The sequence below is a fragment of the Arthrobacter bussei genome (assembly GCF_009377195.2).
Lineage (GTDB): Bacteria > Actinomycetota > Actinomycetes > Actinomycetales > Micrococcaceae > Arthrobacter_D > Arthrobacter_D bussei.
In genome coordinates this window covers 228,921-285,527 of sequence record NZ_VJXX01000004.1, presented here as the reverse complement: position 1 = coordinate 285,527, position 56,607 = coordinate 228,921, and the positions used below count along the sequence as shown (strand labels likewise).

Sequence of the window (56,607 nt, the reverse complement as noted above, 5' to 3'; positions counted from 1 at the left end):
TCCAGAACCGGGCGAAGGCGTGCCCCGCGGCCTGCGACTGGGCCATCTCGTTCTCGTGGTGGGGGAAGCGGAGGTCCAGTCCGCCGCCGTGGATGTCGAATTCCGTGCCGAGGTACTTCGTGACCATGCTGGAGCACTCGAGGTGCCAGCCGGGCCGCCCCGTCCCCCACGGACTGGCCCAGGACGCCGTCACCGGATCCGACTCCTTGGCGCCCTTCCACAGCGCGAAGTCACGCGGATCCCGCTTGCCGCGCGGATCGGCGTCGGGCGCGGCCTGCATCTCGTCGATGTCCTGGCGCGTGAGGCTGCCGTAGGCGGGCCAGGAGCGGACGTCGAAGTAGACGTCCCCCGATCCGTCCGGCGCCGGGTAGGCATGGCCGCGGTCGATCAGGAGCTGGATCAGCGCATGCATCTCGGGGATGTGACCCGTGGCGCGTGGCTCGTAGGTCGGCGGGCGGACACCGAGTGCGGCGTAGGAACGCTGGAACTCCTGCTCGAAGCGGTAGGCCAGGGCCCACCACGGCTCGTCCTGGACGACGGCCGGATCGGCGTCGGCAGCGCCCTCGCGGAAGGAATCCCGGGACTTGGCGAGGATCTTGTCGTCGATGTCCGTCACGTTCCGGACCACGGTGACGCGCAGGCCGCGGGCCTCGAGCCACCGGGTGAGCTGGTCGAAGGCAATCGCGGACCGCACGTGCCCCACGTGCGGCATGCCCTGCACGGTGGCACCGCAGTAGTAGAGGCTCGCCCTGCCCGGTTCGAGGGGTTCGAAGGGGCGCACCTCGGCGCGGGCGGTGTCATGGAATCGCAGGCTCACCGGTCCAGATTACCCGCCGGACCCCTCAGGCCCCCGCGGTGTCGCCGGACGCCCTACCACCGGACCGCACGACGACGGCGGTCGCGATCGCGGCGATCCCCTCGCCCCGTCCGGTGAGGCCGAGCCCGTCGGTGGTGGTCGCCGAGATGCTGACCGGCGCCTGCGCGGCGTCGGACATGGCCGCTTCCGCCTCGGCGCGGCGCGGCGCGAACTTCGGCCGGTTGCCGACGAGCTGCACGGCGATGTTGCCGATGTCGAAGCCCGCCGCCCGCACGATCCGCGCGGCCTCGGAGAGCAGCGCATGACCGGAGGCACCGGCGTACTCGGGCCGGTCCGTGCCGAAGTGGCTGCCGAGGTCACCGACGCCCGCCGCCGAGAACAGGGCGTCGGCAGCCGCGTGCGCCACGACGTCGCCGTCGGAGTGGCCGCTCAGCCCCCGCTCCCCCTCCCAGAGCAGGCCGGCGACCCACAGCGGCGCCGGCGAGTCCTCGGGGGCGAATGCGTGGACATCCACGCCGATGCCGGTGCGGGGAAGGTGGAGGTGCTCACTCAGGTACATCGGTACTCCTCCCGGATGGTGAAGGGTCTGCCGCGCCGCGCCCGTCACGCCTGAGCGCCAGGACGGCCTCGGCCACGGTGAGGTCCAGGGGGGTGGTCACCTTGAACGCGAGGGGGTCGCCGTCGACCACGCGGACCGGCACGCCGAGTGCCTCCATGAGCATGGCGTCGTCCGTGATGCCCGGATCCGCCGCGGCGGCACCGCCGTGAGCCGAGCGCAGGGAAGCGGCGTCGAAACCCTGCGGCGTCTGCACCGCGCGCAGGCCGGCGCGATCGGGGGTGGACTCGACGACGTCCGCGCGGACGACCTTGACGGTGTCCGCCACCGGCACCACGGGGATCACGGCGGGGGCCCCCGCGCGGACCGCGGCCGCGACGCGCCGGAAGACCGCAGGAGGAGTGAGGGCGCGGGCGGCGTCGTGCACCAGCACGATCTTTGCCGCCGGCGGGAGAGCAGCCAGTCCCGCGCGGACGGAGGCGACCCGCGACGCGCCGCCTGAGACAGAGGTGATGTGGCAGCCCTGCGGTGCGGCTCCGGCTGCGGCCTCGACGACGGCGGCCAGCACGGCGTCCCCGGGCGGCAGGACCACCACCACGGCGGCTGCCACGCCCGAGGCGGACACGGCGTCCAGTGCGTGCTCGAGCAGCGTGCGCCCACCGCACAGCACGCGAGCTTTCGGGATGCCGTGTCCGAGGCGCTGACCGGTCCCTGCGGCGACGACGATCAGGCCGACGACGGGCGGGGCGGGCTGCTGCAGGTTCGGTGGCACTCCGTCACCCTATGACAGGGCAAAGAAAAAGAGGGACCCGGGGGTCCCTCTTCGACGATCGGTCCCGCTCCTAGGAGGCGAGAACCTCGTCGAGGACGCTGGCGGCCTTCTCTTCATCGGTCTTCTCCGCGAGTGCGAGCTCGGAGATCAGGATCTGACGCGCTTTCGCGAGCATCCTCTTCTCACCGGCCGACAGTCCGCGGTCGTGGTCGCGACGCCAGAGGTCCCGGACGACTTCGGCGACCTTGATGACGTCGCCGGAGGCGAGCTTCTCGAGGTTCGCCTTGTACCGGCGCGACCAGTTGGTCGGCTCTTCCGTGAATTCGGCACGCAGGACATCGAACACATGCTCGAGGCCTTCCTTGCCCACCACGTCGCGGACCCCTACGAGGTCGACGTTCTCTGCTGGTACTTCTATGGTCAGATCACCCTGTGCCACCTTGAGCTTGAGATACATCTTCTCTTCGCCCTTGATGACGCGCATCTTGATCTCCTCGATCTTCGCTGCGCCGTGGTGAGGGTAAACAACTGTTTCGCCAACCTCAAAAACCATGTGGACTTTCCCCTTTCCCGCCAGTCAGTTTATCACGGCAACGACACGCCGATGCCGCGTTTTCGCAGGTCAGACGGCTTGAACAGGGCGAATTGACTATCATTCGCCTCTTGACGGAAGAGGCTTTTGGTGATCGTGCAGCATTCGGGCGGCCGCAACGGACACCACGGTCGATGCCCGTAGCCGATAGTCTGTCCTGTAGGTCCGCATCGGATTCCGTCCCTGTCCCACCTGTTGAGCCCCCAGGAGTTTGTGCTGTGAAGAGTGCACCGAAGAACCGAGTGCAGCGGTCCGTCGCTGCCGGCGCCGTGTTGCTGATGCTGGGGGTCTCCGGCTGCAGCTTCACCGCTGAGCAGTCGACGACGACGCAGTACGCCGCATCGGACGGCATCGTGAAGGACATCGGACCCGTGCTCATGCGCAACATCCTGATCGTCGGCCGCGATGACGAGACGGCCGGCCGCCTCGTGGGCACCATCTTCAATTCGAGCGACGACCCCGTGGACCTCTCGATCAGCGCGGGCGGTGCGTCCACGAGCTTCACGATCGAGGGCCAGGGCCAGATCAAGCTCGAGGACGAGACCTCCGACGACGCCTCGCTCGAGGGTGTCGATGACATCCCGGGCTCCCTCGTCGACGTCGACTTCGAGGTGAACGGCGATCAGGCGACATTCGAGGTACCCGTTCTCGACGGGACGCTCGAGGAGTACCGCGAGTTCGTCCCCGGCGGCTACACGCCGCGCCCGAGCGAGCCGGCGGCCACCGAGGAAGCGGCCGAGGGCGAGTAGGCGGACCCTGCCGAAGACACTGCTGCCCGCCTCCGGACCATCGGAGGCGGGCAGTTCTGCGTCGTGCCCCCTCAGGGCTCGTACTTGTACCCGAGTCCCCTGACGGTGATGAGGTAGCGCGGATTCGAGGGGTCGGGCTCCACCTTCCCGCGCAGGCGCTTCACGTGCACGTCGAGAGTCTTCGTGTCCCCGACGTAGTCGGAGCCCCACACGCGATCGATCAGCTGGCCACGGGTGAGCACCCGGCCGGAGTTGCGCAGCAGCATCTCGAGGAGCTCGAACTCCTTGAGCGGCAGCGCCACCTGCTCGCCGTCGACGCTCACCACATGCCGCTCGATATCCATCCGGACAGGGCCGGCCTGGATGGTGTTCGAGATCAGTTCCTCGGGTTCACCCTGCCGCCGCAGGACCGCACGGATGCGGGCGACCAGCTCGCGGGAGGAGTAGGGCTTGGTGACGTAGTCATCGGCACCGAGCTCCAGCCCCACCACCTTGTCGATCTCGGCGTCTTTCGCGGTCAGCATGATGACCGGGACGCTGGAGCGCTGGCGCAGCTGGCGGCAGACCTCCGTCCCGGACAGCCCCGGCAGCTGGAGGTCCAGCAGCACGAGGTCGGCGCCCGAGCGGTCGAACTCGGTGATGGCGTCGAGGCCGTTGTCAACGACGGACACCTCGAAGCCCTCCTTGCCCAGGAGATAGGACAGCGGGTCGCTGAAGGACTCCTCGTCCTCGACGATCAGAATGCGGCTCAAGCCTTGACTCCCTGCTCATGGGCAGCGGCGCTGCCCCTCTTGCCCGACTTCGTGTCGGAAACCTGTACGCCCGGGGCATCGGTGCCCGACGCCGTCCCGTGGCCCGGTGCACCGCCGTCCTCCGAGGCGACCTCCATCTCGGGCAGCCTGACGGTGAACGTGCTGCCCTGGCCGGCCTGGGACCACACGGTGACTTCTCCGCCATGGTTCGCGACCACGTGCTTCACGATGCTCAGGCCGAGCCCGGTCCCTCCGGTCTGGCGGGACCGGGCGGCGTCGATCCGGTAGAAACGCTCGAAGATGCGCTCCTGCTCCTCGGGCGTGATGCCCGCGCCCTGGTCCGTGACCGAGACCTGCACCAGTCCGTCGCGCGACCGCACTCCCACGCCGACCCGCGTGCCCTCGGGCGAGTAGCGGATGGCGTTGTCGATCAGGTTGCGGAACGCCGTCATCAGCAGGTCGCGGTCGCCGTACACGGGCGCCCGGACGGTCCCGCCGACGACGATGTCGATCTGCTTGCTCTCCGCGGGCAGCTTGTTGCGGTCCACCGCCTCGGCGATCACCGCATTCACGTCCACGGGCTTGCCGCGGCGGACGACGTCGGCGCCCTGCAGGCGGGAGAGTTCGATGATGTCCTGGACAAGCGCGGAGAGCCGGCCGGACTCCTTGTGCATGCGCTGCGCGAACCGGCGCACGGCGACCTCGTCCTCGGCGGCGTCGTCGATCGCCTCGGCGAGCAGCGAGATGGCACCGACGGGGGTCTTCAGCTCGTGGGAGACGTTCGCGACGAAGTCGTTGCGGATCTCCTCGCTGCGGGTGATCTCCGTCCGGTCATCGGCGAGGATCAGGATGTACTCCGCACCGAGGGCCGCGACGCGCACCTGGACCACGATCGTCCCCTGCCCCAGCGGACCCCGCGGGAGCTCGAGCTGCTCCTGCTCGATCACGCCGTCGCGCCGCACCCTGGAGGTGAGGTCCAGCAGCTCCGAATGCACCACGGTGTGCCCGCGGACCAGGCCGAAGGCGTAGGCGGCGGGACTGGCCCGGACGACGCCGTCGATCGCGTCCACGATGACGTAGGCGCGGCCGATGATGGAGAGGACCTCGGCGGCGCCGTCGGGCAGCGAGGGCTCGTCCTCGTAGAGCAGCCTGAGCCGCTGGGCCTCGCTCGCACGGAAGGCCGCCATGCCGCTCACGCCGAGGGCGAGGCCGACCAGCCCGGCCACGAGCGTCAGGAGAAGGGGGTCCACGGACACAGCTTATGCCGTCCACTTTCCGGGCCGGCCTCATCCGGTGGCAATGGCTGAGGGGTTCAACTAACGTTCACACAATGCGGGGAAACAGTTCACCGACGGCTGGAAGGCTCGTCGGCAGAACTGTGGACACGGTTGCAGTGCAAACTTCCAGGGAGGGACCCCTACGTGCGTAAGGTTTTTCAGGCCGAGCTCCACCAGATCGGCGAGGAGCTGATCGAGATCTCGCAACTGGTGTCCGAGGCCATCCGGAAGGCCAACAGCGCCTTCCAGGGAGCGGACACCGAACTGGCCCAGGAGGTCATCGCGGCGGACGCGCGGATCGACTTCCTGCAGAACGATCTCGACGAGCGCGCGATCGACATCCTGGCCCTCCAGGGGCCCGTGGCGTCCGATCTCCGCATGATCGTGGGAGCCCTGCGCATGAGCGCCTCCCTGGAGCGCATGGGTGACCTCGCCCGCCACGTGGCGCAGCTCGCCCGCCTGCGGTTCCCCGCGAACGTCATCCCCGAGAGCATCCGCGCCACCTTCGACGAGCTCGCCGACCTCGACGTGCAGATCGCGGGCAAGGTCACCGAGCTGCTCGAGACGCGGAACCTGGAGTTGAGCAACGAGATCAACGCGGCCAACGCGCGCGTCAACGAGCTGCACGCGAGCGTCTTCCGCGCCGTGGCTGCCGAGGACTGGGCCGAGAGCGCGCCCACCACCGTGGACGTCACCCTCGCCAGCCGCTACTACGAGCGCTTCGCCGACCACGGTGTCTCGGTGGCGCGGAAGGTCACCTACCTGGTCACCGGCGAATGGCAGCCGAGCGCTCCGCTGACCTGATCTGCGCCCGGCATGACAGGACGACGGCGGCCCCCGCGGGGACCGCCGTCGTTCTGGTTCTGCGACGACCGGTGGAAGTCGCGCTCCCCGCGGCTAGTGCTTGCCCTGGTTCGCGACGGCTTCGATGGAGGCAGCGGCCGCGTCGGCGTCGAGGTAGGTACCACCGGCCTTGACCGGCGTGAGGTCGTCGTCCAGCTCGTACACCAGCGGGATCCCCGTAGGGATGTTGAGCGCTGCGATGTCCTTGTCACTGATGCCGTCGAGGTGCTTCACGAGGGCACGCAGCGAGTTGCCGTGCGCCGCGATCAGGACGGTCTTCCCGGCCCGGATGTCGACGGTGATGTCGGACTCCCAGTACGGCAGGAAGCGGTCGAGGACGTCCTTCAGGCATTCGGTGCGCGGGACGTCCTCGCCGAGGTCGGCATAGCGGGGATCGCCGACCTGCGAGTACTCGCTGGAGTCCTCGAGCGCGGGCGGCGGGGTGTCGTAGGACCGGCGCCACTCCATGAACTGCTCCTCACCGAATTCGGCGAGCGTCTGGGCCTTGTCCTTGCCCTGCAGTGCGCCGTAGTGGCGCTCGTTCAGACGCCAGTTGCGCTTGACGTCGATCCAGCTGCGGTCGGCTGCCTCGAGCGCGAGGTTGGCGGTGATGATGGCGCGCTTCTGCCGGGACGTGTAGACGATGTCCGGGAGGATACCGGCCTCTGTCAGCAGGTGGCCGCCGCGGGTGGCCTCCTCGCGTCCCTTCTCCGTGAGGGCGACGTCCACCCACCCGGTGAAGAGGTTCTTCTCGTTCCATTCGCTCTGCCCGTGGCGCAGCAGGATCAGTGTGTAGGTCATGGCTCCTAGTCTGCCGTATCCATGTCAGGCGGGTCATGCCGGGAGCGGCCTGTTCCGCGAGTGTTAAGCCTGTGGCCTAGCCTTGACGGGTGCCACCGAGACGACCGCCGACCAGACCCCTCGGGACCATCACGCGCGGCACCACGAACCCCAACCGCCTGCGCCGGGTGGACCGCTGGCTCGCCGGCCCGCAGTCCTTCCGCCTGCGCCGGGCCGCCGATCCGCTCGTCGTCGATCTCGGCTACGGGGCTGCTCCGGTGACGGCCGTCGAGCTCTTCGCACGCCTGCGGGCGGTGCGCGACGACGTCGAGGTGGTGGGCGTCGAGATCGATCCGGCGCGGGTGGCGGCGGCGGAACCGCTCGCGCGGCCGGGACTCAGCTTCCGGCAGGGCGGTTTCGAGCTGCCCCTCGACGGACGCCGACCCGTCGTGGTGCGGGCCTTCAACGTGCTGCGCCAGTACGGGGAGGACGAGTATGCAGCCTACTGGGACGAGGTGCGGGGCCGGCTCGCTCCGGGAGGACTCCTCGTCGACGGTACGTGCGACGAGATCGGCCGGCGCGCCACCTGGGCCGCGGTCGGGGCCGACGGACCGAGCTCGCTGAGCATCTCGCTCCGGTTCGGTGCCTTCACCCTGCCCTCGGACGTCGCCGAGCGCCTCCCGAAGGCGCTGATCCACCGGAATGTCGAGGGCGAGCGGGTGCACGCCTACCTGCGGGCGCTCGACAAGGCGTGGCTCGACGCGGCGGCGCTCGCGTCCTTCGGTCAGGCCCAGCGGTGGCGGACCATGTGCGCATCCCTGAAGAGCGCGGGCTGGCCGCTGGTGGATGGTCCGGCGCGCTGGCGCCTGGGCGAGGTCACCGTGGCGTGGGACGCCGTCGCACCCCGCTGAGACGGACGGTGGACAGGATGCCCTATGCGCTCGGCCTTCCGGCCGGGAGACGCGCTTTGATCAGGGGAGGCGGATCCCTACCAGGGGCCGTAGGGGCCGGAGTTGCCGCCGCGCCCGGAGGTCTGGCTGACAGCGGGCTTGACGTCCGCCAGGTACACGCACGCTGCGATGATCGCGACCAGCTGGAAGAGGTTGAAGCCCCCACGGCCGCCCAGGGCGGAGAGGAGACCGACCACGACGGCGCCACCGGTCAGGGCAAGCCAGAAGCCCTTGGTGCGCTTGAAGGCGGCCTCGAAGGCCGTGCCGGGACGACGCACGCAGTCGGAGAGGGCCCACACCTCGATGCCCAGGGCGACGAAGCCGAGCGCGAGGTACAGGAAGTACTGGGTCTGGAGTACGAGGTCCACGTCCTCAGCTTAGCGGGCCGCCCCGTCCGTGGCGCACCGGCGACACCGACCGACACCGTCGCGCGGCGCGACCCGACGGACACCCGCTATATCGTCATCGTCGCGTGGTGCGGACCCGATGACGGCCGGTCCGGTCAGAGGCCGCCGTCACGCCCGCCCGTGGCCCGGCGGAGCGCCTGGTCGAGGTCGGCCCACAGGTCCTCGGGGTTCTCGATGCCGACGGACAGCCGGACGAGGGCCTCGGGCACGGTCGCCGGCTCGGCGGGCTGGCGACGGCGGCGCTCCACGAGAGACTCCACGCCACCGAGGGAGGTCGCCGGGAGCCAGAGCCGCACCGCCTCGACCACGGCGTCCGCGGTGGCGACGTCGTCGAGCTCGATGCTGACGATCCCCCCGAAGCCGTTGAACTGGGCGGCGGCACGCTCGTGTCCGGGATCCGAGGCGAGACCGGGATAGCGCACGCGGCGGACGGCCGGGTGGTCGGCGAGGTGAAGCGCGAGGAAGGCCGCCGTCGCCTGGCTCCGCTCCATGCGCAGGGCGAGCGTCCGGAGTCCGCGGAGGGCCAGCCAGACCTCGAACGGCCCGGCGATCGCCCCGTGGAGGGTGCGATGCGCCAGCAACCTCGCGCGCAGCGCCGGGTCGGATGTGGCGAGCGCCCCGAGGACGACGTCGGAGTGACCCGCCAGCCACTTGGTCACCGAGTGCAGGACGACGTCGACCCCCGCTTCCAGCGGCCGGTGCACCATGGGTGTGTTGAAGGTGTTGTCCGCGACCACGAGGGCGCCGCGGGCGTGCGCCGCGTCCGTCAGGACGGCCAGCTCCGCGACCTCGAGCATGGGGTTGGTGGGACTCTCGAGCCACACCATGACCTGTCCGGCATCGAAGCGGTGCGCGAGCGCGTCGAGCGTACCGAGCACCGCGTCCGTATCCGCGATGTCCACCGTCAGCAGCTCGAAGCGGCCCTGTGCCGCGAGGTCGCCGGCGAGGCTGATGGAGCCGGCATAGGCGTGCCGCGGCATGACGACAGCTCCCCCGGTCGGCACGAGGGAGAGGGCTGCGGCAGCCGCGCCCAGTCCGGAGCCGAACACGAGGGCCGGCAGGTCGGCTCCCTCGAGCGCCCCCAGGGCCTCCTCGAACGGGTCCCACGTCGGGTTGGAGCCCCGGGCATAGATGCGGTCGCCGAGTTGCGGCGCCCGGGTCTCGTGGTAGGTCGTGGAGAGGACGATCGGCGCGTTGACGGGTGCGTCGTGCTCCCGCGGCGGTCGTCCCGCCGCGACGGTCAGGGTGTCCGGGGCGAGGCCGGAGTGGTCGGTGGCCATGGACCCGAGCCTAGCGCCGCTCCGGTTCCCCCCGGCAAGTGTTACCCCGCCCGGAGGGTCGGCGGCACTCGGTAGGCTTGGCGCGTGACCTATCCCCTCCCGCACGGCCTGCCCGGCCTCTTCGTCGCATTCGAGGGCGGCGACGGCGCCGGCAAGTCGACGCAGGCCTCGCTCCTCTGCAGGGCGCTCGAGGAGAGCGGCCGGACCGTGGTCCGGACCCGCGAGCCCGGCGGCACCCCGATCGGGGAGGAACTGCGCTCGCTGGTGCTCGAGCACGGCCACGGGGACATCGATGCGCGGACCGAAGCGCTCATGTTCGCCGCATCCCGCGCCGCCCACGTGCAGCAGGTGATCGTGCCCGCCCTGGGCCGCGGCGACGTCGTCGTCTGCGACCGCTACATCGATTCCTCCGTCGCGTACCAGGGCGTGGGCCGGGGCATCGGCGCCGCTTCCGTCCTGGACCTGAATCTCTGGGCCACCGATGGCCTCCGCCCCGACCTCACGGTCCTCCTCGACGTGGACCCCGCGGAGGGACGCAGCCGGCGCACCGCCGGGACCGTCGCCGAGGACCGACTCGAGTCGGAGCCCGACGGCTTCCACGCCGCCATCCGCGACGCGTTCCTCGACCTCGCCCGCCAGGATCCCGGACGCTACCTGGTGCTGGCCGCCGCGGCTCCACCCCCGGACCTGCACGCGGCGGTCCTCGTTGCCCTCACCCGGGTGGCGGCGTGACCGCCGTGGCACACGCTCTGCCCTCGACCGGGGTCTGGGCGGAGCTGCGCGGCCAGGAACAGGTGGTGGAGCAGCTCCGCCGTGCCGCGCAGTCCGGAGCGCCCACGCACGCCTGGCTCTTCACCGGACCGCCCGGCTCCGGGCGCTCGAACGCGGCACGGGCCTTCGCCGCCGCTCTCCTCTGCGACCGGGACCTGTTGACCGAACGGGGGTGCGGCACCTGCAAGGCGTGCCGCACCGTCCTGTCCGGGGCGCACGCCGACCTCACCAACGTCACCACGGAGAAGGTGACCATCAGCATCGACGAGGCCCGCGAACTCGTCCGGAAGGCGCAGGACAAGCCCTCCACCGGACGGTGGCGGATCATCATCGTCGAGGACGCCGACCGCATGCAGGAGCGCAGCACCAACGTGCTCCTCAAGGCCATCGAGGAGCCGCCGCCGCGCACCATCTGGCTGCTGTGCGCGCCGAGTCCGGGCGACGTGCTCGTCACCATCCGCTCACGCTGCCGTTCCGTGGGCCTCCGGCTCCCACCCGTGCAGGACGTCGCGGAGTTGCTCGTGGCCCGTGACGGGATCGATCCCGTGATCGCCGAGGCAGCCGCACGGGCCGCGCAGAGCCATATCGGGGTCGCGAAGCGGCTCGCCACGGACGATGGGGCGCGCGAGCGCCGCAACCAGATCGTCCGCCTGCCGTTGACGCTGCGCTCGGTCTCCGGTGCCATGCGGGCCGCCGCGGACCTCGTGCGCCTCGCCGAGGCGGAGGCGCAGAGCTCCTTCGAACAGCGTGACGCCGAGGAGCGCGCGTCGCTCCTCGCGACCCTCGGCGCTCCCGAATCAGGAACGCTTCCGCCCTCCATGCGCGCACAGATCCGGCACCTCGAGGAGGACCAGACGCGGCGGGCGAAGCGCTCGAAGAACGACTACTTCGACCGGGCCCTCACAGACCTCATCTCGTTCTACCGCGACGTCCTGATGCTGCAGGTCTCCAGCGGGCAGATGCTCGTCAACGAGCCACTGCGCCCGGAACTCGAGGACTTCGCCCGGCGTGAGGGCCCCGAGGACACCCTCCAGCGACTCGAGGCGATCAACGAGGTGCGCACGCGACTGGTCAGCACGAACGTCTCGCCCCTCCTCGCCATCGAGGCCATGACGGTGAGCCTCCTGTCCCGGAAGGACCTCGACCGATGACCCAGGATCCATCCCTGACGCGGCCCGGGATCGCACCCGGGATCTCACCCGTGAGCCCGCCCGCCCGGCGTCGCCCGCCGTTCGCGCTCCTGGCCGGAGCCGCCGTCGTCCTCGGCCTGGCCGGCTGCACGCTGTCCTCCCCCGCCGAGACGTCCGCGGACGGCTCGGTCAGTGTCGAGACCGCCGATCCCGCCGCCATCGGGGACGTCCCCGAGAACCTGCGCAGCTTCTACGAGCAGGAGGTGCGCTGGGAGGACTGCGAGGAGGAGTTCTCCTGCGCGACCATCGAGGTCCCGCTCGACTACGCGGACCCGGGACGCGCGAGCATCGACATCTCGGCCATCCGCGCGGACGCGACGGGTGACGCCCAGGGCACGCTCCTCGTCAACCCGGGTGGACCCGGGGGATCCGGCGTCGCCATCGTCCGGGACTCCCTGGACTACGTGGCGAGCGAGCGGCTGCGGGAGGACTACGACATCCTCGGCTTCGACCCCCGCGGCGTGGGCCGCTCGACCCCCGTGCGCTGCTACGATGCCGCCGAGCAGGACGCAGCCCGCCAGGAGTCCTACCCGGCCGACGCCTCGGACGACGAACTGCTCGCACTGCTGAGCGCCGACGCGAAGGAGTTCGCCGACCTCTGCGCCGAACGGACGGGCGAGGTGCTCGGCCACGTGGACACCGGGTCGGCCGCACGCGACATGGACATCCTGCGCGCCCTCGTCAGCGATCCGAAGCTGACCTATCTCGGCTTCTCCTACGGGACCCAGCTCGGTGCCACCTATGCCGGGCTCTTCCCCGGGCGCGCAGGGCGGCTGGTGCTCGACGGGGCCATCGACCCCTCGCTCAGCAACGAGGAGATCACGCTCGGCCAGGCCGACGGCTTCGAGAAGGCGGTCCGTGCCTACGTGGCGGACTGCCAGCAGCGCGCGGAGTGCCCCTACAGCGGGTCGGTGGACGACGGCGTCCGGCAGATCCAGGAGTTGTTCAGCGCCGTGGAGCGGGAGCCCATGACGGCGGACGACGGACGGCTGGTGCCGGTCTCGACCTTCGTCCAGGGCTTCATCCTCCCGCTGTACGACAACGGGAACTGGCCGACGCTCACGCAGGCCGTGACCGACGCCCTCGAGGGCGACCCCTCCGCCATGCTGTACCTGGCGGACCTGTCCGCGGAGCGACGCCCGGACGGCACCTACGCCTCGAACTCCACCGCGGCGTTCCTCGCCGTGAGCTGCCTCGACTACCCCATGACGAGCGACCCCGCGCAGATGAAGGCCGACGAGCAGCGGCTCATCGAGGCGTCGCCGACCTTCGGCCGCTTCCTGGCCTTCGGCGGCGTCACCTGTGCGCCCTGGAGGTCCCCACCCGTCGCTGAACCCGCCCCGACGGCTCCCGGCGCCGATCCGATCCTCGTCATCGGTACCACCGGCGATCCGGCGACGCCCTACGCGTGGTCCACGGCCCTCGCGGACCAGCTCGAATCCGGCGTGCACGTCACCTGGGAAGGCGAGGGCCACACCGCCTACGGCAGGTCGAACGACTGCATCCTCGATCTCGTGGACGACTACTTCATCGACGGGACGGTGCCGGCGGACGGTGCGCGGTGCTGATCGGAGGCTGCCGCACCGCCTGACTGCAGCCACTGCGGCAGCCGGCACATGGAGGGCAGGACGGCGTCGGCCCCCGCCCGGCGCAGATCCGTCTCGCTGTGGGCGCCCGTGAGGACACCGATGACCGCACCGGCGCCGGCGCGCCTTCCGGCGATCAGGTCCGACGTCGTGTCCCCCGCCACCAGGACCGACCGCACGTCCTCGATGTCGAGGGCGAGCACCGCCGTGAGGATGATGTCGGGATAGGGCCGTCCGCGGCCGGCGTCGGAGGGGCAGAGGCTGAGATCGGCGAGTCCCATCCAGCCCAGCGATGCCAGGATCATGTTCTGCGTGTGGCGTCCGAAGCCGGTGGCCAGGCAGATCTTCAGGCCCGCGTCACGCAGGGCGAGGATCGCCTCTTCGGCGCCCGGGATGGGCTGCACCCCGTGCCGGGCGAGCAGGGTGTCGTACACCTGCTCGAAGGTCCGGTTGACGTCGAGTGCCGTGGGCGTGTCGGCGAAGAGGCGCCGGAAGACGAGTTCCTTCGAGGTGCCCATGGTGCGGCGGGCATACGCCGTCATCGAGGTGAAGGCTTCCGTGCCCTGGGCGACACCGTGGGAGGTCAGGGCACGGGTGAAGGCTTCCTCCTGCAGGGCGCCCTCGTCGACGGTTGTCCCCGCCATGTCGATCACTGCGAGGGTGAATGGGCGGTCCTGCGTCATGCGGCGTCCCCTTTGCCGGCCGAGCCCGTTCCGGTCTCGGTGACGGGTGCTCCCCACGCTTCGCGACAGGACTGGCCCGCCGGAGAACGGGAAGCGGCGCAGGCGTGAACGGGAAACGAATTCGCGTCAGGATCCGCCATTTTGACCACGAGCGGGACCTGCCTATAAAGTTGTGGCTTGTGGATCGGCGCCGGGCTCAGCCCCGGACCGGGAAGCATTGCCTCCTTAGCTCAGTCGGTAGAGCGTCTCACTCGTAATGAGAAGGTCGCCAGTTCGACTCTGGCAGGAGGCTCCAGCAGAAGCCCCGGACGGTTCGCCGCCGGGGCTTTCCCGTGTCCCGAGGCTTCTCCGTGTCCCGGCGCTTCGCCGTGTCCCGGGCCTTCCCGCGTCCGCCTACGACGAGAACGACGGCGGACACCGAAGCATCCGCCGTCGTCCTCGTCCCGCCAGGAATCGGCCTGCGGGGCCTCCCCGAGGTCGATCAGCTCATGGCCGGCCCTGACTCGGAGGATGTGGTGAGCTCCCCGAGGAACCGATGGCACGTCGCGGCGCGCTCGGAGTCCTGGGCCATGACCTGCTCGAAGAACTCGGCGATGTCGTCGCGGCCGGCGTTGCGGGCATCACGGACGTACTGGCCGTAGTCATGCCCCGCCTTCAACGAGTGGTACTGCAGCGAGATCAGGTCGAACGAGACGTCGTCGAATCCGGTTTCTCCGGTAGCCATCAGGCACCTCCATGTGTGGGATGAACAGGTGCAGAAAAGGCTAGGTCGCGCTCCGTGGAGGCGGCAACGACGATCCGCGGGCCCACAGGTCTCGCCTGCGCGGGAGCGGTCTGGTAGGGGCGGGGGCGCCGCGGCGTCACGCCTGCAATCCGGAACGACGAGAGCCGCCCGGCGATGCCGGGCGGCTCTGAAGATCCTGCCGAATTCCCCGGTGGGGATCAGGCGAAGTCGGACGTCGCGGGGTCGGCTCCGATGCGACCTTCCGCACCCTTGTCGAGGGCGTTGATGGCCTCGACGTCCTCGTCCTCGAGCGTCACGTCGAGCGACTCCCAGTTCTCGATGATGCGCGACTCGGTCACCGACTTGGGGATGACCACGTTCCCGAGCGCGAGGTGCCAGGCGAGGACCACCTGGGCGGGGGTGGCGTTGCGCTTCTGCGCGATGTCCTGCAGTACGGCGTCGTCGAGCAGTCCCTTGCCGGAACCGATGGGCGACCACGACTCGTGGAGGATGCCCTTCTCGGCCTCGAACGCGCGCAGCTCCGCCTGGTTGAGGTAGGGGTGCGTCTCCACCTGGTTGATGACCGGCACCACGCCGGTGGCGTCGATGATCTCGGTGAGGGCCTCGACGGTGAAGTTCGAGACACCGATGCTCTTCACGCGACCCTGCTTCTGCAGTTCGATGAAGGCCTTCCAGGTGTCGAGGTACTTGCCCTGCTGGGGCTGCAGCCAGTGGATGAGGTAGAGGTCCAGCGTCTCGAGGCCGAGGCGCTCCATCGACGCGTCGAACGCCTTGAGCGTGCTGTCGTACCCCTGGTCCGCGTTCCACAGCTTGGTGGTGATGAACATGTCGTCGTGGCTGAGCCCCGATGCCGCGATCGCGCGGCCCACGCCGGCTTCGTTCCCGTAGATCTTCGCCGTGTCGATGTGGCGGTAGCCGGCCTTGAAGGCCTTGCCCACGACGTCCTCGGCGACGTTGTCCTCGACCTGCCATACGCCGTAGCCGAGCTGCGGGATGGTGTGGCCGTCGTTGAACGTAAGGTGTGGTGATGTAGTCATACAGGCGGGAACCACCCGCTGCGCCGGATTATTTCTGTTTCACCTGACAACTATCAGCCTGCGTGGCATGTCGCCGATCGAGGCCGGGGGCGCAGGCGGCCCGACGACGGGGGTGGATCCGCTGGACGAGACCTCCCTGCACGACGCCGCCTATCGTTACGCCTTCCGTCGCTCGCTCTCGGTGCGCCTTGCCTCGGCGGCCGCCCGCGAGGCCACCGGTCATGTCCTGCCGCCGACGCCCGGGTGGCCTGCGCTCCCGGCGTCGCCCGCGCTGACGGACGGGTACGACGACGGACGGGTCGACGTCCTGGTCGCGGCGAGGTCAGCACTGGAACGCTTCCTTCCGCCTGATTTGCCGCCCCGCATCTCGAACGATCCGGACCTGAGGTCCGCCCTGGCGGCGCTCCTGCCGGACGAGCGGGAGTTCCTCCTGCTCCGGCACTGGGACGGCCTCGAACCCGCCGAGGCCGCGCGTGCCACCGATCAGGCCGTCGACCGTCTGCGGATCGTCGAGGACGCCGTCGCGCAGCGGTTGGCCGACGGCGAGGAGCTTCCTGCAGAAGGGCTCCCACCTGCGAAAGGGCTGGGCCGTCCAGGACCGCGAGGGGAGGCGGGCGGGACCGACGGACCCGGCGCTGCGCCGGACTCCACGCTGCATCGGGCACGGTCCGGCTCTGAAGCGGCTATTGAGCGGTTGCGGCGGGCTGATCCTGCTGCGGCGGTCACCGAGGCGCAGCTCGAGGCGAGCCGAACCCGGTCCGCACCCCGGACGCCCCCGCCCGGCCCGTCCGAACACCCGGGCGTTCCACCTGCCGGACACGACCTCCGCGAGGCGTCGGAGCGTTCCGGGATCGAACCTCCCCGCCACGACGTCGGCGACGAGGACGGGCTGTTCACCGCCCGGGACATCCGCGTCGATGCCCCGCGGCCCGCAGTGCGCGGCGCCCGGGTCAGCCGGGTGCGGACCGCCGTCGGGGTGGCGTGCCTTCTCGCCCTCGTCGCGATCCTCGCCGGCGTGTTCGTTCCGCGACCACCCTCCGGTCCGTCGGAAGGCGTCGAGCGCCTGTACGGCCTGGCGGACGTCGTCGCGATCGTCTCCGACGCGGCGATCGAACCGACCCCGGTGGACGGCGACGTGCGGATCCTCCAGGCCTCCGTCGTGGTGCAGATCGTCAAGGGCGAGGCCGACGGCGACGTCCTGACCGTCGACGTGACCGGGCGGAGCACCCTCGAGCGCCCCTACAGCAGGAACTTCTTCCCGCCGCACCAGCTCCTCTTCCTGGTGCGTGACGGCGACGGTGTGCTCTCCCCGATCGAGGGGGAGGGCTCGGTGCTGACCCTCGTCGATCGGCGGACGCCCGAGGCCACGACGGTCTCCGGGAACCCTGCACCGCTGCCGCCGGAGCTGCGCGATGCCATCGACGCTTTGCCCGGGCCGGAGCTTGCCCTGTCGACGAGCGGCGTGGAACCGGGTGCGCTCGATCCGGCGGACATCGTCGGCATCCTGCCCGCCGAGGGGCGCAATGCGCAGAATCTGCCCGAGAACCAGTTGGGGACGTTCCGGATGGCCGCCGACGGCGGCAGGGCCTGCGTGTGGTTCGAGTTCAACGGCCGCTCGGTGGTGCTCCGCTGGCCCGAGGGTTTCTCCGCGTACGAGCGCGAGGAGGATCTGTCCTACCCCGACGGCGATCCGCGGGTGGGTCGGCGCGTCCTGACCGTCCTCAACGAGCGCGGCTACCCGTACGTGGACGAGAACAGGCCGACGCCGTACATCCGCGGTGTGTCCACTGGTGAACGGGCCACGTGCGGCGGCCAGGAACTCGACGTGTGGGACATCGCGGCCGGACCGGGCAGCACGCTGCTCTTCTACTGAGCCGCGGGACCATGCGCGCCGCGGGGAACGGAGCGCCTAGCGGTCGTCCGGCATCGACCGCTCGGCCTCCTCGACGTCGTCGGCCACCAGCTGGGCCCGCCGCCGGACGTTGTCGAGGCCGGCGGACGCGACGCCCCACCGTTCGCCGTCGAGCCGTGTCATCGCGGCGGCCTCCGCCGTGGTCGCGAGGGTGTTGCCAGCCCTGGAGAGCGCCCGGTGCACCTGGAGGAGCGCACCCGGGATGTCCAGTCCGGTGCTCGGGGAGGACGACTGCGCACGGACGCAGACGGACCGCACCCGCGGAAGCATCGCGCCGAGCTCGTTCGCGACGGCGACGAGCTCGTTGTAGACGTCGTCGTCCTCGATGCCCTCGAGGATCTGGTGGTAACGGTCGAGGCCACGCCGGAAGCGGTCGTGGGCGCGACGCCACACGCCCGTGCCGAGTTCGGCGTCGTCCTTCCGTCCCTGCCGCGCCGCCGCGAAGAATGCCACCCAGGCGCTACAGGTACTGGCCGGGGCCGTGGGTGTCCGGGGACGCCTGGGCCTGGCGGGCGGGCGGGGTACGGCGCGGCTCGCCGTCCTCCCCGACGACGACGCCGGGCGCGATCACCGTGCCCGGGGGGAGCTGCCGCAGCTGGAGGCGGGCGGCGAGCTGCTGGTTCGCCATCTGCTGTGCCGCGAGGGCCGTCTGGATCCCGTGGAACAGGCCCTCCAGCCAGCCGACGAGCTGCGCCTGCGCGACCCGCAGCTCCGCGTCGGTCGGAACCGAATCCGCGTCGAACGGCAGGTTGATCCGATGGAGTTCCTCGACGAGCTCGGGTGCGAGACCGTCCTCGAGCTCCCTGACCGAACGTTCGTGGATGGAGGCCAGCCGCGTGCGGCCGGCGTCGTCGAGGGGCGCACTGCGGACCTCCTCGAGGAGCTGCTTGAGCATGGTGCCGATGCGCATGACCTTCGCCGGCTCGTCGACGAGCTCGGCGAGTGTCGCGGGACGCCCGTCCTGCGACTCCTGGGCACCCTGTGCCGCATCGAGCTGCTCCGGTGTGCCGATGGTGCCCGTCTGCGGCTCGTCCGGAGTGCCCGGACCGGTCGCGGGGGCGGTCCGGAAAGGGCCTGCGGGCTGCTGTTCCGTCATGACGCTATGCTCCCACAACCGCCGGGAGCCGGGCACGTCAGATCCAGCCTTGCTCCCACGCCCTGGCCGCGGCCGCATGGCGTGACGGTGCATCCAGCTTGGCCATCGCCGAGGAGACGTAGTTGCGCACCGTCCCGGGGGCCAGATGCAGCTCTCGGGCGATCGTCTGGAGGCTCGCTCCCTGGTGCCCGTGCCGGAGGACGTCGAGCTCGCGCGCCGTCAGGGGGCAGGACTCCCCCGTGAGCGCGCTCGCGGCGATGTCCGGGTCGACGTAGCGACGTCCGGCCGCGACGTCGCGGATGACCTCGGCCAGCTGGTCCGCAGGCGTGGACTTCGGGACGAAGCCGGACACCCTGCTCGTCAGCGCCCGCCGCAGGACACCCGGCCGCGCGTGGCGCGTGACGATCACGACGCGCGTCGCGACACTCCGGAGGATCTCCTCCGCGGCGTAGATCCCGTCCGTGGGTGGCATCTCGAGGTCGAGCACACAGACGTCCGGCACGTGCAGCTGCGCGAGCCGCACGGCATCCGTCCCGTTGTCGGCGCTCGCCACGACCTCGAGGTCCTCCTCCAGCCCGAGCAACGCCTCAAGTGCCCCGCGGATCAGGTGCTCGTCGTCGGCGAGGACGATCCTGATCATGGCCGACCCCGATCGCCGGCCGTCGGGGAAGGGGCCGGGACCGCTGTGCCGGCGGATGCGCCGGCCGCCGCCATCCCCGGAGCGGAACCGGCAGGTGCTTCGGCTGTCAGGACGAACGAGCCGTCGTCGCCCCGGGCCGTGACGCGCCCTCCGACCGCCTCGAACCGGCGCCGCAACCCGTCGATCCCCGATCCGCCCGAGCGACCGGCGCCGGCGCCCAGGACGCCGTCGTTCCGCACCACCAGGACGCGCCGGGCGGCGGAGCACTCCAGCCTCAGCTGCACCGCGCCTGCTTCGCTGTGCCGGAGGATGTTCGTCGTCGCCTCCCGGATCACCAGGCCGAAGAGGGTACGGAGTTCGGCCGGCAACCCCTCGCCGTCGACGTCCACGGAGCAGGAGATCCCCGCCGCGCCGAGCACCTCCGCCGCGTTCGCCGCCTCGGCGGCCAGCGAGACCGCCCGGTAGCCGTGGACGAGGGCACGGGTGTCCTCGAGCGCCGTCCGCGCGAGCTGCTGGGCCTCGGTGATCTGGACCCGCGCGGCTTCCGGGTCGGTGTCGAGCAGGCGCCCGGCGAGCTCGGTCTTGAGGGCGATCACCTGGAGGTGGTGGCCCTGGATGTCGTGGAGGTCCGCGGCGAAGCGCAACCGCTCCTGCACGACCGCCAGCTCGCCGGATGTCCGGCGGCTGTCGTCGAGCCGCACCACGATCTCCCACCACCAGATGCTCCCGACGAACAGCAGCGGGGTCATGAGTGCCCACAGCGCGACCGACGCGAACCCTCCGGTGTCGGCGACCGCGCTCTGCCCGCTGTTCCCGAGGAGCATGCCGAGCATCCCGTGCAGCACGAGGGCGGGGACGGTGAGGGCGAGCACCCATGTGCGCTCGCGCCGGGGGACGACGACGGCCACGGCGTTCGCGGCGAACCAGAGCGGCAGGGCTGCGACCCACAGCGTATGGGACTGCAGCAGTCCGAGCACGTACAGCACCCCGGCGGGGAGGAGGAGCCACAGCGTGTACGTCCGGGCGGGAAGCCCCCCGCCCAGCCCGTTGCGGAAGAACCAGCAGTAGCGCACCAGAGCTGCGAGGGAGGTGACGGCGAGCAGGATCAGCGCGACATCGAGGAACTGCAGGCCGTAGGCACCGCCGCTGAGGAGCAGGAGGGTGTTCACGAGGCTGACGACGACGACGTAGAACACGATCGAGGCGATCGTGTACCGCCAGGTGGCGCGCACGCCGCGGCCCGCTTCCAGGGCCGGCGTCACCGCGTCGACCGCGTCCGTCCCCTCGTCCGAGGGACGTGATCGATCCGTGAAGAGCGCCATGCCGTCCATCGTAGGACCATGACATCTGTCATGGTCCGGGCATGCGGACCTGCACGGGCACGCGTGACGCCCGGGCACTGACCCTGCCGTCCCGGGCTCGGAAGGATGGAGGCATGACCACGACACCCAGCTCCCAGTCCACGTCCACCCGGGCCGTCGAATCCGACACCATCGCGGTCGCCGCCGAGGGCCTGCGCTGCTCCTACGGTTCGTACGAGGCCGTCCACGGGATCGACCTCAGTATCCGCAACGGCGAGTTCTTCGCCCTCCTCGGGACCAACGGTGCCGGGAAGACGACGACGATGGAGACCCTCGAGGGGCACCGTCCGGCGAGCTCGGGGACCGTCTCCGTCCTCGGCGGTGACCCGTACCGCGACAAGGCGTCGATCCGGCCACGCATCGGCATCATGCTGCAGGAGGCCGGCTTCGCGGACGACCTCACGGTCGAGGAGACGTGCCGGCTCTGGCTCCGCCTCTCCTCCGCGGATCCGAGGGGTCGAGGTGCGGCCGAGGTGATCGCCCACGGTCTCGACGTCCTGGACCTGGCCGGCAAAGCCTCCACCCGGGTGAAGATGCTCTCCGGCGGCCAGCGCCGCCGCCTCGACCTGCTGCTCGCCACGGCCGGCGAACCGGACCTCCTGTTCCTCGACGAGCCCACCACGGGCCTGGACCCCGAGTCCCGCGAGCGCACGTGGGAACTGGTCAGCGGACTCAATGACGCTGGGACCACCGTGGTGCTCACCACCCACTACCTCGAGGAGGCGGAGATGTACGCGGACCGCCTGGCGATCATGCACGACGGCGCGATCGCCGTCGAGGGGACGCTCGCCGACGTCCTGAACCGCGAACCCGCGGTCATCGCCTTCGAGGTCGACGCCGCGGTCGACGTCCTGCCGCTGTCGGCCCTCGGCCTGGCGCCGGCCTTCACCCCGACACCGTCCACCACCCGGGTGACCCTGCCCACGGGGGACCTGCAGGGCGATCTCTGGAAGGTGCTGTCCTGGGCCGACACGCATCGGCTGCACCTGGACCGCCTCTCGGCGTCGGAGGCCTCTCTCGCCGCCGTCTTCCGCCGGGTCAGCGTCGGCGCCTCCGCCTGATCCGATCCATCCGATCCCCCGACACCAGGAGTCATTCATGACCACCCTCACCCCTGCCTCGACCCGGGGCCCGTCCGCCGCACAGCGCGTGCTCGCGATCGCCCTCATGGAACTGCGGATCATCTTCCGCAACAAGACCGTGCTGACCGGCGCGGTGATCATGCCCGTCGGCATGGCCGTCTACATGTACTTCATCGGGGCCGACCAGCTCGCCGAGCCGTCCGGCGTGGCCGTCCTGGGAGGTCTGACCCTCATGCTGGTGGCTTTGCTCGGTGTCTACCTGACAGCGACCACCACGCTCGCCACCCGGAGGCAGGAGCTCTTCCTCAAGCGCCTCAGGAGCGGGGAGTCCTCGGACACGGTCATCTGGCTGGGCATGCTCATGCCCATCGTCGTGCTCGTCGCGGCGCAGCTCGCGGTGATCACGGCGGGCTTCGGGATCGCCGGTGTCGGTGCGCCGGCCCAGCCGCTCGTCGTCCTCGGCGCCGTCCTCGGGTTCCTGGCCCTCTGCGCCACGGCCGGCATGCTCACGAGCATCTACACGCCGTCTGCGGCCGCCGCGCAGATCACCACCCTGCCGTTCATCGCCGCCGTGGTCGGCTCGTTCTTCTGGACCGCCTTCGACGACGGCTTCGAGTTCGCCTCACGCCTCACCCCGGGCGGGGCCCTCCAGAACCTGCTCATGACCGGCTGGGGCGTCGAGCCCGTCGGTGCGTCCACGGCGGGTGCCGCCGTCGTGCTCCTCGCCTGGACCGTGCTGCCCTACCAGGTGGCCGCCCGGCGCTTCCGCTGGGAGAAGCGCTGAGCCCCGGACACGGCGAAGCCCGGTCCTCGCGGAGGACCGGGCTTCACGGGTGGAACGGGTGTCGCTAGCAGCAGCGCCCTTCGGGGTTGGCGTCCTGCCGGTCGGTCCGGTCCCGCCAGAACTCGCGCTCCGTCATCGGGTCGCCGCCCGCGTGGGAGCGCTCGTGGTGGTCGAGATAGGTCTGGTACGCGTTCTCGCCCATCACGCCCTTGAACAGCCAGGCCAGTTCCCGGGCGGTGTCACGCGCCCGGTGCAGGACATCGGGGACGGTCATCAGTGGCCCGACCGGGCGGGCCGCTTGCCGGGTTCGAGGGCGGACCACTGCGCTTCGAGGTCCTTCTCGGCCGGCGTGGCCACGAGGCCCGCCGGAGCGAAGATGCGCGACGCCGTCGGGGCGTCCTCGGCCCCCGGGCCACCACCCTGGCGGTAGGCCTTGATCGTCGCGAGGATCGCCGTGGCGATCACGATGATCGAGAGCACCACGAACACGATGGAGAGCGTGCCCTGGATGAAGGTGTTGCGGACCACCGCCTCCATGGCGGCGACGGTCTTCGCGGTTCCGAAGCTCTCCTCGCCCGCGTCGAGGGCGTTCCTGAAGGCCGTGTGCTGCGCCCAGTACCCGATGGCCGGGGTGGGCGAGAAGATCTTCAGGAACGACGCCGTGATGGTCACGACGGCGGCGAAGGCCAGCGGGAGCGCGGGGATCCACAGGAATTTGAAGAGCCCGCGCTTGGCGCAGATGGCCATGCAGACCGCGAGCGCGATCGCCGCGAGGAGCTGGTTCGCGATGCCGAACAGCGGGAAGAGCGTGTTGATGCCGCCGAGCGGATCGGTGACGCCCATGATGAGGATCGCCCCCCAGCCGGCCACCATGATGGCGGTGCAGATCCACGCGCCGGTCCGCCACGAGGTGTCGCGGAAGCGGGGCACGAAATTGCCGATGCTGTCCTGCAGCATGAAACGGGCCACGCGGGTCCCGGCGTCGACCGCCGTGAGGATGAACAGCGCCTCGAACATGATGGCGAAGTGGTACCAGAACGCCATCATGCCCGCGCCGCCGAAGACGCCCTGCATGATCTGGGCGATCCCGACGGCGAGGGTCGGAGCGCCGCCGGTGCGGGACACGATCGACTCCTCGCCGACGTTCGTCGCCATGGTGCTGAGCGCCTCCTGCGTCAGGTTGACGCCGGTGAGTCCGAGCCCGTTGACGAACGCGACGGCACCCTCGATGGTGCCGCCCGTCGCAGCGGCCGAGGAGTTCATCGCGAAGTAGATGCCGCGGTCGATCGACAGGGCTGCGACGAGCGCCATGATGGCCACGAAGGACTCCATGAGCATGCCGCCGTACCCGATGAAGCGTGTCTGGCGCTCCTTCTCGATCATCTTCGGCGTGGTGCCGGAGGCGATCAGCGCGTGGAACCCGGAGAGGGCGCCGCAGGCGATGGTGACGAAGAGGAACGGGAAGAGCGTTCCGGCCACCACGGGGCCCGCACCGGTGGTCGCGTACTCCGTGACGGCCGGGACACTGATCTCGGGGCGGGTGATGACGATCGCGACGGCGAGCATGACGATCGTGCCGATCTTCATGAAGGTCGAGAGGTAGTCGCGCGGTGCGAGCAGGAGCCACACGGGCAGGACGGCGGCGATGAAGCCGTAGATGATGATGCCCCAGGCGATGGTGATGCGGTCCAGCGTGAAGAGCTCGACGCCCCAGGCGGTCTCCGAGATCCAGCCGCCGCCGATGATCGCGAGCAGGAGCAGGACGAAGCCGATCAGGGACACCTCGGTGACCTTGCCGGGCCTCAGGTAGCGCAGGTAGACACCCATGAAGAGGGCGATCGGGATGGTCATCGAGACGGAGAAGACGCCCCAGGGGCTCTCGCCGAGGGCGTTGACGACGACGAGCGCCAGGATCGCGACGATGATGATCATGATGGTGAGGGTGGCGACGAGCGCCGCCGTCCCGCCGATGACGCCCAGTTCCTCCCGGGCCATCTGGCCGAGCGACCGGCCGCCGCGGCGCATGGAGAAGAACATCACGAGGTAGTCCTGGACGGCGCCGGCGAAGATGACGCCGATGATGATCCAGAGCGTGCCGGGCAGGTAGCCCATCTGCGCGGCCAGCACAGGTCCGACCAGGGGCCCGGCACCGGCGATGGCGGCGAAGTGGTGCCCGAACAGGACGCGGCGGTCGGTGGCGGCGTAGTCCTTGCCGTCGGCCTTGTACTCCGCCGGTGTCGCCCGGCGGTCGTCCGGCTTCAGCAGGTTGCGCTCGATGAACTTCGAGTAGAACCGATAGGCGATCAGGTAGGTGCAGACCGCCGCGAACACGAACCAGATGGCGTTCACGGTCTCGCCGCGCACGATGGCGAGGATGGTCCAGGAGACACCGCCGAGGAGGGCGATGCCCACCCACAGCGCGATCTTCGCCGGTGTCCACCGGCGGTCCTCTGCTTCGGCCTGCTGCGGGTCGACGGCGACCGGCGGCAGGTCCGGATCCGTCACCAGCACGTCGGCGTGCCGGTGGGATCCGCTCTGCTTGTTACTCATGATGCTCCTCGAGTGCGAGAGTGTGGTGCACACGAAGGTAGCAACGTAGTGAGGCGTGCGTCACATGGCAAGCCCGCCGTCGGGCGGCGAGCGCCGAACGCGCGCGGGTGTGCGCTGAACGGCCGGGCGACGGTCCGCCGGAGGCCGGCCGCTCCTTCGCGTCCGTCCATTGACGGGAGCCAGGGGCGGCCGCCTCGGGTCAGGGCCGAATCAGCGCGCGTCGTCCCGCACGGCAGGAGGCTCGTCGTCGTCGTTCGCGTTCAGGCCCTCGCTGATGCTCGAGTGCGTCCTTGTGCGCCCGTCCGCCGGCTCGTCCGCGTCATCGGTGGGCCCGTTGTCGACGCCGTCGGGCACCTGGTCGCCGAGGTTCTCGGCGAAGCTGTCGGCCGCCTGCTCCAGTCCACCCTCGTGCCCGTCGTGCCCGTCATCGCTCGTACCCATGGCAGTGCTCCTTCCGTCGGTCGTCGATCCAGCCTCGCACAGCGCCGCCCGGATCGGAAGCATACTGATGATCGCGCTGCGCGGATCCACACCGTGCGCGCCACCGGCGCCTGCCCAGCTCCTACCCGAGCGTCAGGAGGACCTTCCCCGTGTGCTCGCCCGAGTCGAAGTAGGCGTGGGCCTCCGCCACCTCGGCGAGCGGGAAGGTCCGGTCGACGAACGGCTTGACCGCACCCGCGGCGACCAGCGGCCAGACGTTCTCCTCGACGGCGGCCATGATCGCGGCCTTCTCCTCCGCCGGCCGGGCCCGCAGGGTGGTCCCCGCGACACTCGCGCGCTTGCCCATGAGCATGCCGAGGTCCAGCTCGGCATGCGAGCCGCCCTGCAGTCCGATGACCACCAGCCGTCCGCCCGTGGCCAGCGCGTCGAGATTGCGCGACAGGTACTTCGCCCCGACGACGTCGAGGATCACGTCGACGCCCCGGCCGTCCGTCGAGGCGAGGACCTCCGCCACGAAGTCCTGCCTCCGGTAATCGATGAGGGTCCGCACCCCGAGGGACCGGGCGACGGCGAGCTTGGCCGGCGATCCGGCCGTCACGTGGGGCACGGCGCCGAGGGCCAGGACGACCTGGATGGCCATGACCCCGATCCCTCCGGACGCGCCGTGGATGAGGACGCGCTCGCCCCTGCGCAGGCCGGCCTGCAGCACGAGGTTCGACCACACGGTCGCCGCGGTCTCGGGCAGGCCGGCGGCGTGGGTGAGGTCCACCCCCTCCGGCGCGCACACCACCTGACCGGCGGGCACCGCCACCCGTTCGGCGTAGCCCCCGCCCGCGAGGAGCGCGACGACGGCCTCCCCCTGCGCGAAATCCGAGCTTCCCGGCTCGGCGATACGCCCGGACACCTCGAGGCCGGGCACGGTGGACGCGCCGGCCGGTGGCGGGTAGAGCCCACGCCGCTGCTGGACGTCGGCCCGGTTGAGCCCGGCGGCGACGACGTCGATCAGCACCTCGCCGTCGCCCGCCACCGGATCCCGGACCTCCTGCACGGACAGCACCTCCGGCCCTCCGGCACCCTCGATCACCACTGCGCGCATGGTCGCCTCTCCCGTCCCTCGATGGTTGGGCGTCCCACGCCCTTTCGTGAAACACTATCGGCGGGAAGGTTGTCCGAGCGGCCGAAGGAGCTGGTCTTGAAAACCAGTGGGCGGTCACCCCGTCTCAAGGGTTCGAATCCCTTACCTTCCGCTCCCGAGGAGGCTCCGCAGCGCGGGGCCTCCTCTTCTCGTGGTCGACGTGCCGGGCCCGCGTCCGGCGGTCCGCCCGGACCGTGGTGCGGTCCGTCGCGGTCCTGTACTGTCCCGAGGAGCAACAGCCGTGCCGCGGTGGACGCGGCTGACGACGGGGTCTCGATGCGTACTGGGAACATCAGGGGAACGGACGTGCGCCGGAGTGTCGGGGCCGGCAGGCGTGGGGTTGTCGGCGTCGCGCTCCTGGCCCTGATGGCGTCCACAGGGTGCAGCCTCCTCCCGACCCCGGGGCCGGAGCGGGACGCCCAGGGCGCGGTCACCGCCGAGGCCGAGACGGACGCGTTCTCCATCGCCGTGGGCGACTGCATCGACGACCCGGGCCTGACCGACGTCTCCGACATCACCGTCCTGCCCTGCGCGGAGCCGCACACGTTCGAGACCTTCGCGAGCAGTACCATGCCCGACGGCGACTACCCCGGCGAGGCCGCCGCGAACACCGCGGCCGGCGAGTTCTGCGCCGGCGAGTTCACGGCATTCGTGGGCGTGGAGTACGACGCTTCCGTGCTCGAGCTGCTCTACTTCTACCCCGTCGAGGACAGCTGGAATACCGCGGAGGATCGCGAGATCCTCTGCTTCGTCGCCGAAGCCGGAGAGACCCCTGTGACCGGTTCGCTCGAGAACGCCGGCCGATAGGCCCTATTCGTCCACGGATCACCGCCAGTGGCACCCGTTCTTCCGGGGCCACTGGCTTTTTGGTAACCCGTTGTTAACGATGTTCTGGTTGGCTTCTCCCGGGGATAGGAATGTCACCTGCGTCACATATGGTGCACATGCCAACGCGCCCACCCCTCCAGCGGGTCGGCGGGCTTCACTCGCGGCCGTCATGGCCATCGTCAAGGAGAGTACGAACGAATGGGTAATTCGTCATGGAAGGGAGCGCTCGGTGCGGCGCTGTCGGTAGGGCTCATGGCCTCGCCGATGATCGCACTGCCGGCCAATGCGGTGGAGACACCGCCGGCCACCGCGTCCGTCACAGGAGACGGCGTCGTCATCAACGAGGCCTTTGTCTCGGGCGGGTCCGCAGGGACGCCGTTCACCAACAAGTTCGTCGAGCTCTACAACCCGACCGACGCGCCGGTCAGCCTCGACGGCTGGTCGCTGCAGTACCGCGGAGCGACGTCCACCGCCGCCCCTACGGCCACCGCACTCCGGGGCACCATCCCGGCGAAGGGCTACTTCCTGGTCCAGGGAGGCAGCAACGGCACGGCCGGAGCAGCACTCCCCACTCCAGACCTCACCGCCCCGGGCCTCAACGTCGGAGCACCCGGCGGCGTGATCGTCCTGTCGAACCAGGCCGCCACCGTCGGCGCCCTGCCGTCCGGCAGCATCGTCGGGACACCCGGCGTCGTCGACGCGCTCGGCTACGGCAGCGCGAACGCCTTCGAGGGCTCGGTCGCCACCACGCCCGGTTCCGGCAGCACCAGGTCCACCGCGCGCACCGCGTCCTCCGACACGGATGTCAACGGCGCCGACTTCACCCTCCAGGAGGCCACGCCGACCAACAGCGCCGCCACCCCGGGCGGCCCGACCCCCACGCCGACGCCGACCCCGACCCCGACCCCGACACCGACACCGACACCGGGCGTCGTCACGCCCATCCGGGACATCCAGGGAACGGGCAGCGCGACGCCGCTCTCCGGCCAGACCGTCACCACACGCGGCAAGGTCACCGCGGCGTACCCCACGGGCGGGTTCGCCGGGTTCTACCTCCAGACCCCGGGAAGCTCGGCGACAGCCGACCAGACCGCCTCGGACGCCGTCTTCGTCTACTCCCCCGCGACGGTCGCGTCCGTCGCCGTGGGTGACTACGTGGAGGTCACCGGTACCGCCGGTGAATTCGCGGGCCTGACGCAGATCACCGTCGCCGCCGGCGGCACCACCGAGCTCACCGAAGCGGCCGAGGAGCCCAAGGCCTCCGCCATCGCACTGCCTGCCACGGAGGCGGCGCGTGAGGCAGTCGAGGGCATGCTCCTCCAGCCCGGCGACACCTTCACGGTCGCCGACAACTACACGCTCAACCAGTACGGCGAGGTCACCCTCGCCGCCGGTACGGAGCGCCTCCTCCAGCCGACGGATGTCGCCCGTCCCGGTACGCCCGAGAACGCGGCGGTCATCGCCGACAACGCGGCACGCGGCATCCGGCTCGACGACGGCGCGTCGACGAATTTCTTCGCGCAGGCGAACCGCGGAAAGGTGCTTCCGTACCTCACCACCGCGCAGTCCGTCCGCGTGGGCTCCACCGCGCAGTTCACCTCGCCCGTGGTCCTCGACTACCGCAACAGCGCCTGGAAGTTCCAGCCTCTCGCCGAGCTCGACGGCGCCAACCCCGGTGGCGTCCAGCCCGTGCAGTTCACGGGCGAGCGCCCCACGGCACCGGCCGAGGTCGGTGGTGACGTGAAGATCGCGTCCTTCAACGTCCTCAACTACTTTCCCACCACCGGTGACGACCTCGCCGGCTGCACCTTCTTCACCGACCGCGCCGGCAACCCGATCACCATCAACGGCGGCTGCGACGCCCGTGGTGCGGCGGACAAGGAGAACTTCGAGCGTCAGGAGGCGAAGATCGTCGCGGCCATCACCGCCCTCGACGCCGACGTCGTGACCCTCATGGAGATCGAGAACTCCGCCAAGTTCGGCAAGGACCGCGACGCCGCGCTGGCCACCCTCGTGGAGGCACTGAACGAGAAGGCGCCGGGCACGTGGGACTACGTCCGCTCCCCTGCGGCCGTCCCGGCCCTGGCGGACGAGGACGTCATCCGGACCGCCCTCATCTACAAGAAGGCCGTCACGGAGCCGGTCGGCGAATCCGTCATCCTCGATGACGACGTCGCGTTCTCGAATGCGCGGAAGCCCCTCGCCCAGGCCTTCAAGCCCGTCGGCGGTTCCGACGCCGAGACGTTCCTCGCGATCGTCAACCACTTCAAGTCGAAGGGCTCCGGACCCAGTTCGGGCGCGAACGCCGACAGCGGTGACGGCCAGGGCGCCTGGAACGCGGCTCGCGTCACCCAGGCGCGCGCCCTCGTGGCCTTCGCGGACTCGGTGAAGGCCACGGCGAAGACCGACCGTGTGTTCCTCACGGGCGACTTCAACTCGTACACGCAGGAGGACCCCATGCAGGTCCTCTACGAGGCGGGCTACGTCAACCAGGGCGAGAAGGACGGGAACTACTCCTACGTCTTCTCCGGCCTGAGCGGCTCGCTCGACCACATCCTGGCCTCTCCCACCGTCGATGCCACGGTCTCCGGCGTGGACACCTGGAACATCAACTCGGTGGAGTCCGTCGCGCTGGAGTACAGCCGGTTCAACAACAACGTCACCGACTACTACGTGGCGGATCCGTACCGCGCCAGCGACCACGATCCCGTGATCGTCGGATTCGACCTCGCCCCCGCGGACACGACCACGGACGTCAACCTCCTGAACATCAACGACTTCCACGGCCGCATCGATGCCAACACGGTGCGGTTCGCGGGCACTGTCGAGAAGCTCCGCGCCGAGTTCGGCGAGGACAGCACCGCGTTCCTGTCCGCAGGTGACAACATCGGCGCTTCCCTCTTCGCCTCGTCCCTGCAGGACGACGAGCCCACCCTGGACGTCCTGGACGTCCTGGGCCTCGAGGCCTCGGCCATGGGCAACCACGAGTTCGACAAGGGCTTCGACGACCTCGCCGGTCGCGTCAGCGACTCCGCGGAGTTCCCCTACCTCGGCGCGAACGTCTACGCCAAGGGCACCACCGATCCCGCGCTCGACGAATACACGATCATCGACGTCAACGGCATCGATGTCGCCGTGATCGGCGTCGTCACCGAGGAGACGGCGACCCTCGTCAGCCCGGGCGGCATCGAGAACGTCGACTTCGGCGATCCCGTGGCGGCGGTGAACCGCGTCGCTTCGCAGATCGAGGAGCAGGATCTCGCGGACGTCATCGTCGCCGAGTACCACGAGGGCGCCGGTGACGGTGTCGTCGAGGGTGCGACCATCGAGGAGGAGATCGCTGCGGGAGGCGCCTTCGCCCGCATCGTGAACGAGACCACACCGCTCGTGGACGCGATCTTCACCGGCCACACCCACAAGCAGTACGCGTGGGACGCACCGGTCCCCGGTGCGGCCGGCACGACACGCCCCATCCTGCAGACCGGATCCTACGGTGAGTTCATCGGCCAGGTCACCCTGACGGTGGACACGGCCACGGGAGACGTGCAGTCCTACACCGCCCGGAACGTCGCGCGCACCACCGACACCGACGCCACCCTCGTCAGTACCTTCCCGAGGGTCGCCGAGGTCAAGACCATCGTCGACGCGGCGCTCGCCCAGGCGGCGATCATCGGCAACCAGCCGGTCGGCTCGGTCACCCAGGACATCACGACGGCGTTCACGGGCACCACGCGTGACGACCGCACCTCCGAGTCCACGCTGGGCAACCTCGTGGCCAACTCACTCCGCGCGAGCCTCTCACCCGCCGAACGCGGCGGAGCGCAGATCGGCGTCGTCAACCCCGGCGGACTCCGCAATGAGCTCTACTTCGCACCGGACGGGGTCGTGACCTTCGCAGAGGCCAACGCGGTCCTGCCCTTCGTCAACGACCTCTGGACCACCACGCTCACGGGCGCGGAGTTCAAGGCCGTCCTCGAGCAGCAGTGGCAGCCGGAGGGTAGTTCACGCTCCTTCCTGGCCCTCGGCCTCTCGGACAACGTGAGCGTGACCTACGATCCGGCTCTTGCACGCGGCTCGCGGATCACCTCGGTCCTCGTCGACGGACAGCCGCTCGACCCGGCGAAGGACTACCGCATCGGTACCTTCAGCTTCCTTGCACAGGGCGGCGACAACTTCACCGCCTTCCGCGAGGGAGCCGACACGCGTGAGTCGGGCCTGGTGGACCGCGATGCCTGGATCGACTACATCCGTGCCAACAGTCCGCTGTCGCCATCATTCGATCGCCGCAGCGTCCAGGTCCAGGGAGCTCCGACCACGGTGAAGGCCGGCACAGCCGTCTCCTTCGCCGTCTCGAAGCTGGACCTCACCTCGCTGGGCAGCCCGATCAACACCACGCTCGCTGCGAGCTACGTGGCAGCGGACGGGACGAGCACCGAGCTCGGCACCTTCCCTGTCACCGGAGGGAGCGCCACGGTCGACCTGACCATCCCGGCGGCGGCCGGCGGCCAGGGCCGCATCATCCTGACCGCAGCACCGAGCGGTACGACCGTCACCCTGCCGGTGACGGTGGAAGCTGTCGCCGAGCCCGAGGTCCCCGTCAAGCCGGGCAAGCCCGAGAAGCCCGGCAAGCCGGAGAAGCCCGGTAAGCCCGAGAAGCCGGAAAAGCCCGTCAAGCCGGGCAAGCCGATCAAGCCGGAGAAGCCGGGCAAGCCCGCCTGACACGCTCAACCGCGACTCCGGTCGTGCCGAAGGATGAGAGGGACCTCCACCGCCACGGTGGGGGTCCCTCCCCTGTGTCACGGGAAACACTGAACCGGGGTCCGGCCCGTCGCAGCTCCGCTGGTCAGGTGGTGGGCTCGGCTCAGGAGGAGGTGGATGCCCTGCTCGAGGTATGGACTGCCGCGGCAGTGGCAGCAGAAGTGGCAGCAGAAGTGGCAGCAGAAGTGATGGCAGCGGCGATCGCATCGGCATCCAGGAGCGTCCTGGCTCCCGCTCCGAGCGGGGCTCCGGCCTCGGCCGCGATGGCCGTACCCCATTGGACCGATGCCAGCTGCAGCCCGATCACGAACAGGGATCCCTGCTCCCGTCCCGTGTTGTCCACGGCCCGGTAGGGCGGTGCGGTGACATCGAGTCCGGCGGAGGTCACCGGGACGCCGTCCTCCGCCATGAAGGTGCGTGGACGCACGGTGCCCTTCGCAAGGAGGTCCCGCATCAGCGGGGAGAGACTCGTGGACACGCGGTTCGCCGGCATCATCGCCTCGACGAGGTAGCGGGCGGTGAACGCCTCCCTCCTCACCCAGGGCGAGGCCGCACGGAACAGCCCTTCGTCCGGGTCGAAGCCGAAAGCCGGGTTCGGCCCCACGAAGCGGACGATCCCCGCACGCACCAGCGCCGCAAGCTGCGCGATCCGCAGCGGCGGTGGCCCGCTCGCCAGCCCCTCCACGAGGGGCTCGAACCAGCCGCGCAGCTCCGCATTCCACGACGCACCGGAGATCCCGCCGTCGGCCACGACCTCCTTGATCACCGACCGGCCCGCGTTCATGGCACCGATCGCCATCTTGAGGGGATCGTCCTCGCCCCTGGCCGAGCCCGCAGCATCCTCGTCGAGGTACGCCAGGACCGCCGCGGAGAATTCCTCGCCGTCGTCGAACCGGCGTCCCGCGAAGGGATGCGCGAGGCTCTCGACGTCGATGCGTCGGTCCGCCGGAACGAGCGCGCCGATCGCCGCCGCAGCCGCGGCCTCCCACGCCGGGCCCTCGAGATTCAGCGCCGCGTCGAGCTCGCCGAGCAGCACGTCGGGCGTACTCGTCAGGCAGTGCGGTTCCGTGCGGCAGAGTGTCGAGTAGTACGCCCAGAGGGTGTCGCGATGCAGCAGGGGCCAGAGATCGTGATCGAAGCCCGGCTGGATACCCGACCGGCGGAAGGCCAGGACGCGTTCCACGGTGCAGAACCTCAGCCGGACGCTCCGAGGGATGTAGGACTCGAGGGACGCCTTGGCCCGGTAGGGCACGCCCCGGCGGGAGGCGGCCACGAGGCGCGGTTCCTTGCCGGACGGCGTGTACTCGAGCCGGCCGTCCCCGGCGCTCGAGAAACGGCCGCCCCTGCCCTCCGTCACCTGGATCATGGCGTCGAAGAAGTTGAGCCCCAGGCCCCGGATCAGGACGGTCTTGCCGGCGGGCAGCCGGTTCCACGCCACGTCTGCGGGTACGGCGGGCGGCCAGTACTGGAGACCGTGCCTGGCTGCCGCGTCCTGGAGCTTCTCCTGCTCGGGTGTCAGGGTCGCTGGGAGATGCCCGACGGCGAGCACCACGTCGTCGGCCCGGAGGACCTGGCCGTCGTCGAGCCCGATGTCCCACCCCTGCCCGGCTGCACGGTCTGCCCGGTCTGCCCGGTCTGCACGGTCTGCACGGTCTGCCCGGTCTGCCCGGTCGAGGCTGACCGCCTCCTTGCGGTGATGGACGATCGAGACTCCGGAAGGCGCGAGGCGCACCACCTCGCCGAACACCCAGGTGAGGTACCGGCCGTAAAGGGCCCGGCTGGGGAAGCCGCTGGAGGTGAGCGTCGTGCACTCCGTGCGATCGTCGACGGTCAGGCCACCGATCAGCCCGTCCACGACGCGCCTGCGCCACGCATCGAAGGACAGTGCCACGGGCGGCGCCGCCATCCGGTCCGCGGCATCGCCGACGGGCACCACGGTCGGGTACAGGCAGGGGGTGTTCATGAGGAACAGCCGGGACTGGTCCGTGCGCCAGATGTGGCCGGGCCCCGGTTCGTGGGGCTCGACGACGTGGATGACGAGGTCCGGAGCAGCTTCACCTCGATGCCGGTGACCCGCGACGAGCCGCTCCACCACCGACGTGCCGCGGGGCCCGCCGCCGATGACGGCCACCTGCCGCGCCTCCCTGTTGTCCACGCGTCAAGAGTATCCAACGCGTCCGGCCGAGCCCGCCGTACCCGTCGCCCGCGACGGCCACCCCTCCGGAGGCCTGCATAGGATGGGCGCATGACGCAGCCCACGGAGTCGTCCGCGACCACAGAGACCACCGATGATCCATTCCTCTGGCTCGAGGACATCTACGGGGAGAGGCAGCTGGCCTGGGTCCGCGGCGAGAACGCAGTGACCGAGCAGGCCCTCGTCACGCCGGGGTTCGAGGACAGCGAGCAGCGCATCCTGGAGGTCCTCGACTCCACCGACCGGATCCCGATGGCCGGGAAGCACGGCGACTTCTACTACAACTTCTGGCGGGACGCCGAACACCGTCAGGGCGTCTGGCGTCGCACCACCTGGGACAGCTACACCTCGGCGGCCCCGGACTGGGACGTCCTCCTCGACGTCGATGCCCTGAGTGCGGCTGAACGGACGGAATGGGTGTGGTCGGGCGCCCTGTTCCTGCGTCCCGAGGAGGGCAGACCGCACCAGAGGGTCCTCGTGGTCGTCTCACCCGATGGTGGGGACGCGGCCCGCTACCGTGAATTCGACCTCGGCAGCCGCTCCTTCGTCGAGGGCGGCTTCGACGTCCCGACGGCGAAGAGCCGCATCAGCTGGGCGGGCCCTGATGCCCTCTACGTCGGTACGGACTTCGGCCCCGGCTCCATGACCTCCAGTTCCTACCCGCGCACCGTGCGGATCCTCACCCGTGGCGGGGACCTCTCGACGGCCGAGCCGTACTTCGAGGTGGACGAGGACCACATGGTGGCCCTGGTGCTGCACGATCCGACCCCGGGCTTCGAGCGGGACCTCGCCGTGGACACCCTCGACTTCTACACCCGCCGCAGCTATCTCCGGGAGGACGGAGTCTGGCGGCTGATCGAGGTGCCGGAGGACGCCTCCATCTCGCTGCACCGCGAGTGGCTGGTGGTTCGCCCCCGCTCCGACTGGGCGGTCGAGGGCACCACGTTCGGTGGGGGTGCGCTGCTCGTCATCGGGTTGCGGGCCTTCCTCGACGGCGACCGCTCCTTCGAGGTGGTCTTCGAGCCGGATGCCACCACGTCCCTGCAGTCCTGGAGCTGGACCCGCAACCACCTGCTGCTCAACCTCCTGCACGACGTCTCGTCGGAGATCCGTATCCTCGACCCGTCGGACGGCTGGAAGGCGGAGCTGCTGGATGCCTGTCCGCCGCTCCACTCCGTGGACGCCTACGCCGTCGACGACGAGGACGATCTGGCGGGTGACGACTACTGGCTCATCGCGACCGGGTTCCTGACGCCGTCGACCCTGTACAGGGGCACGATCGGAGGAGGCCACTCGGTGGTGAAGGCCTCTCCGTCCTCCTTCGACGAGGACCTCTTCACGGTCGAGCAGCATTTCGCGGTCTCGAGCGACGGCACGCGCGTGCCCTACTTCCAGATCGCCACACATGGCCTCCGGCTCGACGGCAACAATCCCACGCTGCTGTCCGGGTACGGCGGCTTCGAGCACTCCATGACGCCCGCCTACAGCGGCGTCATCGGGCGGGGATGGCTCGAGCGGACGACGCCCGAGGGACGACACGGTGTCTACGTGCTGGCGAACATCCGCGGCGGTGGCGAATACGGACCGCGGTGGCACCACGCCGCCCTCCACGCCGACCGCCACCGGGCCTACGAGGACTTCGCGGCCATCGCGGCCGACCTCGTGGAGCGCGGGGTGACCCGGCCCGCCCTGCTGGGCTGCACCGGCCGGAGCAACGGCGGGCTGCTGGTCGGCAACATGCTCACCACCTATCCCCAGCTGTTCGGTGCCATCTCCTGCGGCGTCCCTCTACTGGACATGCGGCGCTACTCGAAGCTCTCCGCGGGCTACTCGTGGATCGCGGAGTACGGCGATCCGGACAAGCCCGAGGAGTGGGAGTACGTGCGGACCTTCTCGCCGTACCACCTCCTGCGAGACGACGTCGAGTACCCGAAGACGCTCATCTGGACGGCGACGAGCGACGACCGCGTGGGTCCGGTGCAGGCGCGCAAGATGGCCGCGAGGATGAAGGAGATGGGAATCGGGGACGTCTGGTTCCACGAAGCGCTCGAGGGCGGTCACGCCGGCGCCGCCGACAACCGCCAGGCGGCCCGGATGCACGCCCTGAGCTTCGAGTTCCTGTGGCGGGCGCTGACGGGCTTCCTCTGAGGGATGGCCAGGACGGGGTCGCTTCGAGCGGCCCTCGAGGGCCGCAACCGACGCCAGACCGGCGGTTTTGCTCTTGCCGACCCCTTCTGGGTAACCTTGGGAGGCTAGAGATAGCCGATGGAGACGTGCCAGAGCGGCCGAATGGGCTTCACTGCTAATGAAGTGTGGGCCTAAAGCCTACCGGGGGTTCAAATCCCCCCGTCTCCGCTGGAAAGCCCCCGTGCGAACGGGGGCTTTTTCGCTGTCCGGCCGTCTACGCCTTCAGGGCGAGCGCGAACGGCAGCACGCCTTCGGCGCCGGCCGCGCGGAGCGCCCGGCCGGCCTCGGTGATGGTCCAGCGGCTGTCGGCGAAGTCGTCGACGAGCAGCACCGGCCCGGGATTCGCCGCGAACCAGGCCGCACCCTCCTCGGGAATGGCGAAGTGGTCCCACACCTGGGCGAGGCGGAAGGCGCTGTTGCCACCCGGCTGTCCCTGCGGGAAGCCGTGGGGCGTGGTCAGCTGCCCGAGGTAGGGGATGCGTCCCACCTCGGCGAGTGCCGTCGCCAGGGAGCCGATGAGCTGCGGACGCCGACGCGACGGGACGCTCGCGACGGCGACCGGCCGCTCGGCCCAGCCCCACTGCGCCAGCACCCGCACCACGGCCTCGACGACGGCAGGATCCAGCGGTGCGTCCGCCGTGGAGTCCGCCATGAGTTCCCGCAGCCTGTTGCCCCAGCCGAGATCCGTCAGGCGCGCCAGGGCCCTGCCGGGGAGGCTCGTCTCGCCGGGCTTGAGTTTCCCCTTGAGCGGTACGCCGAGCTTGTCCATGCCGCTCGGCCACTGGCCTCTCGGCTCCAGCTCGACGCCGACGCGGCTGAGGGCCTGGTTCGCGGAGTCCGAGGCCTCATGGGCCACCTCGTCCGAGTACCAGGGCCCGGCGCAGTTGTCGCAGCGCCCGCAGGCCGTGGCCGCCGGGTCGTCCAGCGACCTCGACAGGAACTCCATGCGGCACCCGCTGGTGTTCTCGTAGTCGAGCATGGCCCGCTGCTCCACGACGCGCGCCTCGCTGATGCGCCGGTACCGGTCGGCGTCGTACGTCCACGGCGTACCGGTGCTCTCCCATCCGCCCGTGACCTTGCGGACGGCGCCGTCGACGTCGAGCACCTTGAGCAGGAGTTCGAGGGGCGAGCGCTTCAGGTTCACGCGCGTCTCGAGCGCCGGCGTGGACAGGACGACGCCGGGCTCCAGGGCGTCGAGCACCCGGACGGCCGCGTCCTCGGACGGCATGGAGGCGGTGGCGAAGTACTCCCAGATGTCGCGGTCCTCGGCCCCCGGCAGCAGGAGGACGTCGGCGTTGGGCGTCCCGCGGCCGGCGCGGCCCACCTGCTGGTAGTAGGCGACCGGCGACGACGGCGCGCCGAGGTGCACCACGAAGCCGAGATCCGGCTTGTCGAATCCCATGCCGAGCGCGCTCGTGGCGACGAGCGCCTTGACCTCGTTGTTCTTCAGTGCCGCCTCGGCCGCCTCCCGGTCGGCGGGGTCGGTGCGTCCGGTGTAGGCCCGGACCGCGTGGCCGTTCTCCCTCAGGAGGCGGGCGGTGTCCTCGGCGGCGGACACCGTGAGCGCGTAGATGATGCCGCTGCCCGGCAGGTCGGACAGGTGTGTGAGGAGCCAGGCGAGGCGCGAGCGCGGGCTCGGCAACCGGAGGACCCCGAGCCGGAGGGACTTCCGTGCGAGCTCGCCGCGCAGGGTGAAGACGTCGGTACCGCCGGCACCGAGCTGCTCCTCGACGTCCTCCACCACCCGGGAGTTGGCCGTGGCGGTGGTCGCGAGGACGGGGACGCCCTGCGGCAGTCCCATGATGAGGTCGCGGAGCCTGCGGTAGTCGGGGCGGAAGTCATGCCCCCAGTCGGAGATGCAGTGGGCCTCGTCGATCACGAGCAGACCCGTCCGCCGCATCAGTTCGGGCAGGTACAGCTCCCGGAACGACGGGTTGTTCAGGCGCTCGGGCGAGACCAGCAGGACATCCACCTCGTCCGCCTGGAGCTTCGCCGTGATGTCCTGCCACTCGGTCTGGTTCGCCGAGTTGATGGCCACGGCACGTACACCGGCGCGTGCAGCAGCGGCCACCTGGTCCCGCATCAGTGCGAGCAGGGGCGAGACGATGAGCGTCGGGCCGGCCCCCCTCGATCGCAGCAGCAGGCTCGCCACGAAGTACACCGCGGACTTGCCCCATCCGGTCCGCTGCACCACGAGCGCGCGCCGACCGCTCTCGACGAGCGCCTCGATGGCCTCGAACTGTCCGTCGTGGAACCGTGCCTCGGGCGAGCCGACGAGGGTGTGCAGGATGGCGGTTGCTTGCTCGTTCAGGGTGGTGGTGGGCGACATGCCCCCAGTATCCCAGCCACCTCCCCCACTCGCCCCGGGCTCCCCCGCCATGTGGGCAACGGGCGTCCTGACACCACCCGATACACTTCCAAGCGTGATTACACTCCTCGACCTCTCTGCATCCTTCAAGGCCTATGACGTGCGCGGGATCGTCGGCGAGACCATCACCGTCGACTCCGTCCGGGCCGTCGGAGCAGCCTTCGTGGATTCCCTGGACCTCGCGGGCGAGACCATCCTGGTCGGAGGCGACATGCGCCCGTCGTCGCCCGAATTCTCGAAGGCCTTCTCCGAGGGAGCCACGCGCCGCGGCGCGAACGTCCTCTTCCTCGATCTCATCTCCACCGACGAGCTCTACTACGCGAGCGGGACGCTCGACGCCGCCGGCGTGACCTTCACGGCCAGCCACAACCCGGCCGAGTACAACGGCATGAAGATGACGCGACCCGGCGCCGTCCCGGTGTCTTCCGAGACCGGCCTCGCCGACGTGCAGGAGCGCGCGGAGCGCTACCTCGCCGATGGCAGCATCCCGGCGGTGGAGGTCCAGGGCGAGACCAGCGTCCGTGACGTCCTCGAGGAGTACTCGCGCTTCCTGCGAGGGCAGGTGGACCTCTCGTCGTCGCGCCCGCTCAAGATCGTCGTCGACGCCGGCAACGGCATGGCCGGCCTGACCACTCCCGCGGTGCTCGGCGACCGCCTGCTGCCGGCCCTGCCCTTCGAGATCGTGCCCCTGTACTTCGAGCTCGACGGCTCGTTCCCCAACCACCCAGCCAACCCGCTGGAGCCGGAGAACCTTCGTGACCTGCAGGCCGCCGTCGTGGAGCACGGCGCGGACATCGGGATCGCGTTCGACGGCGACGCCGACCGCTGCTTCATCATCGACGAGCTGGGCCGGCCGGTCTCACCGAGCGCCATCACGGCGATGGTCGCCCGCCGCGAGATCGCCCGCGCGCAGGCGGCCGGCGAGGCCGAGCCGGTGATCATCCACAACCTCATCACCTCACGCGCGGTACCGGAACTGATCCGGACCGACGGCGGCCGCCCCGTCCGCACCCGTGTGGGCCACTCGTTCATCAAGGCTGTCATGGCGAAGGAGGGCGCGGTGTTCGGTGGCGAGCACTCGGCGCACTACTACTTCCGCGACTTCTGGAACGCGGACACGGGCATGCTCGCGGCCATGCACGTCCTGGCCGCGCTCGGCGAGCAGGACGGCCCGCTGTCGGAGCTCGGCCGCGAGTACGAGCCCTACTTCTCCTCCGGCGAGGTGAACTCGAAGGTCGCCGACCTCCAGGCGTCCATCGCGCGCGCCCGCACCGAGTTCGAGCAGGACGGCGTGGTGGTGGACGACCTCGACGGCCTCACCTTCACGCCCGACCACGGTGACTGGTGGTTCAACCTGCGCCCCTCGAACACCGAGCCGTACCTCCGCCTGAACGCCGAGGCGGTGGACCCGCAGACCCTCGAGGACCTGGTGCAGCGCGTCCTCGCCGTGATCCGCGACTAGCGGAGCGCCACCGGCACCACAACCTGCAGCACAGTCGGCACCACCCATGACGGCACCGACGACGGAACCGCCGACGGCACCGACGACGAGAGGCCCCTTCCATCGGAAGGGGCCTCTCCTGCGAGGGACCGTCAGGCGTTGCTGAAGCGCTGCTTGAGCTCGTCGAGCTGGCCCCTGAGCTCGGGGGGCAGGGACTCCCCGAAGCGGTCGTACCACTGCCCGATCCCCTCGAGTTCCTCGGCCCACTCGACGGCGTCGACATGCACGGCCGCCTCGACCTCCGCAGGCGTCATGTCGAGCCCGCTCACGTCCAGCGCGTCGCCCGTGGGGACGTACCCGATGGGCGTCTCGACGGCATCCGCCGTGCCCTCGAGCCGCTCGACGACCCACTTGAGGACGCGGGAGTTGTCGCCGAAGCCCGGCCAGGCGAAGCCGCCGGACGCCGTCCGCCGGAACCAGTTGACGAGGAAGATCTTCGGCAGGCGAGCCTGGTCCGCGCCGGCGCTGAGGGTGAGCCAGTGGCGCAGGTAGTCACCGGCGTCGTACCCGATGAACGGGAGCATCGCCATCGGGTCGCGCCGCACGCGCCCGATCTCGCCGGCGGCTGCGGCCGTCGTCTCGGACGAGAGGGTGGAACCCATGAAGATCCCGTTGGCCCAGCTGCGGGACTGGGTGACGAGGGGGACGGTCGTCTTCCGGCGCCCGCCGAAGAGGATCGCGGAGAGCTCGACGCCGTCGGGCCGGTTGAACTCCTCGGCGAGCATGTCGATCTGGTCGATCGGCGTGCAGAACCGGGCGTTCGGGTGCGCGGCGGGATGGTCCATCCCGGCGGTCCAGTCACGGCCCTGCCAGTCGGTGAGGTGCTCGGGCACCTCCTCCGTCATGCCCTCCCACCAGACGCCGCCGTCGTCGGTGAGCGCCACGTTCGTGAACACCGAGTTGCCCTTGGCGATCGCACGCATCGCGTTCGGGTTGGTGTGCCAGCCGGTGCCGGGCGCGACGCCGAAGAGGCCGGCCTCGGGATTGACCGCCCGCAGCTCGCCCTCCTTGCCGAAGCGCATCCAGGTGATGTCGTCGCCGAGGGTCTCGACCTTCCAGCCGTCGATCGTGGGATCGAGCAGGGCGAGGTTGGTCTTGCCGCAGGCCGACGGGAAGGCTGCCGAGAGGTAGTAGGTCTTGTCCTGCGGCGAGGTGAGCTTGAGGATCAGCATGTGCTCGGCGAGCCAGCCCTCGTCCCGCGCCATGACGGATGCGATCCGCAGGGCGTAGCACTTCTTGCCGAGCAGGGCATTGCCGCCGTATCCGGAGCCGTAGGACCAGATGGAACGTTCCTCGGGGAAGTGCACGATCCACTTCTCCTCGTTGCACGGCCACGGCACGTCGGCCTGGCCGGGCTCGAGCGGGGCGCCGAGCGAGTGCAGCGCGGGCACGAAGGGCGCGTGCAGCTCCGTCATGCGGTCCAGGACGGCGGTCCCGATGGTGGCCATGATGCGCATCGAGGTGACCACGTAGGCGCTGTCGGTGATCTCGACCCCGAACTTCGGGTCCTCGGCGTCGAGGTGTCCCATGACGAAGGGGATGACATACATGGTGCGCCCGCGCATCGACCCGGTGAACAGGCCGGTGAGCTTGACCTTCATCTCCCCGGGATCCATCCAGTTGTTCGTGAATCCGGCTTCCCGCTCGTCCGTTGAGCAGATGAAGGTCTGCTCCTCCACGCGTGCAACGTCCTTGGGATCCGAGAACGCGGCGAAGGAGTTGGGAAAGGTCTCGGGGTTCAGCCGGACGAAGGTGCCTGCGTCGACGAGCTCGTCGGTCAGCCGCGTGTTCTCCGCCTCGGAGCCGTCGACCCAGACCACGTCGGCGGGCTGGGTCAGTTCCCGGACCTCCTGGACCCAGGCGAGGAGGCCCGGGTGGGTCGTCGGTGCCGCTCCTGGCTCGGACGCGCGCCGGGCGCCGTCCTCGGTGGTCGTGATGCCGGATGCGGACTGCCGTACGGGATCGCCCATGGATCTTCCCTTCGTCGGGTGCTCGATGTGTACCGATGCTAGGGGCGCCGTGTTTCCGATCCGGGGCGGATGCGCGAAACATCGGGAGTACGCTGGGCTCGATCCGCGCAGCATCAATGATGTCGAGCGCTTACGCTCCCCCGGTCTGTGACGAAGGTCACGTAGACCGGTCTAGTCGCAGATGAACGAGCAGACTGATTAGGCGTCACGCACGATCCACGCTAAAGTTGTCTACGGCCAAACGGCCCGCTCGTAGGACGGATTCGCAGCGCGAATCGGCGACCTACGGATGCGTGCGTAGCTCAACGGATAGAGCATCTGACTACGGATCAGAAGGTTGGGGGTTCGAATCCCTTCGCGCGCACCACGGTTCTGACGGACCACAGGAAGGCCCCGGCTCAGGTCGGGGCCTTCTTCATGTGGTTGCCCACCCGCCGGGTCGGTGGAAAGCTCTGCCTATGAGCGAATCGAAGACCACGGATGTCATCATCATCGGCGCCGGCGCAGTGGGCGAGAACGTCGCGGGGCGGGTGGTGCAGAAAGGCCTCACCGCAGTGCTGGTCGAGTCCGATCTCGTGGGCGGCGAATGCTCCTACTGGGCCTGCATGCCCTCCAAGGCCCTTCTCCGCCCGGGTACGGTCCTGAATGCGGCCCGCGCCGTCGCCGGTGCGCGTGAGGCCGTCACCGGCACCATCGATCCGCAGCAGGTCCTCGCCCGTCGCACGTCCTTCACCTCCGGCTGGGACGACGCGTCGCAGGAGGAGTGGGTCGCTTCTGCCGGCATCGCGCTCGAGCGCGGCTGGGCCACCGTCACCGGCGAACGCGAAGTGAGCATCCGCCACAAGGACGGGTCGGAGAGCCGGTACCGCGCGGCGCACGCCGTCGTCCTCGCGACAGGATCGACGCCGACCATCCCTCCCATCGAAGGGCTGGCGGATCTCGACTACTGGACCACGCGGGAGGCGACGTCGGCCGAGACGGTTCCTGCGAGCCTCGCGGTCCTCGGCGGCGGTGTCGCGGGGGTCGAACTGGCCCAGGCCTATGCCCGCCTCGGGGCCGAGGTGACGGTGATCGCCCGGAGCGGCATCCTCGGCACCTATCCCGCGGAGGCGTCCGGGCTCGTGCTCACAGCCCTCCGCGGCGAGGGCATCGCCGTCCTGACCGATACCGCGACGAATGCCGTGCGGAAGGTGGACGGGATGTTCGTGCTGGACGTCGGGGACGGCGGCACCGTCACCGCCGAACGCCTTCTCGTCTCCACCGGACGCCACCCCCACACCACGGGGCTGGGGCTAGAGGAACTCGGACTCGAACCGAAGAAGATCCGTGGCGACGCCACGGGCCTGGTGCCTGACGCCGGGGGCTGGCTCTACGCCGTCGGCGACGCCGGCGGGAGGGTGCAGCTGACGCACCAGGGCAAGTACGAGGCCCGGATGACCGGGGACGCGATCGCGGCCCGCGCCGCGGGCACGCTCGGCGCGACCGCCGAGGACTGGAGCCCCTACGCCGCGACGGCCGACGACGTCGCCGTCCCCCAGGTGGTCTTCACCGATCCCGAGATCGCGATGGTCGGCCGCACGCTCGAGCAGGCCCGGAAGGACGGCGTCAACGCGTCGGAGACCTCCCTGCCGATCGCCGTCGCCGGATCGTCGCTGCACGGCGACGACTACTCGGGCTGGGCGCAGATCGTCGTCGACGAGGACAGCAAGGTCCTGGTCGGCGTGACCTTCGCCGGCCCGGAGGTCTCGGAACTGTTGCACTCGGCGACGATCGCCGTCGTGGGTGAAGTACCGCTGCACCGCCTGTGGCACGCCGTCCCCGCCTACCCGACCGTGAGCGAGGTCTGGCTCCGGCTGCTCGAGAAGTACGGGATGTAGCCGCCGGCGCTAGCGGAGGGTGGAGGCCCGCCGGACCACGAAGTCCGTCACGTCGGCGTCGCGCCCGTCGAGCTCGGCCCACTCGCCGTCGTACGTCAGCACGGTGAGGCCCGCCGTCGGGTAGTCCGTGGCCAGGTCCATCACGGCACGCTCGTCCGAGTTCACGGAGGCCAGGCGCATGGCGAGTTCCTGGACGCCCGGGTTGTGGGCGATCACGAGCAGGCTGGTGACGGTCGGCGGCACGTGGTTGATGAGCGCGAGCATCTCGGACGGACGGGCCGCGTACAGCTCGTCCTCGAGCTTCGGTGTCGGAGCCCTGTCCCCCAGCTCCTTGCAGATCCAGGTGCAGGTCTGCCGTGTCCGCAGCGCGGAGGAGACGAGGATGGAGTCCGGGACGGAGTCGTGCTCGACCATCCACCGGCCGATCAGGGGCGCATCAGCGTGGCCGCGAGAACTCAGGGAACGCTCGTGGTCGGACACGCCCTCCTGGAACTCGGCCTTCGCATGGCGCAGGAGCATGAGCTTCTTCAGGTGGTGGGAGGCCATTCCCGCAGTCTATGGCTTCCCGTGGCCCTGCAGCAGGCTAGATCGAGTACTCCGGAGCGGCCCAGACGACCACCTCGGGGTGGTCGTAGAAGCGGTACCCCTGGCCCCGGACGGTGCGGACGGTGTTGGCGAGCCGCCCGAGCTTCGAGCGGAGCCGGCGGATGTGCACGTCGATGGTGCGTTCGTTGGGCACCTCGTCCGCATTCCGCCACAGGCCGCTGAGGAGCTCCTCGCGCCCCACGGTGCGGGTGGCGTTCTCCACGAGGTAGTTGAGGAGCTCGAACTCCTTGAACGTGAGGTTCAGCGTCTCCCCGTCGAGGTGGACCTCACGGCGCGAGAGGTCGATGAGCACCCCGGTGGGCCGGGCGGGCTGCGGCTGGGCCTGGGCCGCCGTGGCCTCGGCCCGCGGCCGCCGGGCGACCGTGGGATCGCCGAGCGCCGCACGCACGACGTCGATGTCGGAGCCGGGCGCATCGGCGGGCGCCAGTGCCACGGCCGCGTGGCTCTCCGCCGTCGGGACCAGGGAGCGGACGTAGGCTCGGACATCCTGCGCGAGCTTCGCGAACGTGGTCCCGGCCTCGGCCGCGGTGGCCTCGTCGAGCGCCACGTACAGCACGAAGCCCCGCGCGGTCGTGTCACCGGTGACGGCCTGGGGGCCGGGGACACCGTTGGGTGCCACGACGGGGATGGGGGCGCTCATCGGCTGGGTGTCGGCGCCGGGCACCGCCTGGAGCCTGTGCGAGCCCAGGGCGTGCGGCTGGAAGGCCGGGGCGAACTGCTGCCGGACCTGCCGACCCTGCGGCGAGCGGAGGGAGATATGGACGTAGCCTGGGTTCACTGACATGGAAGCAACCTCGTGAAGTGTGCCGTCATCGCGGCTCGAATGCGGGATGTGCCCGGTCGGGATGAAGAATGATGCCCGCCGTTGGGCTTGAAGTGCGTGGATCGGGTGTGATCGTTACGCGTGCATTCGATAACAGCGGAGTGCCGCCCGGGACATGGCGCCCGGGGAGGGAACTACGGCTGCAGATGCGTGTGAGGTGATGGTCACGTGACGAATTATTGCACGTAACAATCGCCTACGCGCAAGTAACAATGCTCCGGAGTCCAGCATGCGGTCAGCCGGCCCTGTGGACGGGCGGGAAGGCCATATCAGGAACGGGGCTCCGTGGCCCGCTTTCGTCCGCCGACATGAGCCGTATGGCTCCCTTCGTCCACTCGAGGACGCCTGAGAGGCTCATTCGGGGATCATCTCATGACCCGTCAGAACGGGCAGGACCTATGGAGGGCACTTTCGGTCCGTCAGGCGGACACCCTCTCCTCGCGCTTCCGCCCTGCCCGTGCCAGCAGGAACAGGACCGAGCCCACGACGACGTAGGCCAGCGCCCCCAGCCACACGACGCCGGTCTGCTGCGCCAGGAGCACGACGCTCGCGATGATGGCGAGCACCGGCATGATGCGCGGGACCGAGAAGTGGGGATGGTCCACCGTGTCCTTCTTGAGGACCAGGACGCTCACGTTGGCCGACAGGAACACCAGGAGCAGGAGGAGCACGGTGGTCTCCGCCAGGGTCGAGACGTTGCCGATGAGCGTCAGGACGATCGTCAGCCCGGCGACGACGACGATCGACACCCACGGGGTGCGGCGCTTCGGCAGGCAGCGCCCGAACGCCCGCGGCAGCAGGCCCGCCTCCGCCAGGCCGTAGCCCACCCGGCTCGCCATCACCATGAACAGCAGGGCTCCATTCGCGATCGCCACCAGCGCGATGATGCCGAAGAGCCACGGCGGGACGGCCACACCGCTGGCCGTCACGACGTCCAGCAGTGGGGCGGTGGACACCGCCAGCTCGGCCGGCGGCAGCACGATCACCGCGCCGACCGCGATCAGCAGATAGACGACGGCTGCCGTGCCGATGGCTCCGAACAGGGCACGGGGGTAGGCCCTCGAGGGGTTCTTCACTTCCTCCGCCATGTTCGCAGCCGCCTCGAAGCCCAGGAAGGAGAAGAAGGCGATGACCGACGCCGCGAAGGCGCCCTGCAGCGCCGGTACCTCGGGCGCGAACTCGAGGAGCCTCGACGGTTCCCCGTTGCCGCTTCCGAACACCACGGCGGCGAGGACGATCACGAGGACGAGACCTGTCACCTCGATGACCGAGGCGATGAGATTCGCGGTGAGGGATTCCTTGACGCCGCGGAGGTTGATCAGCGTGAGCAGGACGATGAACACCACCGCCGCCGGAGCCGCCGGCACATCGATGAGCGCGGCCAGGTAGTCGCCGGCGAAGGCGTTGGCCAGCGCTGCAGCCGTGGTGATACCGGACGCCATCATGAGGAAGCCGACCAGGAAGGACAGGTAGGGGATGTTGAAGGCACGCTCGGCGTATCGCGCTGCGCCCCCGGCGTGCGGGTACTTGGTGATGAGCTCGGCATACGTTCCGGCTGTCAGCAGGGCCACCACCAGCGCGATGAGCAGCGGAAGCCAGATCACCCCGCCCACGTCGGCTGCCATGCTGCCGACCAGCGTGTAGATCCCTGCGCCGAGGGTGTCACCGACGATGAAGGCGAAGAGCAGCGGCGCACCGATGGCCCGCTTGAGCGCGCCCTCCGTGCTGGGCTCGGACGTGCTGGTCCCGTTCGTCATCGCCCCATTGGACCGGCTCGCGGCGACGGGCGCAACCCTTCGACGTGGACCCTTCCGCGGGAGCAGCATCTATCGCCGCGCGATGATCTGTGCAGCAGGGCGTCGTGGCAGTTAGCCGACGACGCCGTACAGGCGGTCGCCGGCGTCGCCCAGGCCGGGGACGATGTAGGACTTCTCGTTGAGCTTCTCGTCGATGGACGCGAGCACGATCGTGACATTGCGGCCGTCGAGCTCCTCCTGCAGCGTCGCGAGCCCCTCGGGGGCAGCGAGCAGGCAGATGCACGTGATGTCCGCGGCGCCGCGGGCGAACAGGAACTTGATCGCTTCACGGAGTGTGCCGCCCGTGGCCAGCATCGGGTCGAGGACGAAGACCTGACGGCCCGTCAGATCGTCGGGGAGGCGTTCGGCGTAGGTGATGGCCTCGAGGGTCTCCTCGTTGCGGGCCATACCCAGGAACCCGACCTCGGCGGTCGGGACGAGGCGCGTCATGCCCTCGAGCATCCCGAGTCCGGCGCGGAGGATGGGGACCACCAGCGGCGTGGGCTTCACCAGGCCGGTTCCCTCGGTCCTCGTGACGGGCGTCTCGATGTGCACCGTCTCGACACGGACGTCCCGCGTGGCCTCGTAGGCCAGGAGGGTGACGAGCTCCTCGGTGAGGAGGCGGAACACCGGCGACGACGTCTCCTTGTCCCGGAGGACCGTGAGTTTGTGGGCTACCAGGGGGTGGTCGACTACCAGTACGCGCATGGGTCAAAAGTACCATTGGAGCCATGCCCCTCTCCCTTGCGCCCGCCGACCCCCGGCACCGGTCATGGATGGGATCGGCCCTCGAGGCGGCCGAGCGCACGCGGGCGGGTGGGGACGTCCCGATCGGCGCCGTCGTCGTCGGACCCGACGGCTCCGTGCTCGGCACGGGCTGGAACCAGCGCGAGGAGCTCGGGGACCCGACGGCCCACGCCGAGGTGCAGGCCATCCGCGCCGCCGCCGCTGCGACGGGTGCCTGGCGGCTCGAGGGCTGCACCCTCGTGGTGACGCTGGAGCCGTGCGCCATGTGCGCCGGCGCGTCCGTCCTGGCGCGCATCCCCCGTGTGGTGTTCGGCGCCTGGGACGGGAAGGCCGGAGCATCGGGATCGGTGTTCGACGTGCTCCGCGAGCCCCGGCTCAATCACTGGACCGAGGTGTTCCCGGGTGTTCGTGAGGAGGAGTGCGCGCACCTGCTGAGGGAGTTCTTCGTCACCCGACGGGCCGGTCCCGCGAATACTGCGTAGGCTGAGGAAATCCGCAGTATCCCCCTCGAAGGAGCAGACGTGGCAGATCAGCAGGACGGTTTGAAGGAAGTACAGGACATCCTCGGCAAGGCCGACATCGCGATCCTCACCACCGTGAACCTCGACGGCCAGCTCGTGAGCCGGCCGCTGGCCCTGCAGGCCAAGGACTTCGACGGCGACCTCTGGTTCTTCACGGAGGATCCCTCTCCCAAGGCGGACGAGATCTGCGCCAACCCGCAGGTGAATGTCTCGGCGAGCACGGGCAAGGGCTATGTCTCCGTCGCCGGTACGGCGACGCTCACCAAGGACCAGGCGAAGATCGACGAGCTCTGGGGACCCTCGGTCTCCGCATGGTTCGAGGACGGCCGCGACGATCCCTCCGTCGCCCTCATCCACGTCGACGCCCACACCGCCGAGTACTGGTCGATGGACGCACCCCGTGTCGTCTCGGCCGTCAAGATGGTCAAGGGACTGGTGACGGGAAGCAAGCCGAGCTCGGGCAAGAACGACGTCGTCGAGCTCCCCTAGCCTCCCACCGATCCCGTTTTGGGACTCGGGCGCTGCACCCGGTAAAGTAGCGGCGTTGGTGACGTGTCCGAGCGGCCGAAGGTGCAACACTCGAAATGTTGTTTGGTGTAAAAGCCAACGTGGGTTCAAATCCCACCGTCACCGCCACCCGAGAAGGCCCCGGTTCCCTGCAGGTAGGGGAACAGGGGCCTTCTTGCTGCTCGGGAAGGGACGAAGCAGCGTCAGGCGCCCGGCGGGCACGCGCTCACCTCAGTGGACGACGTCGTAGACGACCTTCAGCACGCCATTGGGGTAGGCCTCGGACTCGCGCAGATGCAGGTGCTGCCGGTCCGTGTCCGCCGTACTGAAGAGTCCCTTTCCTGCACCCAGCAGGACGGGGAACACCAGGAGGTTGTACCGGTCGATGAGATCGGCCTCGGCCAGGGCCCGCGCGAGCTCGGCGCTCCCGTGCACGAAGATCGCACCGCCGTCGCCTTGCTTGAGTGCGGCGACGTCCTCGACGGAGCGCAGGATCTCCGTCGGGCCCCACCCATCGACAAGCGAGTGCTCCTCCAGACCTGTCGAGACCACGTACTTGGGGAGGTCCTTGTACGCCGTGTGGTCCTCGGAGCCGATCCAGACCGGGGCGAACGCCTCATAGCTCCGGCGCCCGAACATGAGCGCCGTCGTCTCCTCCAACTCCTCACCCTTGAGGGCGAAGGCCTCGGGCAGGAACTCGGTACTGAGCACCCATCCGCCTCCGCGGTGACCCTCTTCGACACCGCCAGGTGAATCGACGACTCCGTCGAGCGACATGAATCCCGTCCACACCAGTTCCCGTGACATCAGATACCTCCATTGCGTCGTCCCATCGCTTACCCGTCCACGGTAGACGCGGCATGCAGCAGGATCTCATCGGTCGCTCCTGATTGTCGCTGTGATGAGGGCTGGGAGCCCTGGTTCTCCAAGGGGCACCACCGTCGGCGCCTTTGTCGATGTCCCACCGCGGCGGATGGAAGAACTCCAGGGTCGACCCCAAGGATTGAGGGCGACGGGCGTGCCGGAACGGTCGGCTCCGGCCGACGTGCGGACCGTGACCGACCGCACCATCCGGACGCCTTGACCCTGTTCCCGGCACAGCCTCTTCAATGGTGAGCACCTGGAATAATCCAGCCCGGCACAACGCTCTTGACGCCACGAATAGAACGTGGTAAAAGCGGCGGAACAACCCGCCTCCGCTGCCGCGAGAGACGAAGGAGAACATCGTGGACAACCCGTACGAAGGCATCAGGGAATGGGTGCAGCAGCTGCCCGAACTGGTCCAGCCGCTCGGCGTCGGCGTCGCCGGCATGGTCCCCTATATCGAGGGTGAGGGTGCGGCCGGCATCGGCATCATCCTCGGGATCAACCCGGTGGTGGCGGCACTCGCAGCGATGATCGGCAACTTCCTGAGCGTGCTCGCCGTCGTGACCATCAGTTCGCGTGTCCGCCAGAGAGTCGTGGCCGGTCGCGGGAACGACGGCGCGACGACGTATCCTGCATCCGGCGCTCCGTCGGAGCGGCGCGCCAAGGGCCAGCGCCGGCTGCAGGGCTGGCTCTCCCGATTCGGTGTACCGGGCGCGAGTCTCCTCGCCCCGCTGGCGCTCCCCACGCAGCTCACCGCCGCGTTCTTCGCAGCATCCGGGGTCCGGACGGAGCGGGTCCTGTTCTGGCAGGCGATCGCCATCCTCCTGTGGACCGGCGTCATCGCGGCCCTCGCGACCGGGTTCGTGGGGTTCCTCGGCTGGTGACGGCGATACTTGACGGACCGACGGGCGTGGCGCGACTGCGGAAGGACGGACGAGCATGGCGTGGAGTACGCGGGAGATCGCCGAACTGGCGGGGACGACGGTCAACACGGTCCGTCACTACCACCAGGTCGGGCTTCTCGAGCAGCCGGACAGGATGTCCAACGGCTACAAGCAGTACCAGGTCCGGCACCTCGTCCGTCTCCTGAAGATCCGCCGGCTGAGGGACCTGGACGTTCCGCTGGACCAGATCGACGAGGTGACCCTCGACGGACATTCCTCCTCCGAGGCACTGAGGGCCATCGACGCGGACCTTGCGATGAGCATCGAGAGGCTGCAGCGCGCCAGGGCGGAGATCCAGGCGATCCTGCAGGGCTCATCGGTGACCGGGGTCCCTGCCGGATTCGAGGACGTGGCACCCCGGTTGTCCGAGCCGGACCAGTCCCTGATGCTGATCTACTCCCAGTTGTACGACCACGAGGCGATGCAGGACCTGCGGACCATGATCCGGGAGGACCCGGAGTCGCCGGGCAGGGAGTTCGACGCGTTGGCCCCTGATGCCGACGAACCAGCCCGTGCAGAACTCGCGGAGCGCTACGCACCGACCATCGCGAAGGCCCTCCGGGACTACCCATGGCTCACGGAGCCGGGGAAGCACCTGTCCAAGAGCGTGGAGGTCACCAGGAACACGGTCGTCGAATCGCTTGCGGCCCTCTACAACCCGGCGCAGCTCGACGTCCTGGCGCGGGCAAGCGCCCTCGCCGGCGTAGCTCTCGCGGAGGAGCAGGTCACCGCCGGGAAGCAGACGTCCTGACATCGGTGACGGAAGCGCCCGCGAGCGGCACATCCGACACACGGCCTCCGCCGTTCGGCACGGCCGGGCCATCAACCCTCGCCGGGGGACCCGCGGAGCGGACGCCGCGGCTCCCCCGGCGAGTCCGCCCGGAGAGGACCGGACTCACAACGCGGTGTCCTGGCCCGTCTTCGACAAGGTGAAGATGCCGTAGCGCATCGCAACCGTGCGGTAGGCCAGGATCAGGCGGGGAAGGCTCAGCATGAAGACGCGGTTGCGTCCGCGGGCGGCGAGGTGACGCGTCTCGCGGTCGACGAACAGGGCCTTGAGGAACCGGCCGACGCAGATCGTCCAGGTGCGTGCGACCCTGCGGCTGACGTCCTCGTAGCCGATCACCGTGAAGCCGGCCGCCTCCGCCAGCGCCTCGTACTCCTCGCGCGTACCCACGGAGGGCAGGCGGCCCTCCCTGCAGATCGGCTCGAGGAGATGCCGCACCTTCCACCTGCCGGCGCCGGTCTCGGCCAGCCAGGCGCAGACGACGAAGCGGCCACCGGGAGCGAGTACGCGGTGGGCCTCGCCGAAGAACCCGGCTTTGTCCTCCATGTGCTCGCTCGACTCGATGGCCCACGCAGCGTCGGCGGAGGCTCCGGCCAACCCGTTGACGAGCCAGTCACCGAGCCGCACGTCGACGCCGTCCATGGGACGCGATGCGGCATACTCCGCCTGCCCGGCCGAGAGCGTGAAGCCGGTCACCCGGACGCCGTGGGAGGCCGCGAGTTGCCGGGCCGTCGATCCGTAGCCGCAGCCGATGTCGACGCACTCCTCCCCGGGCCGGAGGTGCAGTCGATCGGCGACCGTCTCACTGAGCGCGTCGACGGCCTGGGCCGGCGACTCGCGACCCGTGGTCCAGAGCCCGTGGTGAACGTGCTCACCCCATACCCTGCGGTAGATCGGATCGAGCTCGTCGTAGTGATCCGCGACCGCCGCGGTGGTCTGGGAGCTGGCTGGGATGATCACGCCGTCACGCTACCGCCCCGATCCATACCACCGGAAGGGGCGGGCACGACGACGATCGACGCCCGGCCCGGCGCCCACCGGCTCGCGTCCCCGGCCAGGAGTGCCGGCGTCAGTCCTCGTCGCCGGCCGCGGCAGCCTTGATAGCGTCCTTCTCGGCGCGCAGGGTCTCCGTCTCGTGCTGCTCCTCGGCCTTCTCCTGCCGGATGACCACCGCGAACAGCTTCTCCATCTCCTTGGCGACGCCCGCTGCCGACGCCGGGTTCTGGCCGGTCACCAGGCGGTCGTCGACCACGACCTTCTCCTCGAAGACATCCGCCGACACGTGGGTGGCGCCCTGCTCCTCGAGCCGGTCCGCCAGGAAGAAGGGGATGACCGTGTCCTTGCCCGCGGCGACCTCCTCGTCGTTGGTGAAGGCGGCCACCTTCCGGCCCTCGACGAGGCGGAACCCGTTGTCCAGCTCCACGTTCACCAGCCCGGCCGGCCCGTGGCAGACCGCTCCGACCAGGCCGCCTGCGTCGTAGACGCTCGCCACCAGCTTCTGGAGACCTTCGCTGTCCGGGAAGTCCCACATGGTCCCGTGCCCGCCCACGAGGTAGACGGCGTCGTACTGGGCGGGGTCGACGACGTCGACGCGGGCCGTGTTGTAGAGACCGGCACGCGTGGTCTCGTCCTCCGTGAAGGCGACCTGCACGGGATCCGAGGTGTCCACCTCGTCGCGCGGAGGCTGCCCGCCCTGGATCGATGCGAAATCGACGAAGTGCCCGGAGTCCGTGAAGACCTTCCAGGGATGGGCGGCCTCGGCCACGTTGTAGCCGGTCTTCTCCCCGGTGTCGCCGATCTCGGAAACGCTGGTCAGAACCATGAGGATCTTCTTCATGGGGTGCTCCTCTCGTCAGCCTCCCACCCTACGCCCGGCCCCGCCGCACGCCGTCCGGCGTCGTCGTCGTCGTCGTCGTCGTCGTCGGCGCACCGTCACGGCCGTCCGCGCACCCCCAGTCCCGCCGCCGCCAGCCGCCGTCCGGCCTCCTCGGGCGCGACGTACTCCCCGACCGTCGGTCCGGACCCGAGCGTGGCGACGGACGTGACGATCGTGTGCGGGTACACGTGGACCAGGTTGAAGCCCTGCGCGGCGTCCCTCCCGCGGATGCCGCCGACCGGCACGGTGAGGTCCTGCGTGTAGCAGGTGGACGGCGCCACCGACACGGGGATGCCGGCGAAGAGCGACGATGACGGGAAGTGCACGTGCCCGCCGAGGATCAGCCGGATGGCACTCCCCGCCACCACCTCGGCCAGCCGGTCCTGCCGCCGCAGCTCGGTGAGGACCGCGAGATCCTGCACCATGGGGATCGGCGGATGGTGGAGCGCCAGGATGCTGCCCTCGGGCGCCGGGCGTGACAGCTCGGCCTCGAGCCACGCGAGCTGGCCGTCGTCGAGCTCGCCATGATGGTGTCCGGGCACGGAGGTGTCCAGCGTGATGACGCGGAGCCCCCCGAGCCGGTAGCAGCGGTGCAGCGGCGTCTCCTCGGGCGGTTCGCCGAGGAGCACCGATCGCAGGGCAGGCCGGTGGTCGTGGTTGCCCATCAGCCAGATCACCGGGGCGTCGAGACGCGCCGCGAAGGGCTCGACGACGTCGCGCAGCGCCCCGTACGCCTGCGGATCTCCCGAATCCGTGAGATCGCCGGTGAAGATCAGGGCATCCGGCCGGAGCCCTGATGCGCCGATCCCGGCGAGGAGACGGGCGAACCGGTCGCGGCCGTCCACTCCGCCGTAGAGCAGGCCGTCGGCCACGAAGTGGGTGTCGCTGAAGTGGAGGAGGAGGTGATCGGCGGGAGGATGCTCCCGGGAGAGGTGCGCATCCCCCCGCCTGCTGGCCGTCGGCATGGCGCTAGGCGGTCGCCTCGGCCGTGGCACGCTCCGGCGTCGAGCGTTCGCGGCCGAAGACCTGCTGGTCCATCAGCTCGGCGATCCGGTTCCAGTCGTGCCGCTTCAGCAACCGCCGGAGCTCGGGTGACGGCTTCTCGCCGGCCCTCCCCAGCAGGTCCTGGCATGCGGCCGCGAAGCCGTCGGCATCGTCCTGCAGGTCCACGACCCCCGGGAAGTCCGCGACGACGTCCGGCACCCTGGTGGAGACGACGGGCAGCGCCGAGGCGAGGTACTCGAGCGTCTTCGTGGGGCTGATCGACTTCGTGGCCTCGTTGAGCGCGAACGGCATGAGCGCGACGTCGAACTGCGCCATGTGCCCGGGCAGGTCCTCGTAGGCCTGCTGGCCGAGGTAGGCGATGTTCGGCGCCTGCGGCAGGTCCGATTCCTCGATCTTGCAGATGGGGCCGACCATCCGGATCTCCCACTCGGGCAGGCGCTCGGCGAGCCCCGCGACCAGGGCGAAGTCGATCCGCTCGTCGAGCACCCCCACGTAGCCGGCCACCGGCCGGTCGCGCCCGGGATCGGCCTTCCGGGCCGTGGCCGCGTAGTGGCCCACGGACACGCCGCTGGGCACGAGGTGGGCGTCCTCCCTCCCCTGCTTCACCACCGAGCGGTGCAGCGACCGCCCGCCGGCGAAGACGACGTCGGCCCGCTTCAGCGCCTGCCGCTGGCGGACGAGCAGCTCGGGGGCCGCGTTCCTGAAGGCGGCGAGATCGTCCATGACGTCGTAGACGAGGGTGGTCGGCTCGAGGGCGAGAGCCGCCTCCAGGACCAGCGGGGTGTAGATCCACACGACACGGTCGCCCGAGGGCGGGCCGATCAGCGCGGGTAGCTGCTCCACGTAGTCGGGCATGACCTCGTCGAAGAAGCCCACGTGCCGGCCCTGCTCGGGGATCTCCAGGAAGACGCGCGTGAGACCGTCCGCCTCGGCGATGCCGAGGCGGTTCTGCGTGACCTCCACGTCGGGAGGCGTGAGGGGCTCCTCGACGAACCAGGTCTTCCGGCCCGGAGCCTTGTTCAGGCGTGAGACGAGCTGCTGCGGCCGCTGCCAGACCCAACCCCAGCGCAGGTGTGACAGGACGATGAGTTCACTGTGCATCGACGATCCTCAATTCCATTCGTGTGGTGGTGCGGGGAAGGCTTGAACCGATGTCGGTCCCGGGCGGCTGCTGCCAGTCCCAGTGGGCCATCTGCGGCCGGTAGCCCTGCAGCCAGGTCGCCACGGGTTCGGCGAGCCGGTAGGCGGGCAGGTCGGCGGACCGCACTCCCTGGGCGGCGAGCGCGTACGACGTCGACATGACCGACGTGTGACGCCGGAGGTCCGCGTCGAGCCAGTACACGCCGACGGGGTCCACCTGTCCCTCGCAGCGGAAGAGCAGCGAGTTCCAGTCCGTGGAGTCGACGACGGGGAACCAGCACACGCCGTCCATCGCCACGCCGCGGGCCTGCGCGGCCTCGCACTGCTCGAGCACGTACTTCAGCCAGGTGGCACGATCCGCGGTATGGCCGCGGACGTTGGTCTCCGTCAGCATGCACGGCATCCCGTAGCGCTCCCAGTACTGCAGGATCTGGTCCGAGAGCGGCAGCGGCGTGGGTGTCGGGGCCGTGCCGCCGGCCTCGGAGAAGTCCCACTGGCAGTGGGCGTAGTAGTCGAG

51 protein-coding genes and 5 tRNA genes (2 of these 56 running past the window's edge) are annotated in these 56,607 nt (G+C 69.9%); 23 read left to right on the top strand and 33 right to left on the bottom strand.

The window, feature by feature from the left end:
* From cysS to FNH21_RS13260, 4 genes are all read right to left on the bottom strand, one after another.
* A protein-coding gene (gene cysS / locus FNH21_RS13275; protein WP_191931962.1) for a cysteine--tRNA ligase crosses the window boundary here: on the bottom strand, positions 1-817 show its 5' portion. It extends 659 nt beyond the left edge of the window; 817 of the gene's 1,476 nt are visible here — the first part of the coding sequence; its start codon is at positions 815-817; its stop codon lies off the left edge, out of view.
* Between the two features lie 25 nt (positions 818-842).
* Positions 843-1,376 carry a 2-C-methyl-D-erythritol 2,4-cyclodiphosphate synthase gene (gene ispF, locus FNH21_RS13270; RefSeq protein ID WP_152816409.1) on the bottom strand — a complete coding sequence of 178 codons (534 nt, stop codon included), beginning with the start codon at positions 1,374-1,376 and terminating at the stop codon, positions 843-845.
* A complete protein-coding gene (ispD, locus tag FNH21_RS13265; protein WP_338403281.1) occupies positions 1,363-2,145 on the bottom strand; it encodes a 2-C-methyl-D-erythritol 4-phosphate cytidylyltransferase in 783 nt (260 codons plus the stop codon). The genes ispF and ispD overlap by 14 nt, the downstream gene beginning before the upstream one ends.
* Positions 2,146-2,215: 70 nt before the next feature.
* The gene (locus FNH21_RS13260; protein ID WP_028280415.1) at positions 2,216-2,698 is read right to left on the bottom strand and encodes a CarD family transcriptional regulator; all 483 of its coding nucleotides are present in this window, start codon (positions 2,696-2,698) and stop codon (positions 2,216-2,218) included.
* A gap of 257 nt (positions 2,699-2,955) precedes the next feature.
* On the opposite strand from FNH21_RS13260, the gene FNH21_RS13255 reads away from it, so the two are divergent.
* Positions 2,956-3,486 carry a hypothetical protein gene (locus FNH21_RS13255; RefSeq protein ID WP_152816407.1) on the top strand — a complete coding sequence of 177 codons (531 nt, stop codon included), beginning with the start codon at positions 2,956-2,958 and terminating at the stop codon, positions 3,484-3,486.
* Positions 3,487-3,557: 71 nt separating this feature from the next.
* Here FNH21_RS13255 and FNH21_RS13250 read toward each other — a convergent pair whose 3' ends face one another.
* Positions 3,558-4,238 (bottom strand): response regulator transcription factor, encoded by a 681-nt coding sequence (locus FNH21_RS13250; RefSeq protein WP_055765141.1) that lies wholly within the window; start codon positions 4,236-4,238, stop codon positions 3,558-3,560.
* Complete coding sequence (locus FNH21_RS13245; protein WP_191931961.1) at positions 4,235-5,488, bottom strand: ATP-binding protein; 1,254 nt, start codon at positions 5,486-5,488, stop codon at positions 4,235-4,237. The genes FNH21_RS13250 and FNH21_RS13245 overlap by 4 nt, the downstream gene beginning before the upstream one ends.
* A 171-nt stretch (positions 5,489-5,659) precedes the next feature.
* Between FNH21_RS13245 and phoU the strand changes: the two genes are divergently transcribed.
* A complete protein-coding gene (phoU, locus tag FNH21_RS13240) occupies positions 5,660-6,319 on the top strand; it encodes a phosphate signaling complex protein PhoU (RefSeq protein WP_191931960.1) in 660 nt (219 codons plus the stop codon).
* A gap of 93 nt (positions 6,320-6,412) precedes the next feature.
* On the opposite strand, the gene FNH21_RS13235 is transcribed toward phoU, so the two are convergent.
* Positions 6,413-7,159: a phosphoglyceromutase gene (locus tag FNH21_RS13235; protein ID WP_152816403.1), complete on the bottom strand. Its 747-nt coding sequence runs from the start codon at positions 7,157-7,159 to the stop codon at positions 6,413-6,415.
* 89 nt (positions 7,160-7,248) lie between these two features.
* On the opposite strand from FNH21_RS13235, the gene FNH21_RS13230 reads away from it, so the two are divergent.
* The gene (locus FNH21_RS13230) at positions 7,249-8,049 is read left to right on the top strand and encodes a class I SAM-dependent methyltransferase (RefSeq protein WP_191931959.1); all 801 of its coding nucleotides are present in this window, start codon (positions 7,249-7,251) and stop codon (positions 8,047-8,049) included.
* 77 nt (positions 8,050-8,126) lie between these two features.
* On the opposite strand, the gene FNH21_RS13225 is transcribed toward FNH21_RS13230, so the two are convergent.
* Both FNH21_RS13225 and FNH21_RS13220 read right to left on the bottom strand, forming a co-directional pair.
* Positions 8,127-8,456: a DUF2516 family protein gene (locus tag FNH21_RS13225; RefSeq protein WP_055765154.1), complete on the bottom strand. Its 330-nt coding sequence runs from the start codon at positions 8,454-8,456 to the stop codon at positions 8,127-8,129.
* Between the two features lie 134 nt (positions 8,457-8,590).
* A complete protein-coding gene (locus tag FNH21_RS13220) occupies positions 8,591-9,775 on the bottom strand; it encodes a trans-sulfuration enzyme family protein (protein ID WP_152816402.1) in 1,185 nt (394 codons plus the stop codon).
* A gap of 84 nt (positions 9,776-9,859) precedes the next feature.
* Here FNH21_RS13220 and tmk point away from each other — a divergent pair, with 84 nt between their 5' ends.
* From tmk to FNH21_RS13205, 3 genes are read left to right on the top strand one after another with little or no spacing between them, the layout of a single operon-like run.
* The gene (gene tmk / locus FNH21_RS13215) at positions 9,860-10,507 is read left to right on the top strand and encodes a dTMP kinase (RefSeq protein WP_338403280.1); all 648 of its coding nucleotides are present in this window, start codon (positions 9,860-9,862) and stop codon (positions 10,505-10,507) included.
* Positions 10,504-11,697 carry a DNA polymerase III subunit delta' gene (locus FNH21_RS13210; RefSeq protein ID WP_338403279.1) on the top strand — a complete coding sequence of 398 codons (1,194 nt, stop codon included), beginning with the start codon at positions 10,504-10,506 and terminating at the stop codon, positions 11,695-11,697. Before tmk ends, FNH21_RS13210 begins: the two co-directional genes overlap by 4 nt.
* Complete coding sequence (locus FNH21_RS13205) at positions 11,694-13,304, top strand: alpha/beta hydrolase (protein WP_152816400.1); 1,611 nt, start codon at positions 11,694-11,696, stop codon at positions 13,302-13,304. The genes FNH21_RS13210 and FNH21_RS13205 overlap by 4 nt, the downstream gene beginning before the upstream one ends.
* Here FNH21_RS13205 and FNH21_RS13200 read toward each other — a convergent pair.
* Entirely contained in the window at positions 13,259-14,005 is a 747-nt protein-coding gene (locus tag FNH21_RS13200) for an HAD family hydrolase (protein WP_152816398.1), read from the bottom strand. The two genes, FNH21_RS13205 and FNH21_RS13200, sit on opposite strands and share 46 nt — an antisense overlap.
* 219 nt (positions 14,006-14,224) lie before the next feature.
* Here FNH21_RS13200 and FNH21_RS13195 point away from each other — a divergent pair.
* Positions 14,225-14,300: transfer RNA gene (locus FNH21_RS13195), tRNA-Thr, on the top strand.
* A 186-nt stretch (positions 14,301-14,486) separates the two neighbouring features.
* On the opposite strand, the gene FNH21_RS13190 is transcribed toward FNH21_RS13195, so the two are convergent.
* Positions 14,487-14,729, bottom strand: coding sequence for an acyl carrier protein (locus tag FNH21_RS13190; protein WP_152816396.1), 243 nt, complete (start codon positions 14,727-14,729; stop codon positions 14,487-14,489).
* A 218-nt stretch (positions 14,730-14,947) separates the two neighbouring features.
* Positions 14,948-15,787, bottom strand: a complete 840-nt coding sequence (locus FNH21_RS13185) for an aldo/keto reductase (RefSeq protein ID WP_152816394.1) — start codon at positions 15,785-15,787, stop codon at positions 14,948-14,950.
* Between the two features lie 67 nt (positions 15,788-15,854).
* Here FNH21_RS13185 and FNH21_RS13180 point away from each other — a divergent pair, with 67 nt between their 5' ends.
* The gene (locus FNH21_RS13180; RefSeq protein WP_152816392.1) at positions 15,855-17,660 is read left to right on the top strand and encodes a hypothetical protein; all 1,806 of its coding nucleotides are present in this window, start codon (positions 15,855-15,857) and stop codon (positions 17,658-17,660) included.
* 36 nt (positions 17,661-17,696) lie between these two features.
* Here the strand turns inward: FNH21_RS13180 and FNH21_RS13175 are convergent, their stop codons facing one another.
* The 4 genes from FNH21_RS13175 to FNH21_RS13160 are packed head-to-tail and all read right to left on the bottom strand — an operon-like array spanning position 17,697 to position 20,757.
* Positions 17,697-18,152 (bottom strand): hypothetical protein, encoded by a 456-nt coding sequence (locus FNH21_RS13175; RefSeq protein WP_191931958.1) that lies wholly within the window; start codon positions 18,150-18,152, stop codon positions 17,697-17,699.
* A 7-nt stretch (positions 18,153-18,159) separates the two neighbouring features.
* Positions 18,160-18,795 carry a bacterial proteasome activator family protein gene (locus FNH21_RS13170; protein WP_152816390.1) on the bottom strand — a complete coding sequence of 212 codons (636 nt, stop codon included), beginning with the start codon at positions 18,793-18,795 and terminating at the stop codon, positions 18,160-18,162.
* Between the two features lie 37 nt (positions 18,796-18,832).
* Positions 18,833-19,435 (bottom strand): response regulator transcription factor, encoded by a 603-nt coding sequence (locus tag FNH21_RS13165; protein WP_055765173.1) that lies wholly within the window; start codon positions 19,433-19,435, stop codon positions 18,833-18,835.
* Positions 19,432-20,757 carry a sensor histidine kinase gene (locus FNH21_RS13160; protein ID WP_191931957.1) on the bottom strand — a complete coding sequence of 442 codons (1,326 nt, stop codon included), beginning with the start codon at positions 20,755-20,757 and terminating at the stop codon, positions 19,432-19,434. Before FNH21_RS13160 ends, FNH21_RS13165 begins: the two co-directional genes overlap by 4 nt.
* A gap of 113 nt (positions 20,758-20,870) precedes the next feature.
* Between FNH21_RS13160 and FNH21_RS13155 the strand changes: the two genes are divergently transcribed.
* Both FNH21_RS13155 and FNH21_RS13150 read left to right on the top strand, forming a co-directional pair.
* Positions 20,871-21,857: an ABC transporter ATP-binding protein gene (locus tag FNH21_RS13155; protein ID WP_152816386.1), complete on the top strand. Its 987-nt coding sequence runs from the start codon at positions 20,871-20,873 to the stop codon at positions 21,855-21,857.
* 37 nt (positions 21,858-21,894) lie between these two features.
* Entirely contained in the window at positions 21,895-22,662 is a 768-nt protein-coding gene (locus FNH21_RS13150) for a hypothetical protein (protein ID WP_152816384.1), read from the top strand.
* A 64-nt stretch (positions 22,663-22,726) separates the two neighbouring features.
* On the opposite strand, the gene FNH21_RS13145 is transcribed toward FNH21_RS13150, so the two are convergent.
* The 4 genes from FNH21_RS13145 to FNH21_RS13130 form a co-directional block, all read right to left on the bottom strand.
* Entirely contained in the window at positions 22,727-22,936 is a 210-nt protein-coding gene (locus FNH21_RS13145) for a YbdD/YjiX family protein (RefSeq protein ID WP_152816382.1), read from the bottom strand.
* Positions 22,936-25,212: a carbon starvation CstA family protein gene (locus FNH21_RS13140; RefSeq protein WP_152816380.1), complete on the bottom strand. Its 2,277-nt coding sequence runs from the start codon at positions 25,210-25,212 to the stop codon at positions 22,936-22,938. Before FNH21_RS13140 ends, FNH21_RS13145 begins: the two co-directional genes overlap by 1 nt.
* A gap of 210 nt (positions 25,213-25,422) precedes the next feature.
* Positions 25,423-25,653, bottom strand: coding sequence for a hypothetical protein (locus FNH21_RS13135; RefSeq protein ID WP_152816378.1), 231 nt, complete (start codon positions 25,651-25,653; stop codon positions 25,423-25,425).
* A 121-nt stretch (positions 25,654-25,774) separates the two neighbouring features.
* Entirely contained in the window at positions 25,775-26,749 is a 975-nt protein-coding gene (locus FNH21_RS13130) for an NAD(P)H-quinone oxidoreductase (protein WP_152816376.1), read from the bottom strand.
* A gap of 63 nt (positions 26,750-26,812) precedes the next feature.
* Between FNH21_RS13130 and FNH21_RS13125 the strand changes: the two genes are divergently transcribed.
* From FNH21_RS13125 to FNH21_RS13115, 3 genes are all read left to right on the top strand, one after another.
* Positions 26,813-26,900, top strand: a tRNA-Ser gene (locus FNH21_RS13125).
* Between the two features lie 164 nt (positions 26,901-27,064).
* Positions 27,065-27,595, top strand: coding sequence for a septum formation family protein (locus FNH21_RS13120; RefSeq protein ID WP_152816374.1), 531 nt, complete (start codon positions 27,065-27,067; stop codon positions 27,593-27,595).
* A gap of 219 nt (positions 27,596-27,814) precedes the next feature.
* Positions 27,815-32,335 carry an ExeM/NucH family extracellular endonuclease gene (locus FNH21_RS13115; protein WP_152816372.1) on the top strand — a complete coding sequence of 1,507 codons (4,521 nt, stop codon included), beginning with the start codon at positions 27,815-27,817 and terminating at the stop codon, positions 32,333-32,335.
* A 142-nt stretch (positions 32,336-32,477) separates the two neighbouring features.
* Here FNH21_RS13115 and FNH21_RS13110 read toward each other — a convergent pair whose 3' ends face one another.
* Positions 32,478-34,529 (bottom strand): FAD/NAD(P)-binding protein, encoded by a 2,052-nt coding sequence (locus FNH21_RS13110; RefSeq protein WP_191931956.1) that lies wholly within the window; start codon positions 34,527-34,529, stop codon positions 32,478-32,480.
* Positions 34,530-34,619: 90 nt separating this feature from the next.
* Between FNH21_RS13110 and FNH21_RS13105 the strand changes: the two genes are divergently transcribed.
* Positions 34,620-36,716, top strand: coding sequence for a prolyl oligopeptidase family serine peptidase (locus FNH21_RS13105; protein ID WP_152816370.1), 2,097 nt, complete (start codon positions 34,620-34,622; stop codon positions 36,714-36,716).
* 119 nt (positions 36,717-36,835) lie between these two features.
* Positions 36,836-36,923, top strand: a tRNA-Ser gene (locus FNH21_RS13100).
* Positions 36,924-36,969: 46 nt separating this feature from the next.
* Here the strand turns inward: FNH21_RS13100 and FNH21_RS13095 are convergent.
* On the bottom strand, positions 36,970-39,084 hold the full coding sequence (locus FNH21_RS13095; RefSeq protein WP_152816368.1) for a RecQ family ATP-dependent DNA helicase: 2,115 nt from the start codon (positions 39,082-39,084) through the stop codon (positions 36,970-36,972).
* 94 nt (positions 39,085-39,178) lie between these two features.
* Between FNH21_RS13095 and FNH21_RS13090 the strand changes: the two genes are divergently transcribed.
* Complete coding sequence (locus tag FNH21_RS13090; protein ID WP_338403278.1) at positions 39,179-40,585, top strand: phosphomannomutase/phosphoglucomutase; 1,407 nt, start codon at positions 39,179-39,181, stop codon at positions 40,583-40,585.
* A 131-nt stretch (positions 40,586-40,716) separates the two neighbouring features.
* Here the strand turns inward: FNH21_RS13090 and FNH21_RS13085 are convergent, their stop codons facing one another.
* Entirely contained in the window at positions 40,717-42,594 is a 1,878-nt protein-coding gene (locus tag FNH21_RS13085; RefSeq protein WP_152816366.1) for a phosphoenolpyruvate carboxykinase (GTP), read from the bottom strand.
* Between the two features lie 291 nt (positions 42,595-42,885).
* Here FNH21_RS13085 and FNH21_RS13080 point away from each other — a divergent pair.
* Both FNH21_RS13080 and FNH21_RS13075 read left to right on the top strand, forming a co-directional pair.
* Positions 42,886-42,961: transfer RNA gene (locus FNH21_RS13080), tRNA-Arg, on the top strand.
* Between the two features lie 91 nt (positions 42,962-43,052).
* Positions 43,053-44,471 (top strand): dihydrolipoyl dehydrogenase family protein, encoded by a 1,419-nt coding sequence (locus FNH21_RS13075; protein WP_152816364.1) that lies wholly within the window; start codon positions 43,053-43,055, stop codon positions 44,469-44,471.
* Between the two features lie 9 nt (positions 44,472-44,480).
* Here the strand turns inward: FNH21_RS13075 and FNH21_RS13070 are convergent, their stop codons facing one another.
* The 4 genes from FNH21_RS13070 to upp form a co-directional block, all read right to left on the bottom strand.
* On the bottom strand, positions 44,481-45,017 hold the full coding sequence (locus FNH21_RS13070; RefSeq protein ID WP_152816362.1) for a SixA phosphatase family protein: 537 nt from the start codon (positions 45,015-45,017) through the stop codon (positions 44,481-44,483).
* 37 nt (positions 45,018-45,054) lie between these two features.
* The gene (locus FNH21_RS13065) at positions 45,055-45,861 is read right to left on the bottom strand and encodes a winged helix-turn-helix domain-containing protein (protein ID WP_152816360.1); all 807 of its coding nucleotides are present in this window, start codon (positions 45,859-45,861) and stop codon (positions 45,055-45,057) included.
* Between the two features lie 458 nt (positions 45,862-46,319).
* Positions 46,320-47,657 carry an APC family permease gene (locus FNH21_RS13060; RefSeq protein WP_152816358.1) on the bottom strand — a complete coding sequence of 446 codons (1,338 nt, stop codon included), beginning with the start codon at positions 47,655-47,657 and terminating at the stop codon, positions 46,320-46,322.
* Between the two features lie 111 nt (positions 47,658-47,768).
* Positions 47,769-48,404 (bottom strand): uracil phosphoribosyltransferase, encoded by a 636-nt coding sequence (gene upp, locus FNH21_RS13055; RefSeq protein WP_152816356.1) that lies wholly within the window; start codon positions 48,402-48,404, stop codon positions 47,769-47,771.
* A 23-nt stretch (positions 48,405-48,427) separates the two neighbouring features.
* Between upp and tadA the strand changes: the two genes are divergently transcribed.
* The 3 genes from tadA (at position 48,428) to FNH21_RS13040 (ending at position 49,600) form a co-directional block, all read left to right on the top strand.
* The gene (gene tadA, locus FNH21_RS13050) at positions 48,428-48,925 is read left to right on the top strand and encodes a tRNA adenosine(34) deaminase TadA (protein WP_152816354.1); all 498 of its coding nucleotides are present in this window, start codon (positions 48,428-48,430) and stop codon (positions 48,923-48,925) included.
* Between the two features lie 39 nt (positions 48,926-48,964).
* A complete protein-coding gene (locus tag FNH21_RS13045) occupies positions 48,965-49,453 on the top strand; it encodes a pyridoxamine 5'-phosphate oxidase family protein (protein WP_191931955.1) in 489 nt (162 codons plus the stop codon).
* Positions 49,454-49,510: 57 nt separating this feature from the next.
* Positions 49,511-49,600, top strand: a tRNA-Ser gene (locus tag FNH21_RS13040).
* A 102-nt stretch (positions 49,601-49,702) separates the two neighbouring features.
* Here the strand turns inward: FNH21_RS13040 and FNH21_RS13035 are convergent.
* Complete coding sequence (locus FNH21_RS13035; protein WP_152816352.1) at positions 49,703-50,278, bottom strand: dihydrofolate reductase family protein; 576 nt, start codon at positions 50,276-50,278, stop codon at positions 49,703-49,705.
* A gap of 419 nt (positions 50,279-50,697) precedes the next feature.
* On the opposite strand from FNH21_RS13035, the gene FNH21_RS13030 reads away from it, so the two are divergent.
* Together FNH21_RS13030 and FNH21_RS13025 are read left to right on the top strand one after the other, a co-directional pair.
* A complete protein-coding gene (locus tag FNH21_RS13030) occupies positions 50,698-51,222 on the top strand; it encodes a small multidrug efflux protein (protein WP_191931954.1) in 525 nt (174 codons plus the stop codon).
* A gap of 55 nt (positions 51,223-51,277) precedes the next feature.
* Complete coding sequence (locus tag FNH21_RS13025) at positions 51,278-52,033, top strand: MerR family transcriptional regulator (RefSeq protein ID WP_152816348.1); 756 nt, start codon at positions 51,278-51,280, stop codon at positions 52,031-52,033.
* Positions 52,034-52,177: 144 nt separating this feature from the next.
* On the opposite strand, the gene FNH21_RS13020 is transcribed toward FNH21_RS13025, so the two are convergent.
* The 5 genes from FNH21_RS13020 to FNH21_RS13000 all read right to left on the bottom strand — a co-directional run.
* Complete coding sequence (locus tag FNH21_RS13020; protein ID WP_191931953.1) at positions 52,178-53,029, bottom strand: class I SAM-dependent methyltransferase; 852 nt, start codon at positions 53,027-53,029, stop codon at positions 52,178-52,180.
* 109 nt (positions 53,030-53,138) lie between these two features.
* Positions 53,139-53,906: a type 1 glutamine amidotransferase domain-containing protein gene (locus tag FNH21_RS13015; RefSeq protein WP_152816346.1), complete on the bottom strand. Its 768-nt coding sequence runs from the start codon at positions 53,904-53,906 to the stop codon at positions 53,139-53,141.
* A gap of 95 nt (positions 53,907-54,001) precedes the next feature.
* Positions 54,002-54,910: a phosphodiesterase gene (locus FNH21_RS13010; RefSeq protein WP_152816344.1), complete on the bottom strand. Its 909-nt coding sequence runs from the start codon at positions 54,908-54,910 to the stop codon at positions 54,002-54,004.
* 4 nt (positions 54,911-54,914) lie between these two features.
* Positions 54,915-56,051 (bottom strand): glycosyltransferase, encoded by a 1,137-nt coding sequence (locus tag FNH21_RS13005; RefSeq protein WP_152816342.1) that lies wholly within the window; start codon positions 56,049-56,051, stop codon positions 54,915-54,917.
* Positions 56,041-56,607: the final stretch of a family 1 glycosylhydrolase gene (locus FNH21_RS13000; RefSeq protein WP_152816340.1), read on the bottom strand. Its footprint extends 765 nt past the window's final position; the window shows 567 of its 1,332 coding nt (coding positions 766-1,332); the start codon falls outside the window, past its right edge; it ends in the stop codon at positions 56,041-56,043. Before FNH21_RS13000 ends, FNH21_RS13005 begins: the two co-directional genes overlap by 11 nt.

Excerpts from the sequence above, each read along its gene's own strand:
- FNH21_RS13160 (WP_191931957.1), bottom strand. The coding sequence starts at position 20,757 with ATGGCGCTCTTCACGGATCGATCACGTCCCTCGGACGAGGGGACGGAC.
- FNH21_RS13200 (WP_152816398.1), bottom strand. The coding sequence starts at position 14,005 with ATGACGCAGGACCGCCCATTCACCCTCGCAGTGATCGACATGGCGGGG.
- FNH21_RS13075 (WP_152816364.1), top strand. The coding sequence starts at position 43,053 with ATGAGCGAATCGAAGACCACGGATGTCATCATCATCGGCGCCGGCGCA.
- FNH21_RS13145 (WP_152816382.1), bottom strand. The coding sequence starts at position 22,936 with ATGACCGTCCCCGATGTCCTGCACCGGGCGCGTGACACCGCCCGGGAA.
- FNH21_RS13130 (WP_152816376.1), bottom strand. The coding sequence starts at position 26,749 with ATGCGCGCAGTGGTGATCGAGGGTGCCGGAGGGCCGGAGGTGCTGTCC.
- tadA (WP_152816354.1), top strand. The coding sequence starts at position 48,428 with ATGCCCCTCTCCCTTGCGCCCGCCGACCCCCGGCACCGGTCATGGATG.
- FNH21_RS13190 (WP_152816396.1), bottom strand. The coding sequence starts at position 14,729 with ATGGCTACCGGAGAAACCGGATTCGACGACGTCTCGTTCGACCTGATC.
- FNH21_RS13070 (WP_152816362.1), bottom strand. The coding sequence starts at position 45,017 with ATGGCCTCCCACCACCTGAAGAAGCTCATGCTCCTGCGCCATGCGAAG.
- FNH21_RS13180 (WP_152816392.1), top strand. The coding sequence starts at position 15,855 with ATGTCGCCGATCGAGGCCGGGGGCGCAGGCGGCCCGACGACGGGGGTG.
- FNH21_RS13095 (WP_152816368.1), bottom strand. The coding sequence starts at position 39,084 with ATGTCGCCCACCACCACCCTGAACGAGCAAGCAACCGCCATCCTGCAC.
- ispF (WP_152816409.1), bottom strand. The coding sequence starts at position 1,376 with ATGTACCTGAGTGAGCACCTCCACCTTCCCCGCACCGGCATCGGCGTG.
- FNH21_RS13235 (WP_152816403.1), bottom strand. The coding sequence starts at position 7,159 with ATGACCTACACACTGATCCTGCTGCGCCACGGGCAGAGCGAATGGAAC.
- FNH21_RS13140 (WP_152816380.1), bottom strand. The coding sequence starts at position 25,212 with ATGAGTAACAAGCAGAGCGGATCCCACCGGCACGCCGACGTGCTGGTG.
- FNH21_RS13010 (WP_152816344.1), bottom strand. The coding sequence starts at position 54,910 with ATGCCGACGGCCAGCAGGCGGGGGGATGCGCACCTCTCCCGGGAGCAT.
- FNH21_RS13065 (WP_152816360.1), bottom strand. The coding sequence starts at position 45,861 with ATGTCAGTGAACCCAGGCTACGTCCATATCTCCCTCCGCTCGCCGCAG.
- FNH21_RS13260 (WP_028280415.1), bottom strand. The coding sequence starts at position 2,698 with ATGGTTTTTGAGGTTGGCGAAACAGTTGTTTACCCTCACCACGGCGCA.
- FNH21_RS13185 (WP_152816394.1), bottom strand. The coding sequence starts at position 15,787 with ATGACTACATCACCACACCTTACGTTCAACGACGGCCACACCATCCCG.
- FNH21_RS13150 (WP_152816384.1), top strand. The coding sequence starts at position 21,895 with ATGACCACCCTCACCCCTGCCTCGACCCGGGGCCCGTCCGCCGCACAG.
- FNH21_RS13005 (WP_152816342.1), bottom strand. The coding sequence starts at position 56,051 with ATGCACAGTGAACTCATCGTCCTGTCACACCTGCGCTGGGGTTGGGTC.
- FNH21_RS13060 (WP_152816358.1), bottom strand. The coding sequence starts at position 47,657 with ATGACGAACGGGACCAGCACGTCCGAGCCCAGCACGGAGGGCGCGCTC.
- FNH21_RS13115 (WP_152816372.1), top strand. The coding sequence starts at position 27,815 with ATGGGTAATTCGTCATGGAAGGGAGCGCTCGGTGCGGCGCTGTCGGTA.
- FNH21_RS13085 (WP_152816366.1), bottom strand. The coding sequence starts at position 42,594 with ATGGGCGATCCCGTACGGCAGTCCGCATCCGGCATCACGACCACCGAG.
- FNH21_RS13015 (WP_152816346.1), bottom strand. The coding sequence starts at position 53,906 with ATGAAGAAGATCCTCATGGTTCTGACCAGCGTTTCCGAGATCGGCGAC.
- FNH21_RS13135 (WP_152816378.1), bottom strand. The coding sequence starts at position 25,653 with ATGGGTACGAGCGATGACGGGCACGACGGGCACGAGGGTGGACTGGAG.
- upp (WP_152816356.1), bottom strand. The coding sequence starts at position 48,404 with ATGCGCGTACTGGTAGTCGACCACCCCCTGGTAGCCCACAAACTCACG.
- FNH21_RS13170 (WP_152816390.1), bottom strand. The coding sequence starts at position 18,795 with ATGACGGAACAGCAGCCCGCAGGCCCTTTCCGGACCGCCCCCGCGACC.
- FNH21_RS13035 (WP_152816352.1), bottom strand. The coding sequence starts at position 50,278 with ATGTCACGGGAACTGGTGTGGACGGGATTCATGTCGCTCGACGGAGTC.
- FNH21_RS13220 (WP_152816402.1), bottom strand. The coding sequence starts at position 9,775 with ATGGCCACCGACCACTCCGGCCTCGCCCCGGACACCCTGACCGTCGCG.
- FNH21_RS13105 (WP_152816370.1), top strand. The coding sequence starts at position 34,620 with ATGACGCAGCCCACGGAGTCGTCCGCGACCACAGAGACCACCGATGAT.
- FNH21_RS13025 (WP_152816348.1), top strand. The coding sequence starts at position 51,278 with ATGGCGTGGAGTACGCGGGAGATCGCCGAACTGGCGGGGACGACGGTC.
- FNH21_RS13120 (WP_152816374.1), top strand. The coding sequence starts at position 27,065 with ATGCGTACTGGGAACATCAGGGGAACGGACGTGCGCCGGAGTGTCGGG.
- FNH21_RS13205 (WP_152816400.1), top strand. The coding sequence starts at position 11,694 with ATGACCCAGGATCCATCCCTGACGCGGCCCGGGATCGCACCCGGGATC.
- FNH21_RS13155 (WP_152816386.1), top strand. The coding sequence starts at position 20,871 with ATGACCACGACACCCAGCTCCCAGTCCACGTCCACCCGGGCCGTCGAA.
- FNH21_RS13165 (WP_055765173.1), bottom strand. The coding sequence starts at position 19,435 with ATGATCAGGATCGTCCTCGCCGACGACGAGCACCTGATCCGCGGGGCA.